This window comes from Lysinibacillus sp. NPDC056185, from assembly GCF_047737915.1.
Taxonomy (GTDB): domain Bacteria; phylum Bacillota; class Bacilli; order Bacillales_A; family Planococcaceae; genus Lysinibacillus.
In genome coordinates this window covers 74,314-131,984 of record NZ_JBLLLQ010000002.1, presented here as the reverse complement: position 1 = coordinate 131,984, position 57,671 = coordinate 74,314, and the positions used below count along the sequence as shown (strand labels likewise).

Genomic DNA, 57,671 nt, shown 5'->3' with positions numbered 1-57,671 from the left:
GTTCACGGAGCGTTTCTAGTTCCTTTGTTCTATTCGCCTGTTTAATAAACTTGTACACTTGCGAAGCTATTTGTCCACGTGAATCTTCAGACGGCTCCTCTCCTGGTGCCTCCCAGTTGTTTTCTAATCCTCTGCGCACGTAGGCATTAATCTCACTTGCATAACGTACCCCCTCTTCTCGCCATTTCTGGGATAATTGTAAAGTATCATTTGTCATTGTAGTAGTCTCCTTGTTAATTAACTAATCTGATCATGTTTTACGGTTTCTTCATTATTCTGAAAGCATCCTAACCGAATCCAACTAACCTGCTAATGACTATCACATTATAATCGGAGTCAGATGCCCCAGTGCTAAGGAGCATAAGCTTTATTCTTCTGGAATATTTTCATATAGAAAGATGCCCCTCGGAAATAGGGATTGCCTTCGAACTTGCTTTCAAAGTTCAATCGTGTCAATGTGTTTAACAGGTTGTATAGTTGGTTCAATAATTGAACGATATTTCTCGAATTCTTGTGGGAACGTAATGTCATAAAACGAGCTCCTCGATTCAAGTTAAGTCTATTATAGAACAAACGTTCCTGTTCAGGCTAGTCTAAAATACAAAAGGAGATGTCTGAAAAACTCTTTTGAGACATCTCCTTTGCGACGAGGATAGTGACAATTTGCTGCTGACGCTTCGCTTTCGCGTAAAAAGCATCTCCTCCTGCAATTATTCGTCGTAGAAAACATCTATTGTAACTACCGCAATAGCGGTGTTTTCCTGTACCGAAAGGACAGTGAAAGGTACAATGGTTCTTGGCGAATATTTTAGATACATGAATAAGGCTCCTTTTCTAAAAGACACAAGATTCCATTTCGCGTCCATTACTCAGGTCAAGAGCCCATAGTCGCAATGCGGCAAACGCTACACCCCAACCATCACTGACATGCACACATTCTTTCTCTAAATCAAGCCACAAACTATGGCTAGATTGCCGGATATCACTGCGCGCCCAGCGGATTGAAACATCTGCAGGCACGGTTTTTCTCATGAAAAAGGACTCTCTTCAACATTGGGTAAATCGCCTCGTTCGTAACTTTCCTTCATTTCAAGAACAAAACTGTTAACTTGGCCCGTCACAAGGAAGCCAACAATCAGCCTTACATCATCGGATGCATAGGCGGCTAGGTCAGAGTGACTAGTCTGTCCAATGATTGTTTCGTAAATTTGCTTACTAGCACGATTCTGAAGCATCTCTATCTTCTTTCGATCCGCCACCAACATACTGTCAATGATAGCTGTCAGGTCGCCATGTGCAGCCATCCATTGTGAATCAAACAGATCGGCATCCCGCTGATCCAGGTACTGATCAATGACATCAGGATCGCCATATTTCGGATTGACTTCATAGGTGGACAACAAATCGATCCAAGCAGTAGTAGGATTAATATCTAACAATGGAATCCTCCTCTTTCTTAATTGTTCAGCAACTCGAAGGTGGTAAACAAATCTGATTTTTTATCAAAAGCAATTGCGATTTTAACTATCTCGGAGCTCTTTTGCTCTCGATTTAAGTAATGCTCTGATTTCATCTATTTTCATCTAAAACATGACAGCTAATAAAAATGACATATTAGCTAGCATCTCCTCAACATTGCACTTCCTACTTTACTGAGAAGTCTTGCTCTTTAAAGAACTAAGGAAAGCTAACCAATTAATAATCTTCCATCCAACCTAGTAATTTTTCTAGCATTTCTTGGATTGGCGCTGATTCTTTTTCAATACGCTGTGCTAGATCCTCCATACTACCAAAAATTTGATATAATACATAGCTACGTTGGTAATCTTCTTTGTTCTCCAGTTGATGTATTAATTCAGCTAGCAATTCCAGTTCATCAACGTGAATTCCTTTTAACTGCTCGAGCTCCCCCTCATTTGCGCTAAGTAAAATGTCAATCAGCACAGGCATCTGTTCCACTGATAGGTCGTGCATGTTAAGAAAAGCTTCTGCATAGTTATTTTGTACAAGCTGGTGCTCTGAATCAACAAGTGACATATAGCTTTGCACAAGGGGAAAATAAGCATCGCTAAAAAGCCCTAGACCAAATACAGCATATGTTCCAGGCATAGCGGATAGCTCGCTAGGCTCCACGTCCTCATACCATGCATATTCCTCCATTGCCACTTTTGCATAGTCGGCAATCAATGGGAACAGGTTTGGATACGCTAGGCAATTTGCAAAAAATTGATGCAGCTCCGTTTTCGCAAGGCCTTGAATCGGTAAATAGTTTTCTTCCTGACTCTCTAACTGTAAGCTATAGCCCTTGACAAAGCCCGCTTGTAACAAATCGATGATGTAATGCAACGCTTCACGATAGGTTTCTTCTTCCTCAACAATGATGTGAATTGAAATGAATTTTCGAATATCATTGGCTGCTCCTTGAAAGCGCGCACTTTTCCTTCTATGTTCAAAATGATCACTGCCATTTTGTAAATAATCCTCCGCCTCTTGTGAACCAAGTTGCTGCGCCAATTCAAGATATTGCTTACGTGTATCAGGTTCTTTAGATCCGATTTGTAATGCAATATAAACAAAGAACTCTAGCTCCTTCTGCTTAGGTCTAGCCGCTGAGTTTAGTATCCATTTCGTTTCATATTCTCCTGTCTCCTCAAAATAAACCGATAAAATATACTCCTCTGCCCAATCTTTAAATGCCGATGTATAATCATATTTCCACTGGTTTAAGCGTTCTTCATTCCCGCTATACTTCTCCAATAACCGTTGCATTATTGGTTCGATATCAGCTACGCGCTGATGGAAAAAATGAGGATTGACTAGGCAACGAGCAAAGAAAAATCCATCTTTCTTAGCAGGACATACAGGTAAATCAGCCATCACTTTTGTTTCAATAAAAGTAGCTAACGTTTGTTTCGCTAATGTGAATTTGTCGTTATTTAGTAGCTCTTTTTGATAGCATATATCACGCCCATCATGCTCAAATTCCAAAATAAGTTGAAGGCGATAATCAAAAAGCTTCGCATGATATTCATCGGATTGGAAAATCGTATCCATTTTGGCACATAAAGCGGAAAATAATTCTTCTATTTGGTTGATGTCTGTAATTTCTTGCATGTAATCGCCCGCTGCTACTTTATAAGCATCATCATGCCAACTAAATGGCTCGTATGTATAAATAGAAATCGTTCCATAATGAGGGGTTCCCCATTGTAATTTATTCAATTTTTCTGATGTCCATTTCACCTTTACATAATGTTTCACCCCTATATGGAGTCGGCTCCAGTCCTTCGTATTACTAATTCGGTCGTTTTCCTGCTGATAAAATCGCTCTAACTGCTGCCATACATCCACCAAAAACTGTTCTATATACTGTGACAAATTCATTTCCCCCCATTTGATTGTTTTGTTCTATCAGTAGTTGATTTCGCGTCACAAAAAGGACAATCGTGATTTCTTAATTATCAAACTAGTACCTAATTTTTTGCACCAAAACCACGACTATCCTTGTTCGTATATTTCAATATCCATCAATTCATCACTAGACGGCAAAGTCAGTGCCCCCTTGGATCGCTATGACTTCTTTTACAAATGCCAACCGTTCCATCTCTTTTCTGTCAATTACTTTTAATGTTGATGAACTAAATCAACGAGTGTTCCTTTCGTTCGGTGTATGATTTTTTCTTCTATTGTCATGACACGAGCTCCTTCAATATTTCCTCAAAACGTTCGCGATATGGCGATAAAATCCGCATAAATTTCGGGTTGGTGAAGTCATTCAAATGGACAATCGCAAAGCATGTATACAGTAATGATCCTACATCTAGATCTTTGTATTCTTCCATACGTTCATTTTGTTCAGGTGAAATCACGGGACAAAGCTCGATAAAGGGCGTTGTCATATATTTTTCAAGCCACTGTAAATTTTCATCCGTATTCATCGCCTGTTCAAAGAAAGGTTCGTATGGAACAGTTGGCACAGTTGCGACAATGTAAGCAAAGATTGGCAATGTTTCAGGTGTTAACCCCCACCTTTCCACATAGGCTTTCGCAAAATATTCAGTCGGTGGTGAATGATCAGCATCGCATATTTCCATATAGTCGATAATGAGCTTGCTATAACTTTTATTGTATAAACCAAGGCCAAAAACGGCAAACGTGCTTGGCATTGCCGCTTCCTCATCCGGAACATCCTCGTAAAAATGATACTCAGCCATCGCTTTGTAGCTATATTCCACTAGCGCAGCATGTAGGTTTGGATAGCTCAACACCTTTGCAAAAAAATGATGGGAAGGTGTGACAGGTAAACGCTCAATTGGCAGCACTAGATCACTTTCCCCTTCATAGGAAATGCTATAGCTTTTCGGGAAATCCTCCTCCAATAAAGCATTTAAATAGAGCATGGCTTCACGGTACGCTTCCTCTGTTTCTTCTTTAATATGAATCAAGATGGTAGCCAGCACATCATTTGCATAACAATAAATAAGGTTGGATTCAGCTCGGCATTTATTTATTGGTAAAGTGCCAGAACCAACTATAAGTAAATGGTTATATGTTTCAATGTCTAATTCCTTAATCGTTCGCAATATTTCCTCAACAGTTAACGATTCAAAGCTTGCACCGTATTTTCTTAAAGTGATTGCGTAGTAGCGAAGTAATGGCATATAGCTCAAAGATTGTTGTTTTTGCGTGAAGCGAGAAAGGCAGTAGCGTTGTGTTTCAAAGCCAAGCTCTTGGCGAAATACGTCTAATAATATAAGTTGTTGATAGTGGCAAAGCACCTCCGTTAATGCGAAGGCATCTAGTGAAAAAGAAGGCGTAATAATACTAGCAGGATAGCTTCCTTCGTCAAGTTTATATTGCTTTGCTAGTAGCTCTTGTTCAAGCTGTAGCCATAACGCTTCGTTTTCTATAAATTGTTTTACTTTCATCCGATTGCCTCCTTTTATCAGCAAAATGGGCATATTTTATATTGATTGTCATATGGATCTGCAATTTCGTCATCTACATGACTAATGCCTAGCCAAACATGCACTTTCGACACCATGAATAACACCCTATCCTCTTCCATTTCTACAATTCTAGTAGTTTCAATAACATTGCAAAATGGCCCATACTTTATCAAAGGCTTTATTTTTACAATCTTGCTCGCGAATCCAGAAATATAGTCTACCACTGTCGCCCCACATATAACCGAGATCATCTTCAGAATCAAGCTGTAATAGCAGTTGCCAATCTTTTACGTTAGGTTCTAACTCCTTGCGCAAAGGATGCTCGTAGCCTGTGGAATCGCCACAATACAAACCGTTCGTCACTAACTCGCATTGTAAGTACATATCACCTTGAATCGTATTAGGATATCCATCAATGCGATGTGCTGTACGTTCTGTTTCATCTCTCCAGAAGAAGTCACCGTAAGCATCTGCCTGTTCTTCCGTTAAAAGAACTGTTAGTTTTTGACCATCAGGCGATTCCCATGACGGCAATGTCCATTCGTTTTTAAAGGATAGCACTGCGCTCTTAATAGACTCCTTTATAGTTGTGGGTTGTTCCGTTCGTTGAAAATTCACTTGCGTAAAGTAGAAAACATGAAAGCCATCTTCATCATTTGGATCATAACCCCAAGGCTGTTCCACTGCATCATAGAAAAAGGATAAAAGCCCCTCTGCAGGCAGTAATTGATTCGAATCAAAAGGCTTTACCTCCGCTAAATTTAACTGGCAAAGAAAATAGAGTGGTTGCCCATTCTTTGTTTGTGGCCACACAAAATCTGTCGGTGTATCAGGTGCTCCCCCTATTTTAGAATGACCTATTCGAATTTCTTCATCCGCAGTTGGCGTCGCTATAGCGCGAATAGAATTTTTAGCGAATTGTAAAATTTGCCCAGTGGCTTCTTCAAGCTCAAAATCAAGTAATGCTGAGCGTAATTTTTCCATATTCGTAGCTCCTTTCTCTATTACCATTCATGTACTTACTTGAAATAATCCTGTGCCAACAAGAAATCATTGTACTTTTACTCCCCATTCTTTTAGCTAGAGTTGTTACACTAGTCCGTCCTGAACAGCCAATTAACAAGGATTATCGCAAGCTGGAAATCGATGCTTTACCGTTTATGCAGATGCTTGAAAATGTCTCCTTCTAATCTATAAAACAAGCATATTTCGCTAATGAAACAAATATTCTCCATGAAATTTTGGTCATTTCTCCGCACTAACTTGTGTAGAAACTCTGGTACATTTTCTCCAGAGCCATGGTCAACTTGCTCCATATTTCACCAATGTAGATTAATCAAAATCGGAATACAGAATGTATTGCTGACATTCTAAGCATTGAAATAGATAACCTTGATGCGAGCCATTATTACGCAAAGTAGCGGCTAGCTCTTCTTTGGTATGAGCATTAAAATGTACAAACTCCTCCGTAATGCCCATCTCCACCAGCTCTTGCCAGCCAACATAACCAATAAATGCGCAATAATCCGTGCAATGTGCTATCCAATCATTTCCTTGCCAACTAATATAGCCAGGTGTGCGATGCAACACTTCATCTGTATAGTCGTCATTCTTCACAAGCTCGGAATTTAATAAATCTTGCTGAAATTGACCATCAAATTTTTGCGCAGCCAGCCCACTATGAATACAGTTTGGACAAAGATATTCAACCTCTTCAATCGCATAAATGCCTTTTGTACAATAAATGCCCACTTCTTGCTCACAGCAGTCGCAAACAACTAAATCACCCGTTTTAAAAATATTCGCTTGTATTGGATTCGGCATATATTTAAATGTTGGTAATGGTATTTTCATCTCTGCTTCCTCCTGAATGACACGTGGCAATAATGGCTTTACATTTTGCGGATTGTCAATCCAATATTTAATCGAGCCGTATTTTCTCTGATCTTTTTTATTGCGTAAATCCATGACGGATGTATAAATTTTGTATGCCTCGTCATACATTTGCAACATGCAGAAAATTTCGATGAGCATGCGAAAATTCACCTCTGTTGGCTCCGCTTTTTGAATTTGCTCCCTTAGCTTATGCATGGCGTTAATTGCTTTGACTTTCTTTGCTCTTGCCATTGCGCAATAAGATTTTCTGTCATTTCTTATCCACCTTTCTACATACGATGTAATGATTTAGAAAATCTCCCCCTCACCACTCACATCAAAAAAACCGACTCCATGTTTTTTTGCAAGCTCCTTCATCGTATGATATGCTTCATCCGCTACAGACCAGGCAAAAGCTGTGTAAATCATGGCATAGCCAATACTATATTCAGTCAAACGACTCTCTAACTCGTCATCTTCATCCGCATCCAATAATTCCTCATCCACCAGATTAATATTGGGGAATTGTTCTACCATATCCTGATACCATTTTTGTAATGCTGGTGTTGTAACTGTTATTGTTACGTAGTCATGTGGTTCAGCCCATTTTGTTTGTTCATCATACCATTGCAAAAATGTTTCTTTATTGTTTGGAGCTTGCTCTTTATCAAAGACCATTAAATCATAACTCATTGTTTTCACCCTCCACAAAAAAAGAATATATGTTCTGTTTTTTATTCTAGCATATTAGCATTTTTTTGAAAACACAGAAAAAAATCAAGATAAAAACACTGCATTTCCAGCTGGAGATGCAGTGGAAAACGAGTCGTAAACAAACAAAAACAGAAGTGAAAGAATATACCTTCTACGTTTGTTCTACTCATATAGTAAACATAGAGGGGCATGCACACGACACAGTATGAGTATAGAGAACATCACAGAAATTGTATTACGAGCATTCAAGCGCAAATAGCACTCCTCGATAATATGACCACCGTCATCAAGGAAATTAATAAACACTACTCTTTTTAATATGCTTGAGCAAACCAAACTGTATGTTTCGCTTCATTTCCACAGCAAATACAAGTCGTTTTCGTAGTTGGTGGGTTAAATGGAATATTACGAGAAGTATATTTTGTCTCTTCTTTCACTTTTTCCTCGCAGGCATCATCTCCACACCATCCAGCAAGAACCCAACCAGGAATAGATCCGTTTTCCTTGGAAATGTTAATATGTTGCTGTAAATCTTTCAGTGTATCAATATTTGTATGGGCGTTTTCATCACGGAATTTACGTGCTTTTTCGAATAAACGACTTTGCATCGTTGTTAGTTCTTCTTCTATTGCCACAACAATGTCGTTCAGGTCAATGGATTGCTTGTCATCTTCATCTCGTGCTTTTAACAATGCCTGGTTTTTCTCTAAGTCACGTGGTCCTAATTCAACACGAACTGGTACACCTTTTAATTCCCATTCATTAAATTTGAAGCCTGGTGATTGGTCGGAGTCATCAAGACGTACTCGAATTCCCTTCTTCTTAAGAATTGCAAAGATGTCATCTAGTTTCTCCATAATTTCAGGGTTCTTTTTCCATGGACCTACAGGGATTAAGACAACTTGGGTCGGTGCAATTCGTGGCGGCAAAATTAGACCCTGCTCATCACCATGAACCATAATTACTGAACCAATTAAACGTGTAGAAGTCCCCCAGGATGTTGTGTGTACATATTCATGCTGATTAGCTTTATTTAAATATTTAATATCAAAGGCTTCAGCGAACTTTGTACCTAAATAGTGAGAGGTACCAGCTTGTACGGCCTTGCCATTTTTCATCATTGCTTCAATAGAAAATGTATCGACCGCCCCTGCAAAACGTTCTGAAGGTGTTTTTTGTCCATCATAGACAGGAATGGCAAGTAAACCTTCTACTACCTCCTTATAGATAGCCAACATTTGCATTGTTTCTTTTCGTGCATCCTCTTCATCAATATGTGCTGTATGACCCTCCTGCCACAAAAATTCAGATGTTCGAATGAATGGGAGTGTTTTCTTCTCCCAACGAAAAACATTTGCCCATTGGTTAATTAAGACCGGCAAATCACGGTAACTTTTGATCCAATTCGAATAGAGATGGCCAATCATCGTTTCAGAAGTTGGACGAAGTGCTAAACGTTCTTCTAATTTCTCGCCTGCTGCCTCCGTTACCCAAGGAAGCTCAGGTGAGAAACCTTCGATATGATCTTTTTCTTTTTGGAAGAAGGATTCAGGAATTAACATAGGGAAATAAGCGTTGCGATGACCTGTTTCTTTAAAACGACGGTCCATCTCTTCTTGAATATGTTCCCAAATTTCATAGCCGTCTGGTTTAAATGCGATACAGCCGCGAACTGGTGTATAATCCATTAAGTCTGCCTTTTGGATTGTCTCGATGTACCATTTTGAAAAATCATTTTGTTGTGTTGTCATTTTCTCTCCTCCATTTTTGTAACTTTACCTACTGAAAAAATAAAAAGCACAAAGCTGTCCTCTAAATAAGGACGTCTTTGTGCCGACTAAACGTGGTACCACCTTGAATTTAGTTTTAAGAAAACCTTAAAACCCTCTAACGTTTTGTAACGAAAACGACTCGGTTATGTTTGCATAACATCTCCGTGGTAGGTTTCAGATAAGAAGCGGTGATATAGCTCTCAGCAATTGCTATATTCTCTGTTTCACTATTCTTACTTACTTGGCCACATCAACAATTTATATTTTATATAACTTTAGCAAAACAGTTGAATGATTTCAAATATTAAAACGATTATTTTTCGGGAAATATCAGAAAATTGACTTTACATACTAGTGACCAAATTGTTTCTAACTAGTAAAAATTCACTGTCTCTGAAAAAAGAAATATAGTAAAAGTCGCTACTCCTTTGCTCTTTCGGTATTCGTTGTAAAGTTGCTTTTCATAATAAAATAACCATAAACACTTAGAGGATCTTGTCCTAAATTTAGGTCAAGATCCTCCATATTGTCTACATGTAACTTTCTACTATCAGTTTCGTAAAGTCCTTTACCGATAATGGCTTACTGAAATAATAGCCCTGTACGTACTCGCAGCCATGTTCACGCAGCACATTTAATTCTGCCTCTTCCTCGACACCTTCAGCCACTACTTGCAGATTTAAGGCATGCGCCAGTGAGATCATAGCTGAAATCATAGCAATACCTGATTTTTCAGGCACAATATCACGGACGAATGCACGATCGATTTTCAAAACATCTACCGGGAAAGTTTTTAAATAATTTAACGATGAATAACCAGTACCGAAATCATCTAATGAAATCGTAATACCAAGTGCCCTTAATTGCTTGATTGTATTAATTAAGTCCTCCGTATAATCCAGCATACTCATTTCTGTTATTTCGATTTCTAAAAACTGCGGATCAATTTTTGTTTCTGCAATAACTTCATGTACCATTTCGACAAAGCCTGTTGTACTAATATGAATCGGAGAAATGTTAACGGCAACACGTAAGTTTATATTATGTACTTCATTCCAAGTGCGTACCTGGGCAGATGCTTTTCTTAACACCCAAACCCCTATATCATTAATGAGCCCACATTGCTCAGCAAATGGAATAAAGCGATCTGGTGGCATATGACCTAGTTCAGGGTCATGCCAGCGAAGTAATGCCTCCATGCCAATCACTGTATTCGTTTTTAAATTGATTTTTGGTTGATAATGTAATTCTAAAATATCTTTTTTTAACGCTTGATGTAACTTTGTTTCGAGTAATAACCATTTATCGTTGATTTCCTCCATATTTGGACGATATAAGCGATATTGATTACCACGTGAAGATTTTGCAGCATACATGGCGATATCTGCATTTTTCAATAATTCCTCAGGAGAGTTCGCATGATCTGGGAAAATACTAATTCCTATACTAATACTTGCGTAAAATTCATACGAATCAACAACAAAACTCTCATTAAAGACGCTGATTATTTCCTCAGCCTTGTCCTCAATATAGTCAACGTCGTTTAGTATAATAACAAATTCATCACTGTTGTGGCGGTAAATAGAATTTGATGTATAATCAACGTTGCGTAGACGATTCGCCATTTCTACTAAGAACATATCCCCGATGATATGACCAAGTCCATCGTTAATGTTTTTAAAACGATTTACATCAATGAAAAATAACGCAAACTTCTCTCCTGTACGTCGAGATTGATGGAATTCATTTTCTAAACGTTGTTCTAACTTACGACGATTGGGTAGTCCTGTTAATTCATCATGATAAGCAATATGAGTTATCTTTTTTATATCCTTTTGTGCGGTAATATCGACCCTTATAGCAATATATTGATACGGTTTACCATTGTCATCAAGAAAAGGAAAAATCGTTGTCTTCACCCAGTAAAGACTGCCATCCTTCGCTCGATTACACACCTCGCCATTCCACATTTCACCCTTGCCTATAGTTTTCCACATCTCTCTAAAAAAGGATCTTGGATGGAAACCTGAATTGAGTAAACGGTGATCCTGCCCTAATAATTCTTCACGGGTGTATTTAGATATTTTGCAAAAATGATCATTAACAAACGTAATTTTCCCAGTTCGATCTGTAATTGCTACAATGATTGAACTATTCATTACTGAAAAAATATCTTGTAATTCTTTCAGACTATAGTTAACTTGATTGATACTATCAGGCGTGATATTCATCATTTTCATTCTCCGTTCATTAGAAGGGTTTAGTACTTTTGTTTTATATTTCTACGAGGTATAAAGTTATGGGATATCGCCCTTTTTTATGTAATTATATTATAGTCTTAGAAAAGCAGTTAATTCAACCTAAATATCCAAACATTCAAATCTACATTTGATGGTTTTCAATAAAATAGCCCCTAATAATAAGGTCTTTTAACTTACTTAATACCATAGTTTTTGATTACTTTAATTACCTTAGTGCTATTCATATGTTATTTTTAACCTAGTTACTTTAGAATATATGAATCTTCTGTAATTTTACTACACTTGAATAATTTCTTCATTTATGATATGAATCAAAAATGCCTTACTGTCACATATAGACAGTAAAGCATTTTACAAGCTAAGAGACTTCATATTGTATTTGACCTCCCAATGTTTTAGCTCTTTCATTGTAGGCATCTAGTTGTTCCTGAGATAAGTTTAAAATATAATAGTGAAAATTTATTGGCTCTAAACCATGTTTCTCACACACTTGTCGATAAAAATCATAGCCTTCTCGATAATCTGTCATACTAATATCTTCCTTTCAATTGTGTAGTTTCGTTATAATATTCTAATTGTACTTGTGATAATTGAGTGACATATCTTGTTATATAACAGTATTATATTTTCATTAATAATATATAACAGATAGTATGCTGTGTCAATAAATTTTCTGATATTTCTTTCAAATATACGAAAGCCCAGTCCATTTAAATTAGTATGGCTGGGCTTTTCATAAAATATTCACGTCGGCTTCCGTAATAACCACATCCTTTAATGACAAACCATTAAATTCCTAATTGTTTGGCTTGCATATTATAAGCTGAAAGTTGTTGCTGTGATAACTGTAGCAAATAATAGCGGAATGAAATTGGTTCAAGACCATAACGCTCACACATCTCACAATAAAATTCATACCCATCACGATACTTTGACATTAGAATTCCTCCTAGACCAAACTGTTTTATAACAGTTGTTTTTATTTTTATTTAATATATAACAGATGGTTTGTTTCGTCAAGCTTTACAATAAAAAAACCTTGAAGATTTAATTCCACGACACAACAAAAGCCATTATTTTGAAAAAAGTTGGATCAAAACAATGGCTCTCGTCATTATAGAATATTAAAGTCTTTCGGGAAGTAACGCTACCTTTACTTTTAGTTTTATGTCTACCGGAGTCTCTTCCTCTTCTACAAAGAAGCTCCTTTGGGAAATCTTTTAAATACCTTTTCAAAACTTTCGTTACTTTTTAAAACACCTTCTACAGATTTTGTATTTGTTGATGGTGCTCTTTACTCATTAATTTTATAATCCATTACTTCACAAATCCTATTTGCTTCATTTGTTCACTTATATTCAATTCTGGGAAGTAATTTTCAGCCAGTATTAGTACTTCTTCAATTAATACTTCCAATTCATGCAGACCTTGTTCTGGGTTTCTTAACAAAATATTGGTCATTCGATCATAGAGATTTTTAGGTTTGATTCTCATTTGTTCAATACTATATTGCATCCACTTAAATGCAGGGTGATGCACATACATTTTATTCATACCGAACAAAACACCAAGCAACTTCTTTTGTACTTCACAAATTACATCATAAAGCATAAGCCAATCTTTTCGTTTTAATAGGGCTTTTCGGTTATTCCATCGATTTCCTAACCAAAGATTTTCGGAAATCATATGTTTAGAAAGCTCTAAAGGATATTCTACTACTCTATTTTTCAACTCTCTAATTTTTTCATTTCCGTATAAACTCACTCCATCATAAATTGAAGCTACAATACATTGTTTGTCATAGTCAGTTTCGTACTTCTCCACCACATTTGAGATAAAACGTTCAACTGTTGAGGATAAAAAGTTGCTTATTTCTAATTTAATTCCTTCTTTCATTAGATAGGATTCAGACCACTCTTCCTCCTCATAAGGATGATACGCCAAAATGGTTCCGCCAATTTTTTTAATAGGGAACTTTCGATCTTCCTCTTCTGGCGGTGTTGACCACAAAATGTGCAATTCAATGTCTGAATTTTCATCCTGTAAGTTTCTTGATACCGATCCTGCCAGTATTATAGCTTCGATTTTCGGGTTTTGCATATAAACCTCTGCCATATCTTTTGATTTCTGTAATAAGAACATTTGCATCCTCCTATATAATTGTAAAAACTAATTCATCAAGCATTAATCATATAAACTAAAGTATTTGTTTCCTAAATAACTTAATGTTCTTTCTTTATTTACCTGAACAACAACTTCAAGAAAAAATACTATCAATTATGCCTCGGCATAATTGTGTCCAGAATCGGCTTGATGCTTATGCCTGCAATTGTTTATTGTGCGAAAGCGCAACGGCAGCAACACGGTTTTATCTGTGCGAAAGCGCAGCGGCAGCAACAACAACAACTACATGAGGGCCATCACGATGTCAGACATTTCGGTCATGCCACAGGACATGGCGTTCTTAGACTGAGTTCCTCTATTTCGACGGGTGTTTGGACATCCGCTGAAAAAAGTTTAAAAAGCCCAATTTCTCAATATTAATATCGAGAAATTAGACCTTTCACCATATATTTTTCAATAATCGGATTATCATTCTAGGGATAAATATAAAAATGTTCCAGATTATTTCTGATGCAATTGAATTGTTAATGTCTCTAATAATTTCTTTAATATAATGTCGCGCTTTTCTTTTTTTCATTCTTTGTACTGTGTCTCCAGGAAGTTCATTAGTGTTCAACTTTTAAAAATGCTTTGATTTCTTTGATTTGTTCAATATGTCGTTGTTCATGAAAATGAATTTGTTCTACCCATTGATCAAGGGGCAATTCACCAATAGCAGGATGCTTCACGGATTTTTCCGCTAATATGGATGGGTCTTCGATTGTATTAAGGAAAGTTGTTAATTTTTTCCTTGAATCGTCTAGCAACTCAATGATTTGCTGAACTGTAAAAAAGTCTTCAGCTGGTTCAACAATTTTTGGTGCTGAAATTTTCTTTGTTCTATCTACGATAAGTTGAACATTTTTACGTTCCGTTTGCTTATTATCTTCTTGTTTCAATCCCCATGCAATCGCTTTTACAGAAGACTCCTCCACTAAAGCTAAGTGATGGCAAACCTGGGCGATACTCCAACTGTTTGCATCAGGCTTTGCATTCAACTGAGTATCACTTAATACTTTAATCTCCTCTAGTAAGTTATTTCTTGTTTCGCATAGACGGTCGTTAATTAATTGATTCATAAGCTACTCCCCTTATCAAACGATTTTTGATTCCTATTCTGTATATGTTCTATACAATATAAAATATTCTATTTGATTAATAAGATTTCCTTTAATATTTTGGAAAGTTGTCATCAATTATGCCTCTGTATAAGCGTTCTTAAACTGAGATTCTCTATTTCAGCGAATGAAAATTATCTTGCTCGAACAATATTAAACGGGTTATTTTCGAGTACATGTTGCAACTCTTCATCTTCAATATGTGTATAGATTTGCGTTGTTGCTACACTTGAATGGCCCAGTATATGCTGGAGACTTCGAATATCTGCCCCTGATTTATACATCATTGTTGCGGAAGTATGACGTAACTTATGTGGCGTCAGTCGTTCTTTTTGAAGCCCGGATTGCTGATTAATTTGTTTAACGATTTTTGCAACGGTTTGACGGGTGAAGCGTGTTCCCTTTTGTGAGACGAAAAGAGGCTCTTCTTCCATCCCTTTAAAGGCCGTCTTTCCGCTATTTTCATAGTCTGCAAGTGCCTGGATGCAGCTATCATTCAAATAAACTGTCCGCTCTTTATTCCCTTTACCAACAACCGTTAAGTAGCGACCTTGTATAGATGACCTATTGAGCTGACAAAGCTCTGTCACACGAATCCCTAAATTTAAGAAAAACATCATCATACAATAATTCCTTGGTGAAGCACGATTTGGCTGGATGCCATCGATAAATTGCGTGGCTTCCTCGATGTTCATATAGATAGGTTTTTTCCGTCCTATTTTTGGCGTTTCTAGTTCATCTGCCGGATTTTCCTCTAGTAAACGTCGTTTTCCTTTTAAATATTTAAAAAATGACTTCAATGTTGCTACTTTACGAGCTCTTGCAGATGCTGAATTCCCTCGCTGGACCTCGCAATATTCCATAAATAAATAAAGATCCTCTAGTGTCATTTCACGAATTTCTTCTATTGAAATAGTAGAAATATCTATTTTCGTTAAATCTGAACTATCATGATCATTTTGAATGGCTATGTAAAAACGAAAGAATAATGTCAAATCATATTCGTATTCTTTTCTTGTGCGGTGAGACTTCCCTTTAATCGTCGTTAAATAAACAAGGAAATCTCTCATTATTTTTGGTAGCTTCGGCTTTTCCATAAAATCACCTCTATTTTTTCTATTTTACCACGAAAAAACGTTCCCAAATATAAATTTGGGAACTTTATGGTGAAAAACAAGCTCTTTTTTTACAATCCAGAACAAACGTTCTACTAATAAGCAAAAAAAGATGATTCCCTTTAGAAAGAAAATCACCTTTTTTAAAAGTTTTTATGAAAGTTTCATTTTTTAGGCATAAAACACGAAAAAAATGAATATTTAAATCTAGTGAGTTAAATGCTCTGAGACGATTCGAAAAATAAAAAGACGGATAACTATACGTGTCGATTCTTCTCACAACGTGCATGGTATTATTTGGATTTTTGTCGATTTCCGTATGAAAAACCGTTACTTTACAAAAATACTATACGTCCCATCTACTTGTTTTGCTAGAGACCAGTTTGTTGATAGCATATGTTGAAGCTTAGCAATAACCTCCTCATTACAAGTTAAATGTTGGATTCCTGTTTCTAACAATTGATAATCGTTTCCTTCTTCTAATTGGAAACGAAGATACATTAAACGTTTAATGCCTGGCAAAGTTACATATTTGATACTGTAGTTACCATGCAGAGCGTCTAAAAATAATTGTTCCCCTTCTTGGTAAAGTGCCATTGTTTCGGAAAATTCATAGTTTGGTACTTTTTTCTGCCAAACTGATACATCCCCTGTTTGCAATGTACGTACAATCTCCTCATCAGTAAAATCTAATTTTGAAAGCTTGTCTAGCTCATAAGCTTGCATTAAATTAATGGTTGTCATTTTATAAACTCCTTTTATATGTATTTATCTTCATTCCTCTAAAAGTGATGAGATGAATGCAAATGTGGTTCCATGTCAATTGGTACCCATTTACTACAATTTTGCCAAGGCGAAATTGATTCTTACTAAGTGTAACACGTTTTCTCTACTACTTAAATTCGGAGGGCGATCCATATGATGAAGTTCTATGAATCTGGTATGTTTTTTGATGAGATGTTCGAAGGTAATCAACCGAAGCCTCATTATCGGTCTTTCCACCATAAGCTCAATGCTTTCACTAAGGAACAATTAGATGAGAAATATCAGCAAGCACAATCAACATTCCTTAAACAAGGCATTACATTTACCGTATATGGTGCACAAGGTGGAACAGAGCGGACAATGCCCTTTGATTTTATACCTATTATTATTCCATATGAACAGTGGGAAGTAATTGAAGCTGGTATGAAGCAGCGTGTGAAAGCCTTAAATCTTTTTTTGCATGATGTCTACCACGAACAGTCTATTGTTGAGGATGGGCTTATTCCAAAACAGCTCGTTGAAAACAATCCGTATTATTATAAAGAAATGCTTGGTGTAAATGTACCTATTGATAATCATATTTTTTTAGCAGGCATAGACTTGATTCGTGATGAAAATGGCGTTTACTACGTGTTAGAAGATAATTTACGCAATCCTTCAGGGATATCCTATGTTTTTCAAAATCGATCTGTGATGAAGGAAGTGTATCCTGAATTTTTTTCTAAACATACGATCCAGTCACTTGACAAACAAATGGCCTTTATGAAGAAGGCACTTCTTGCACATCGGCCACCTTCTATGAACCCAGATAGAGAACCTAAAGCTGTCCTCTTAACAGCAGGTATGTATAATTCGGCCTATTACGATCATGTTTTTTTAGCACAGCAGCTCAAAATTCAGCTTGTCGAAGGGCGTGATTTAGTTGTCCAAGATAATAAAGTGTACATGAAGACAATCTACGGTTTAGAGCAAATTGATATTATTTATCGTCGAATTGATGACGATTTCTTAGACCCTGCTGTTTTTCGTGCGGATTCTTTACTTGGAGTCCCTCATATTATGGCTGCATATAAGGCTGGAAATATTGCTATTTTAAATGCTGTTGGTAATGGTGTTGCTGATGATAAAGCGATGTATGCCTATGTACCGGATATGATTCGCTATTATTTGAAAGAGGAACCTATTCTACGGAATGTGGAAACTTATCATCTAGCTGATGATAGACAGCGAGGTTGGGTCCTTGAGCATATGAGAGAACTTGTCATAAAAAACGTTAGTGCCTCTGGCGGCTATGATATGCTAATTGGTCCACATGCGAGTGATGAAGAAATTGCTATTTTTAAAGAAAAAATATTGGAAAACCCGGTTCAATACATTGCACAACCAACAATTAGTCTATCTAGAGCACCAGCTTTCCAGGATGGGAGATTTTATCCTTGTCATGTCGATTTGCGTGTTTATGTAATGAAGGGCGAGGATATGTATGTGCTTCCTGGAGGTTTATCGCGTGTAGCATTAAAAGAAGGATCTTTAGTCGTGAATTCTTCCCAGGGCGGAGGAGCAAAAGATACATGGATATTAAAGGAGGAATTGCAGTATGCTAAGTCGAGTAGCCGATGCACTATACTGGATGGCACGATATAGTGAACGATCACAAACGAATGCACATATATTACAAGTACAGCTGTTGAATATGTTGGAGCAATCTGGCAAAGAAAATGAATACATCGATCATTGGGAAGCAGTGTTAAATATTTGTGCTTCGAAGGAAGACTACTTGTCCTTTTATGAGTCAATTCGAGTTAATCCACTTATCGAATATCTACTCTTTTCTAATAATAACTGTAACGCCCTCCATGCTACTTTACGTGCAGTTCGAGAAAACGCACGTGTAACGCGAGATAGCATACCCATTGAGCTTTGGGAATTGCAAAATGCCTTTTATTTATCATTACAGCAAGAAATGATGAAACGTGAAAGACCAATCCCACTAATTGTTCTTAACTCTTTTTTACAAAATGTTCGAAAAACTTCTTTGACGGTAACAGGGCTTATCGAAGGCTCGATGGATCGAGATTTACCCTTTTATTTCATGCAAGTTGGGAAATGGTTAGAACGTGTAGAAAAGATGATTCGTATGGCTTTAATTATACTGGAGCAACATAAGGAAATAGCCGTCTCTTTAATAGAAGCAGACGGATCGTTTTTACTCGATTTATCGGAGGCGACGGAATCTTATTTGCGCAAGCATCGCCAAACCAATTTACTTTATGTTATTCAATATTTATTACAAGATAAGCATTTTCCACGTTCAGTAATGTTTTGCTTAGAAAAATTAGAAGAAGCATTTATTTGTTTAGAAAACGATCCTCTTTCAGCAAGATTTTTAGAGCTTCATACCCCATTAAAGAGTTTAATATTTGCTGTGATGAATGTAGATTTATGGAATATTACCTTAGAGGAAACTATTTTGTTAATGGAGGAAAGATTGTGTCAATGTATTGATTTTGGCAATACATTTGCAACAATTTATCATTTATATGAACCCAGCGTACAACCTTGAAAGGAATCATCCACTGCTCCCTTTCAACAAGCAAGTCAGTAATCCAAAGGAAACAGACACAATGAAATTTGAAATTCAACATACTAATATTTTTCAATATGAGTCTGAAGTCGATCAAAGCTTAAATACAATCCGCTTAAAGCCAAGGGGTGATGAGCGTCAGCGCTTATTATCCTATCGAATTGCCATCACTCCTTCATCTTTAACTCGTGAGCATACAGATATATGGGGCAATACGGTTGGCACATTTTATATACCTGAGCAGCATCAAGAGCTAGAAATTCAATCGACCTCTATTGTCAGCATTCAACGTGCACCATTTATTCATCGCATTCAATATTCACCAGAAATGCAGACCATTTTTCACTCGAAACTGTTTTATGAACATTATTTGCCCTATTTAAAGTTTACACATTTTACGTATATGACAGAAAATCAGTTAGAGGAAGTTTATCATGCCATTGGTCATGCTGAAAATCCTGTACTATTTTCATTAAATTTAATGCAATATTTATACTCTACTTTTGAATACGTTCCTGGTGCAACCGATGTTACGACAACTGCAAGCGAAGCCTTTTCCCTTAAGCGAGGCGTTTGTCAGGATTTCACACATGTCATGCTTGCAGTGCTAAGAGCTAAAGGAATTCCAGCACGCTATGTGAGCGGCTATTTATTCGTCGATGAAAACTCTGCCTTGGTCGGTGATATTGCAACCCACGCTTGGGTAGAAGTCATGATACCAGGGATCGGCTGGATTGGTCTTGATCCAACTAATAATGTAGAAGTATTAGAAAATCACATTATTTTATGCATAGGCCGTGATTATTCCGATATAAGCCCTGTTGAAGGTGTTTATTCAGGTGGAAAGCATGATTTAACAGTCAAAGTGAGCGTCAAAGCATTGAATCATTTGTAAAATGGTATAAATTAAACCCCTGATTTTTCTACGCAAATTAGAAGAATCAGGGGTTTATTAAGATCTATTGTTTTCAGATTTAAATCTTCAATTTTGAGTCATTAAACTTTCAATATATCAAAAGAATTACTCTCGGTATCGTTCTTGATCATATAAGGATTATACAATACCCATTTCTTTTCCTATTTTTTCAATTTTATTTATGACTGTATTGAGCTGCTCCATTGAATGTGTAGCCATCACTGTAATCCGTAACCGGCTTGACCCTTTTGGCACAGTTGGTGGTCGAATCGCTGGAATAAAGACACCTTCATCCAGAAGTTTCTCAGAAAATTGCATAGCTTCATGGGCATCACCAATAAGAAGAGATATAATTGGCGTTTCTCCTTCCGTAACTACAAAACCCAATTCCTCCAATTTCAAACGTAAATACTTAGCATTATTCAGCAATTGTTCCCTTCGTTCGGGCTCATTTTGAATAATAGAAATTCCTTCTCGCGCTGCTTCAATCGCACTTGGAGATAAACCCGTTTGGAAAATAAATGATCTAGCGTTATTCAGTAAATAGTTTTTTGCAATTGACGACGTCGCCACAAAACCACCTTCTGCACCAATCGCTTTACTCAACGTGCCTACTGTAAAATCAATGTCATCTTTCAATCCAAAATAATCAGCAGTACCACGACCATCACTTCCTAAGACACCTGTCACATGCGCATCATCAATCATTATGTAAGCATTGTATTTCTTTGCTAACGCAACGATTTCGGGAAGTGGAGCAATATCACCATCCATACTAAAGACGCCATCCGTCACAATTAACTTTTTTCCATCTCCACGTGAATGCCTCAATTTGTGCTCTAAATCCACCATATCCGCATGTTCATAAACAATTGTTTTTGCTTGACTAAGTCGACAACCATCTATAATACTCGCATGATTCCAGGCATCAGAAAATATCATATCCCCTGCCTTCATCACACTCGAAATCACACCAATGTTCGCTAAATAACCACTGCTGAAAACAATAGCGGCTTCCGTTTTTTTAAAATCTGCAATTTCAGATTCAAGCTGTTCATGAATGACGAAATTTCCGGTTGTTAATCTCGAACCACCAGCTCCTGTACCGTATGTACTAATACCTTCAGATGCTTTCTTTCTCAATCGGAAATCTGTTGCAAGACCTAAATAGTTATTAGATGAAAAAAGCAAGAATTTCTTACCATTCATGATGATCTCGCTCTCATTTCCATTTGAAAACGAACGTAACTTCCTTGTCAATCCTTTCTCTTCTATTAATTGTAGTTCCCGCTGAAACCAATGATCCATTTTTTAATCCCCCTTAATGAGAACCGGTACGCTTTCTAAATAGTCTATAAAAGATTCTAGTTCAACTTCATCTGACACAAAATAAATACGCCCTCCGCTCTCACAACCTTCTCTTTTTAACGGTGTAATTCTGACATAACCAATGGCACGATTACTTACATATCCAGTCACGTAATCTGGATCATCAGACCAACATAATTCTGCAATTGTAAACGGAGAATTCGCCACTTTCGTCGCCAAAGCCAATGCTTCACGGACTCGCTCATTAAGCTCCCCATTAGCGTCTTGCCAATCGATTCGTGATACACGCACACCCTTTTGTCCCCGATCGTCAAGCCGTAAGCCGGTTTTACTATTTAGGATGATTGCCCCACGGAGGTTTTGATTACTAGCAAGTTGATGAAAAGCAACATTTAGTGCATGTTCCGAAACACCTAAAGATGTTAGTATCTTTCTTGCTTCACTATGGGACTTTTCGATTGAAACCGCCTCAACTGTCGTAATTTCTAAGGGTGGTAAATACTGTATCTGATCATGCGCTATTTTTTCAACGGTAATTTGAATAAAGTCAGCATCTCCACGTGAATGATTACTTGCTTTATTCAATAGCTGTTTTACAATGGGCTCTATCTGAGATTTACTCCCTATCCGTTCACCACCAGATATATGCTTTTCCCCTAGTTCAGGACTTCTTTCAGCCGCACGCATTCGTATGCTATAACACGTTTTTAACATGATTATTACCTGCTACTTTCCTATTAATTGTTTGTAACAACTTCGTTATGGGATAAACACTAACAGCTGTGATTACCATGCCTGGAATAGCCAAAACTAATAACGGTAAAAATGGAGTCCCTAACGTAAAAGCCAAACCAAATCTAGCAATCGTTGTTCCAATGGGGCCTGCCAAAACAAGTACCGGAATGGAAGTCCCAAATAAAACAATAAGTAAGCCTACAGTCAATCGAAAAATTAAGGAGATCTCCACATTTAAGATTGAGTGTATACCTAATAAAAATAAGATTAAACTTGCAATGATTCCTGCTAGAAAATATCGCTTAAATCCAAATACCGCAGCAATCGCAACTGCAATAGGTGCTGATAATTGAAATTCAGACCCAGGAAAACCTGTTGGAATTTTAAACATGCCTGTAACGATAATAAGACAAGCTAGCAATGAAATCTGAGCAAGATCATATGTAGAAAACTTTCGGATCATTTTATTCCTCCATCTTACTTTTGAAATACTTGATGTCATTTCCTCCTATTCCCCTCAATTTGAGTTAACCTCAATTAATAATAAGTTAACACAAATGCAGATTGGAAAGTAGATAAAATGCTAGGATTTTTTATTTTTTGTGAAAAATACGATTTTGTTACTTATCACTAAGTCGGTTTGGTCGTAATTATTCCGATATAAACCCTATTGAAGGTGTTTATTCAGGAGAAAAGCATGATTTAACTGCTAAAGTGAGTGTCATCATTTGTATCAAAAACGTGCAATGGTTTAAATTAAAACCCCTGATTTTCTTACGCTAAGCGGAAGAATCAGGGGTTTTATTAGGATCTATTGTTTTAAATTTTAATAATCTTAAACTAAAGTTCTTAAATATCTTTTTATAAAAGAAGAATGAATTTTTCTTCTTAAGAGAATGTGTACCAGAAACATCATCGTTTCTACTTCATAAACTTACTTTGCGTTTATAAAGTAAACGAGATGATCAGTCCATTTGTCGTCCTCGTATATGAATCCTTTCCTCGTGCATTCATAAACCATTCCAACACTTTCTGCTAACTTTATAGATGCTATATTATCAAGGTTTATGTGAGCTTCTATTCGATGATAATTTAATTTTTCAAACGCTAGATCAAAGGCAGCCTTTACAGCCTCTTTCCCATATCCTTTTCTCCAAAAGTGGTTATGAATTGTATATCCAAACCTGGCCCATTGAAAATCTTCTCTCATAATTGTCGAAAAGTCTATAAAGCCAATATGAGTATGATCTACTTTTCTAAACACTCCAAATACATATACCTGATCATCCTCAGCCATTTGATGATGTTTAGTAACTAAATCACGAAACCATTCTTTCGTACAGATGCTCATATCTAATTTACCTTCATCGTATTTATGTTGAGAAGGCAAACGATTTTCATATTGGGTAAGCCAAGAAGAATAATCTCCTTCTTGTATTAATCGAATAACTAATCTTTCTGTTTCAGCTCTTAACTTATTCAATCGAACACCTCATCTTGAAATACATTCTATTATTATAAAGTATATTCGGTATAAGGAAAAATTAATATTTCCTTTTGCGAGGAAAATACAATTTGATACAGTACAGTTCACTTCTACATTCGGCATCATAATCCTCTTCTAGAATTTATCTTAAAGACATTTTTGTCATAGGACTATACACCTCTTTTATTCCCCCAAACAAGGGCATGCAACTGTGGCAGTACTTTGACATCTCTGAATTCCTCATCCTTAATCACTCTATCAATCAGCGCATGATATTTATCTAATAAATGTAGTATTAATCGTGAATTGTCAGCCGTCGTGAGATCATCATTACCGACTTGGAGATAAAAAGGAATCATTGGATATCGATGGTGAATTTGTTTAGCATAATCGTAATCCTCTTGATTAAAAACGACTACTTTGAGGGATATATGATGTTTACTGTTTCGTTTTTTTAGCTTTTCAAAGATATCAGTGAGCACCGAATAGTCTGTGGTCATTCCAGAACTAGGTGGCTTTGGCGAGATTGTCAGTTCATCAATCTCATACATCCATTTTTGCCACCTGCTTCCCTGTGTTTCCACTCCGACCTTTATGTCGTTTTCTTTTAAAATGGCAATGAATTCTTCCAAATTTTGATAGAGTGCAGGATTGCCGCCTGAAATCGTGACAAATGAAAAACCATTGCCTCCAAGACGTTTCAACTCAGACCAAATCTCTTCCGCTGTCATTTGGACTATAAGATGCTTTCCGCTGCCATCCCATGTAAACGATGAATCACACCAAGAACAGGAATAATCACAGCCGGCAGTTCTCACAAACATTGTCTTCTGGCCAACGACCATTCCCTCACCTTGAATCGTCGGTCCAAAAATTTCTATAACAGGTACCTTACTCAACTTCCATCCACTCCCGTCTCGCTTCTGCATAGCTTGTCGGAGTTTCGTATAGCCTGATAAACTCTACACGCGCACCGTTATACCTTTGTTCGTCAAGCAAGGCCTCAGCCAACTTTTCGTAAATCCAAACAACAATGTTCTCTGCCGTTGTATTCATGGGCGGAAGCGTTTCATTTAAATAGCGGTGATCCAAATGAATCTCTATTTTTTGTTTCCATATTGCTTTTATATCGCCGAAATCAATCACCAAACCGCGATCATCTGTGTATCCACTCAGTCCTAATATTACACGATACGTATGACCGTGTAGATTTTTGCATTTCCCCTCATAATTATGTAAATGATGAGCAGCATCGAAGGTAAATTCTTTGCTTATGAGAACACGCTTTGCATGATAGATCAATTGATTTCTTTGAATATCTTCATCTATCTTTTGGAGCTTATCGACGATTTTAAAATCTGACATGTTTTAAGACTCCTTCCTGTAATTCAAATACTCATCAAGCCCTTTTTTTCGCAGTTTACATGCTGGGCATTCACCACAGCCATCTGCTATTACACCGTTATAACAAGTCAACGTTCTTTCCCGTACAAAATCAAGTGCCCCAAGCTGATCAGCAAGCTCCCATGTCTGTGCCTTATTCAACCACATCAACGGTGTATCAATCACAAAAGAATCATCCATCGATAAATTTAACGTTACATTCAAGGATTTAATAAAAACATCTCGGCAATCCGGATATCCGCTAAAATCCGTTTCACAAACGCCAGTTACAATATGCTTAGCTCCTACTTGACTCGCTAAAACGCCTGCAAATGAAAGAAAGAGAAGATTTCGGCCAGGTACAAAAGTCGATGGAAGCTCACCGTTTTCTCCGTCTTCTACCTTTATGTCTTGTCGTGTCAATGCATTCGGAGCAAGTTGATTCAGAAGTGACATATCAAGAATGTGATGCTTAACACCGAGATCCTCTGCTATCTTCTTCGCACATTCAATTTCAAGATGATGCCTTTGACCATAATCAAAAGTTACTGCCTCTACCTCTTCAAAACGTTCTTTTGCCCAAAACAAACAGGTTGTACTGTCCTGACCTCCACTAAATACAACAATTGCCTTTTCCTGCTTCATCTATAAAAACTCCCTTATATCGAAAAACAGTACTCTAAGAAAAAGTGCTGTTTTCTTCTTAGTTTTTTAACGAATATTGTGTGCCTTAATAAGTTAAATACTTCAATCTTTCTTAACGGCTTCGGCCAGACATAAAAAAACCCCCTTGTAAAATGTTTCCCAACACTTTTCAAGAGAGGCATCACCAATCATTCTATTAAAACATAAGTAAAAACATAAAAAAAAGCCACGTCCGATATGGACATGGCATATTGTCATGTTTCCATAGTTTTTTATAGAGGGTATTTGCTATGAACCTCTCCCGTTCTAGTCCGGGCATTCTTTTCTTCAATATAATACAAAAAATAGTATAAAACGTCAAATGGATTTTTTTTAAGATCTTCCCATAAATGCTTTTCTAGAACAACCACTGTTATATTGTCCTATATTATACTAAACACTTTGCTGAGATTAAATTCATTAATATTTTGAGGATATATATCAATAAATCACTATTCCATTGTCTAGAACAGATTTATTTTGCACCTGATTTCCTAAAATATATAGCTTTTTCAAATTAGGCAAATTCACTAATGGCTCTACATTTGAAATAGCGTTATTTTCCAAATGAAGCACCTCAATTTGTTGCCAATTCCCCATAAAACTTAACGATTGTAGTGAACTATCTTGTATTGTGAATGAACGCAGAGCTGAAAAGCCAGCAAAGTAAGGCATAACCTTATCAACTTCATGCACCCAGTCACCATTACCTATTCGGAAGGATACATTATTCAAAGTTAAATGTTCCAGTATGTTGTTGTTAAATGAATTTTGACTATTAATTTGAAACTTACAGTCATTACAATTTAACGTTTTTACATGCTGTAAATTGAATAATTCACTCGTCTCTTCATAAAAAGATGTTTCATTTAAATTTATGGTTTGCAGATTTGGCAAACGATTTAAAGAACGAATGCCTGTAAAATCGCCAGACTCCATCGCTGTAAGTTGTTCTAGCTGTGGGTATTTCAGTAATTCTGCTCCATTCAAATACGACTGTCCCCCACTTATCTCAACAGTTAAATCTTTTAAAGCAGGTGCCTCTAATTTGGATAAGAAAGAACTTTTTAATTCGGCTTTTTTTAAATGGGGTGCTACAATCGATGCTATTTGGCCACTATAACCAGTTATCGATAAATCGGTCAGTGAAGTCAGGCTGTTCACAATATCATACAATTCTAATTTATAAAGAGAAGCTAAACGCAACTTTGTCAATGAAGACTTATTTCTAAGGTGTTCTACATTCGTAATATCCATATTTTCAAGATCAAGCGATTGCAAGTTAGGCATGTTTTGTATAAAATCAAGCGTTTTTAAATTTTTCACCGCTGTAAGTTTCAATTCTTGTAATTGATTCAGTGAATAGAACGAGCTAAAATCTGTCGCTTCACTCAAATCTATTGCTAACGACTCTAAATCAGTTAATGAAGACAACCACTTCAAATCATTTGCAGATCTTAAAGACAATGATTTTAATGGCAGTTTATTCAGAAGAGCGAAGTCTGTAACCGTCTCGTTGTGATACGAAATTTCAAGTGATTGAAGATTAGGCAACTCTAATAATAAAGCAAGTTCATCATTACTTCGGATTTGAACAGAGAGTTCTACAACATTAGACTTATCGCTAAAATATTCAGCAATTTTACTAAATGATTCATTAAAGCTACCTGTATAGCTTTTTAAACCTTCCAGATGTCGGAAGCTTACTTTTTCACTTTGTGATATTTCATAATCGCCCATCAAATTCAATACCGTCAGACCAGTAAAGGCTTCAAAATCTTTTTGTTCGATTTTTTGTGTATTTAATAACTTATCCATAATAATATAGTTAGAAATTTTGGCTTGCTTATTTGTAAACGGATCGTCGAGACTGTAATCAAAATGCCATTGATCTTCAGAATAGTATGCCTTTAAATAACGGATACTTGCGATCTCTTCTTTAGTCGGCATTGCTCCACCTTTATCAAAAATATCTTTTAAAAAGAATAAAAGAACTTCGCTTTCAGGCATTTCCCGAACAGGTAGGTCCTTATGGTTACCATATTCTGTTTGATTGCCGCTCAAAAGAAAATAGCCAAGGAATACACAAAGGATGACAATCGGTATTATTAAAAGCGCTTTTAAATTCGGTTTTGGACGTGTAGCTTTATTCGCAGAAGTTGTACCATAATAATTATTAATCGTCTGATCAACATAATAAACTTTATTCTCTTTCAACATTATTTCAGTTTCACAAAAAGGACATTTGAATGATTGTCCCTCTCTATATTCAATTTTTCCATTACAATTCGGACAATTTAATTTAATGAATTCCACTGGCAATCCCCTCTGCAGCTCTATTTTAATTAAGCTTAGTTGTCCGAAAAATAATTGTCAATATTTCTATTAAACACCAATTATTTCACACCTTTAGACCTACAACAAAAAAAGCCACCTATGAGGCGACTTTTTTGTGTGTATTCACTCTTTTATACAATAAGTTTAAACTTCTGATTTACTATTACTTGTGATACGGAGGATAAGTGAGGTTATTATACGGAACTCAAATATAAATTTAACGAAGTCTCAACTTCCTTCGCAACAAGCTCTACAAAGTCCCTATAATCCTCTGTCGTAAGAGTTTTAAAGTTTATTCATCACGATCAAGCGCCTCTTTTACAAATGTAGGAAGGGCGAATGCACCAACATGTAAATCTGTATTGTAATATTTCGTTTTTAGAGCGAATTTGTCCCAAGCATCTACTTGAACATCTTTAATTGGATGTAACGCTTTTGAAGCAAATCCGAATAGCCAGTGTCCCGATGGATATGTTGGCATATGGAATTGATATACGCTTGCGATTGGGAAAATATCTTTAATTTTTTTATGTGCTTTACGCATGTTTTCTGCATACTCCGTGAAGTATGGTGATTCATGTTGGTTAATTAGAATTCCTTTTTCGTTTAATACACGGTAACATTCTTTATAGAAAGCTGTTGTAAATAAACCTTCACCGACTGAAATTGGATCAGTAGAATCTACTAATATTAAATCGAATGATTGATCAGCTGCGTTTTGAACGTAAGCTAAGCCATCATCGAAAATCATTTCCATACGTGGATCTTCTTCAACACCAGCAGCTGTAATTGGCAGGTATTTTTGGCTTAAACGGAATACTAACTCATCGATTTCAACCATTACTACTTTTTCTACTGATGCGTAACGTAGTACTTCACGAGCAGTACCACCATCACCACCACCGATAATTAATACTTTTTTTATATCTGGATTGGTAGCGAATGCTGGGTGCGTAATCATATCGTGATAAACGAACTCATCTTTTTCGTTGACCATCATCAATCCGTCTAAAGTGAAGAAAGTACCAAACTCCTCACCTTTATAAAAATCTATTTTTTGGAACGGAGATTGTTCACTATGAATCTCTTCATTGTATCCGATTGAAAATTTACAGTGATTGCTCCATTGTTCTGTATACCATTTCATTAAATCACGTCCTCTAATACTTCTTGTTTTACTAGAATTGTATCAATTTCTTGTTCTGCAAATTGGCGAATTTTATCAGCCATTCCACGAGGTACTTCAAACGATTCTGTCTTTTTCGCTTGCAGTTTTTGTTCTAAATATTCAGCTGCTTTCCAAGGACTTACTGAGTCGCCACAAGTGTAGACATCTACAGAAGCAAATCCGTATTCTGGCCAAGTATGAATCGTTAAATGTGATTCAGCAATAATGACTGCACCCGAAACACCATATGGGTTGAAATGATGGAAGCAAGATTCTACAATTGTTGCCCCAGAATAGTCTGCAGCTTCATTCATAAACTGCTCGATTAAAGCGTTTTGCTCAATAATTTCACTTGGGCAACCATAAAATTCAATTAATACGTGTCTACCTAATGTTGATAATTCAATGCTCATTTATCTATCTCCCTTACGACTGTTATATAATTTTCTTCTTCAGTTTCGTTTAGAACATTCCCAAAATTGAGAAAATAGAAGTTATATAGTTCTACTAATTCCTCTGAAATAACTTCTCCGGGGATTACTAATGGTATTCCCGGTGGATAAATCATTAATGAATCTGCACTAATTCGACCTATCGCATCATAAATTAAAACTGTTTCTGTCTCTGCATTACAAGCCTGTTGCGGTGTCATTGCTAATCTATTTATTTGATTCGCTGTCACATAAGTTGACTGAATCGCATCTTTTTTTACGTGATTAAGTTCAATATCTTTTAAGGCATGTACTAATTTACCAATTGTTTCATTCGTATCAGCATGACTAATGACTGCCATTATGACATATCCTTCAGCAAGTTCTAATTGAATTCCATACTGTTGTTTCAATATTGTGTAAACTTGAAAACCAGTTAAACCGATATCGTTCACACGAATAACAAGTTTCGTCCAATCATATGATTGATTGAAATTTTGATGTACGTATTCAGCTTTAAGTACTTCATAGCGTGAATTATTTTCAATTTCTTCAACTGCCGCATCAACAATTGACTTTAAATTGCTATAACGTTGTTGTCCATACAACGCTAAATCCCTTCGTGCTACATCTAAAGAACTCATTAATAAATAATTTGCACTCGTCGTTTGCAGCATATTTAATACCTTTTGCAAATGCTTCGAATCGATTCGTTTTTCTTGTAGTAAAAGAAGCGAACTTTGCGTTAATGAACCCCCAGTTTTATGCATACTCATCGTTACTGCATCTGCACCAGCACTAATCGCATCGTTTGCATCAGGTAAAAATGTTAAATGCGCTCCGTGTGCACTATCAACAATAACTATTACATTTTGTTCATGTGCGAGTTGACAAATTTCTTGTAGTTTATTCATCGAACCAAAATAGGTTGGATACGTCACAAGTAGAGCTTTCGCTTGTGGATTTTCTGCAAGCGCCGATTTTACATGTTCAACTGAAATTCCGTGTGCAATACCAAAATGTTGATCAACTTCAGGTTGAATAAATACTGGTTTTGCTCCACTTAATATAATGCCGTTCATAACTGATTTATGGCAGTTACGAGGAACGATCAATGTATCTCCTTGTTTACATGTCGCTAAAATCATCGCCAGAATACCTACAGTAGTTCCATTTACTAAAAAGTAAGCGTAGTCTACATTAAATGCTTGTGCAGCTAATTGCTGAGCTTCTTTAATAACCGATTCCGGATGACTTAATAAATCAAGCTCCTTCATCGAGTTTACGTCCATTCTTAATGTCATTTCGCCAAGCGCCCATTTTAATGGGTTTTCTTGTAGCCCCATTTTATGTCCAGGTACATCAAACGGCGTAACTTCTTGTTTAGCATAATTGACCAAAGCTTCAAATAATGGCATGCGGTCTTGAGTGACTAAAAACTCCTCTGTAGCCACTCGATCTTGCACGCACTGCATTATTGTCCCATAGCAACTGCTAAGAGTTGCTGTAATTCCGAAACTTTGTCTGTTATTTCCCAAGTTACGTTTACATCACTACGTCCAAAGTGACCATAAGCTGCAACTTGTTGATATTGTGGTTTACGTAGATTTAGCATGTTAATAATGCCAGTTGGCGTTAAGTCGAACAATTGTCGAATCGCTAATAAAATTTCTTCTTTCGCTACTTTTTCTGTACCAAATGTTTCTAAAGCGATACTAATTGGTTCACTTACACCAATTGCATATGATAATTGGATTTCACATTTATCTGCCAAGCCTGCTGCAACAATATTTTTCGCAACGTATCGTGCTGCGTAAGCCGCTGAACGGTCAACTTTTGTACAGTCTTTACCAGAGAATGCGCCACCACCATGACGAGCTGCGCCGCCATAAGTATCAACAATAATCTTACGTCCTGTTAAACCTGCATCTCCGTGTGGTCCGCCTACTACGAAACGACCAGTCGGATTAATTAAAATGCGGAAGTCTTCATTCATACCAAATTGCTTCGCAACAGCTTTAATTACATTTTCTGTAACGTAATCAATGAATGCTACTCGGTCAAAATCATCATCATGTTGTATTGACATTAAAACAGTATCAATTTTAGGTCGCATACTATCTGTATAATCAATGGTTACTTGTGATTTCATATCTGGGCGAGCCCATTTGAATTGACCATTTTTACGTTGCTCCGTTGCACGTTTTACAAGCATATGCGCCATTTCAATTGCTAAAGGCATATAGTTCTCAGTTTCATTAGTCGCAAAACCGAACATAATCCCTTGGTCACCTGCACCAACTTCTTTTGTATCGCTTGAAGAATCAACACCCATTGCGATATCAGGAGATTGCGTGTGTACTAAAACTTGTACATTGCAGTTATGACCATCAATGCCGAACTTATCATCTGTGTAACCAATGCCGATTAGGGTATCACGGGCAATTTTTTCGATATCAAGTTCTGCTTTTGTTGTGATTTCTCCACCAACAATTACTGTGTTTGTAGTTGTGAATACTTCACATGCCACACGTGATAACGGATCTTGTGATAATGCTGCATCTAATACTGCATCTGAGATTTGATCTGCAATTTTATCTGGATGTCCTTCCGATACAGACTCCGATGTGAATAATACTTTTTCTGACAATTTTCACTGCTCCTAACAAAATAATAGATTTTAGGGCATAAAAAAAAGCTCACCCAATTTAAGGAAAGCTTCGAATACTATCAGCTGCTGTTCCTCTTATTGTTCACAAAAGTAAATTTTGTGCTCAGGTTCGGCCCACTGGATTTAATTCATGATGAACTAAATTGTTTGGCCACCGTATCTTCGACCCCTCGTCTCAACGGTTATTAATAAGAGCTATATTATTATGCTGAGACTCATATTAAGTCATAAACAATTGAGTGTCAATTTATTTTTTCATGATTTATCGCTATGAAAATTAATTCATATACCCTTTTGCACACAAAAATACTAAGTGTAACATTTTGTAAACGTTCAATATTTATTATGAAAAATGCATAATAATACATCATAGGTTTTATATTAATAATAATAGAACGAACTCCTATTAAATTAGCTAATAGATGAGTCAAAATAACATATTGTAAGCATAAAAAATTTTAGATCAGCAAAGGTAGATATAGGAATTTTTAGAGTCTTTTATTTATAGAAAATATTTAAATTTCTATAATTCAGAATATTATTTTCGGTCAATTATAGAGTTCTTCTGAAGGGATATTGATAAGTGTTATTGGATAAAGGTAATCAAATTTATAAATTCATTAACATATAAATGTTTCCTCTTAGTAAGTAAACGATCTAAAAGGTGATACATTAATTTGTATCACCTCTATCTATGTTTTAAAACCGACTCTATTTATGATACGGTTTACTGCACCAAGTTCTAGCTGCATTTTTTATAAAAATTTATAAACTATTTTATGCAAAATTTCGAACATCGTTATTTCGGCCAAAATTATATACCGTGACTAGAAAAAAAACGGCAGCAATCGCTAACAGAATCATAAATTGAGGTAAATACTGCCAAAGTGATAAGTTTCTTTTCATAAATTCAATTTTATTAAAAAAGTAGTAAGTATAAACAAAAAACAGACTAACTCTTAATCGATTTAACCTGTTATAGTTTATCTTTTTATACTTTAAGGTCTTCACATAAAAATTCCATAATAAAAAGCAGGGAATTCTTTTGAGATTCCCCACTTTTTTAATATATTTCCAAAATTTGAATTTCTAAAGAAAACCTCTAAGCATTTTATATAGTACGTCCCTACGTTAAGTCGCCGCTGCTGAGGAAGCAGTAGCGTGGTCAGCCTTTACACAATCAATTGCGACAACGAGCGCAATAATGATAGCTTCCATCTCTTCATTCAATATTTGTACCTTGTAGCTATCACCCCAAGTGAACCACTCCTTATTCACTTTACCGACGACTTCACCATGCTGTAAGATTTGAAAATCCATATCCCACCAGTTACCTTCTACCTCAATGCCTGCCGCATCAATTGTATAGCGTGCTTTAAAGAAAGAAAACTCCTTCTTAATCGTTAACACCTCTTGACCGTTTACTTCAACAAAAAACTTCGGTAAAAAGCTGAACACCTTTTTCGTAATAAGCGCGACCTCATCTCTTGCTGCATTCATAATGGAGAACGTTTTTGGAATTTGCATAAAACTGCCCTCCACGTAATAAACATCCTTCTCCTGCTGATCCTTTACCGTAAATTTTCCACTTAAACTGAATACCTTCTGCTTTATAAAAAGTTGCTTCATACTACGCCTCCTTTTTAATAGCATATTACTAAAATCATTTTTATCATAGACAATAATTACAGAAGTGTGTTTTATATGTATAATATTTAATGAAATTTGCCTAGGAGAAAAATATTTTCTTTATATATATTCACCATATAAATAACTCTCTTACTTGTATCATAGAAATAAAGCCTATTCAAGACTGCTATATCTTAAATAGGCTTATTGTTTTTTTACAGAGAAAACGTACTTACTTATGATACGGTTCCCCGTAATGTATCTAAATGAGGTCCCGTACATTTTCTTTTAAAACCAATTCGCTGATTACTCGCTAGGATGTAAAAACTATAAGCTCTGTTAAACACAATGGTTGATTTTATTAGAATCCATTGAAAAGCTAGTTTCGTCTCTTCTTTTAAAATCAACACAAGCTCCAAGATAATGATAAACAATCAAATACACAGAGTATTATAATATTAAAAAAGTATAAGTTAAATAGTAAGTAAAGAGTTTATTGAATTTAATCCATCAAGTACTTGTTTAACTTCAATATTTTTCGACCAATCTTCATCTTCGATTTCTACACGATTATTAACTACAAGCCATAAGTTAAGCTATGGCTGTGCAGCCGCTCTACTAAAACCTATTAACTCTTACTCCTCAAGGTGAATCATATTTACCATTCCTACAAATTGAACCTTCTTTGGCTTTCTAATATGGGCTTCCTTTACTGCTGGTTAAACAAAGTACTATTCCGGCTGGCGGTGTTTAGGGAGATGCTGAACAGCTTGTTTCTTTCACTCCACTTATCTGGTTTTCAAATACTACAACAGTAGGTACGAATCCTTACAAAACTGGACAGGACAAGTTCGAAGTGGTTTCTTCATTCAGACACAACCTGAATACAAATATACTTGTGGTAAATAAGCAACAACAAAAAGAGACTTTGAGAAATGAAGTTCAAAGTCTCCTTAGGATATCAGCATGCTATCTAGTTCTTATTGAAAAGTAGCCAAAGGTTTGTCCTCTATGCTTATTTCAATTTAACTCCTGTAGAAATCTCTTACTTTACTAGACCGTGTGGGTCGATGACGAATTTTCTGGCAGCCCCTTTATCAAAATCTTGATATGCGTTTGGAGCTTCGTCTAATGATATTACTGTAGCATTAACAGCTTTCGCAATTTGAGCTCTTCCACTCAAAATTGCCGCCATTAAATCGCGATGATATTTCATAACAGGTGTTTGACCAGTTACAAAAGTATGTGCTTTAGCCCATCCTAAGCCAAGACGAATTTTTAACGTACCAATTTTTGCATCCTCATCAATTCCACCAGGGTCCCCGGTTACGTAAAGACCCGGTATACCTAAACGTCCTCCAGCACGTGTTATTTGCATAATAGAATTTAAAACAGTAGCAGGTGCTTCAACTGCATTAGCCCCATGTGCAGATGCTTCAAATCCTACACAATCTACAGCACAATCTACTTCAGGTGCTCCAAGTATTTGGTCGATTTGCTCTCCTAGGTTTGAATGATTTCGTAAATTAACTGTTTCGCAACCAAAGCTTCTAGCTTGAGCTAACCTTTCTTCATTTAAATCTCCTACAATTACTACAGCGGCTCCTAGTAACTGAGCTGAATGAGCAGCAGCGAGACCAACTGGACCTGCACCTGCGATATACACAGTTGATCCCGGTTTCACACCTGCACTTACGGCACCATGATATCCAGTTGGAAATATATCTGAAAGCATTGTTAAATCTCTAATTTTCTCCATTGCTTGGTCTTTATCAGGAAATTTTAATAATTGGAAGTCGGCATATGGCACCATTACATACTCAGATTGACCTCCAACCCATCCTCCCATATCGACATAACCATATGCTGAACCAGGACGATCTGGATTTACATTTTCACAAATATGAGTATTCCGCTCCTTACAGCTACGGCACCGACCACAAGCTATATTAAATGGAACAGAAACTAAATCACCTTTTTTAATAAATTCAACATCTCGGCCTACTTCAATCACTTCTCCTGTAATCTCGTGGCCTAGAACTAATCCTGTCGGAGCTGTAGTTCTCCCCCTCACCATATGCTGATCGCTTCCACAAATATTAGTTGTTACTACCTTTAAAATAACACCATGATCACATTTGCGTCCTACATTAAGTGGATTTACCCCTGGTCCATCTCGTAAAACCAAATCTGGAAAACCAATATCTTGCACTTCTACTTTTCCGGAGCCCATATAGGCCACAGCTCTATTTCCAACCACTTGCAATTCCTCCCCTATATCATAAATTCATACAATCTATATATATTGCCACTTTGTCCTAATCATTCTTATGAAAAATATTATTCGTTCGTTCAAATTATTCATTTCTTGTTTAACGAAATGGCTCTATCTCTCACGTCTATTTCTCAACTTTACAATTGAATTCACCCATTCCAATTAAGTAGAGATTTTTTTCCTTGCAAACTGCATATGAACTAAAAGAAGAGAGTTAGTCCATAAAGAACTGACTCTCTTCTTTTAGTTCATACTATTAGGTCTATTTTTTCTATTTAATCAACGCTCCATTAAATGAATAGAATCTCACTTACTTGTGGTACGGTTCACCGAAACTAATATGAAAACGTAATACCTATTTTCGATCGTACGCCTATCTTTATTGTTAAATGATAAAACAGACATTTTATTTAAGGAGTGATGAAAAGTGCATATATTAACTTCTTTCAGAAAATGTTCTATGTAGCGAAAGCGAAGCGACAGATAAAGAAGTCTCCCATCTCTATAGAGGGTGAGATGAATGTGGGTTTAAGTTACTTTTTAGCGGGTGTTTGGACACTCGTTGAAAAAAGTTGAACATTTTTATAAAAAATCCATCTTTATTCAAAACGCCCCTGTCTTTCAGTAAGCACCCACTTTCGAACATAACCCATCTTTTCTTGAATATTTTCGACTGTTTTTTCACTTTGAAATGCCTTTTGCATGACAGTGTAGCGCAAATCCGTAGCTCTCACATTCGTATCGATATCCTTTGACATCGTTTGGAAAATTCGCTCAATTGTTTTTGTTGAGATGGCTTTTGATTGACTAACCTCACTTACCCAAAGCCATTCTCCTAACTTTTCTTCATGTAATTCCTCTGTTGCCTCCTTATAGTGCGAGAGCATGTCCATTAATATCGGTGAAAGCTTCATTTCTCTACGTCCATTATTGTTAGCAATGTAAACTACAGATGAATCAAAGTTAAGATGAGCCCATTTCATACGTACAAGCTCTGCTGGCTTACATCCTGTTTCCATAAGTATTTGAACGATGCAACCATTCCGTCTTGCCAACCAGGCATGCTCCACAGTTTTAGCGTATTGAAAATAAGTTGGCCAGATATTCGCAATTTGCATCAATTGCTTATTAGTCAGTAATGTTAAAGCTTCTTTTTGCCTCTTTTTTGGCTGTAAAATGCCTTCATAGTCAAATGGCTCCACCCACTCTCTTAAAAAGACAAAGTCTACAAAGCCTCGTATTGTAGCAATTTTATGATTAAACGTGTTGACATTTGTATAAGTCTCTTTCAAATAATTACTATATACAAATAACAATTCTTTTAAATGATGATCCACATACAAGTAGTTATTGTCATGAGCAAACACTAAAAATTGCTGTCCATCGATATTGTACTGCTTTTTAGTAGCTGCGCTCTTCTTTAAAGAATTTAAAAGTAATAAATAACTGTTCCATGCGTCTACTAGTGTGTTCATCTAGCTACCTCCTTAAAAACTGTGCGTGTTTTTACTATAGTTTACTATATTTTGGGTGCGTACGTTTATTATTAATTTATATAAATTATAATGTCGGATAATCTGTAGTATGCATACACGATCCTGCTTCCACTGTTCAAATGGTCCGCTAGCAGTGTCTCATATCTTTTGTTTTCTTACAATAGTAATTCCCCCTCACTCTGTTGTAGTACAATTTCTTTGAAATGACCCTATTCTTGTATAACAGGGCTTATTTACATGAAAATTCGTATAATTTAGTGTTTATTATCATTTGTGTTATATAATAAACGTATCAACTATAAAATGTAGGGGGCTTTTCAAGATGCAAGTAAAAACAACTCGACTTGAAGCAGAAGACGCAAAGATTATTTATCAAGAAACAGCTGGCCTAGCGATTATTACGATCCATCGCCCACAGGCTAAAAACGCGCTAACAGCAAATATGTGGGATCAATTAGCTAAAATTGCCCTACAAGTATTAGATAATTCGAAAAATAAAGTATTGATTTTACGTGGCTCTGGCGAAAACTTTACGGCAGGTTCTGATATTAAAGAATTCAACGCTATTTCCCTTGAAAAAGCCGAAGAAGCATTTGTACATATGGAAAAAACGATATCCACAATTGAGCGTTTACCGATTCCAACGATTGGCGTCATTAATGGACCTGCAATGGGTGCTGGCTTAGAGCTTGCATTAGCTTGCGATATACGCATTGGCTCAGAAAAAGCAAAGCTTGGGATTCCGGTCGGTAAATTAGGGATCACCATAAATAACAAATTTGCTCAGCGTTTAGTTCAACTAGTTGGTCCTTCTACAACGAAGGATTTAGTATTTACCGGTCGTATGTTTAAAGCTGAAGAAGCCTTCAAGCTAGGCATGCTTAACTATTTAGTCACTGAAAAAGATTTAAATAAATACATGATTCGCATGGGTAAGCTTGTTGCCGGAATGTCTCCTGAATCTTTACTAGCTGTAAAGAAATCTGTGCAAGAATGCGTAGACAGTGCTCCAACTTTATGGCAAGGTTCAACACCGTTTGTTGGTAAAGATTTTGAAGAAGGCTGCCGTGCCTTTGTAGAAAAACGTCAACCTCACTTTACACGTCAATCAAAATAACAAACAGGTACTCTACTCGCCCTCATGCGAATGGAGTACCTGTTTGTTAAGATTTCCGCTTTAGCACTACCGATTTAATGTTGAGATGAATCGCATCTAATTCATAACCAAAATGTTGATGAAATTCCTCTTGTATCATTTTTTGTAATGCATACAATCGATCTGGTAAGGAATAATTAATGGGTAGCTTTAGCTGTAATGTAATTGTTGCTTGCGCTAGATCACCTAATACGAATTGTACGTGCTCGACTTTGTGTAAAATATCTTGCTTGGCACAGCAATATGTTAGTAACTGCACGTAAACATGCTTTCCAATATCGATATACTCCTGTTGAAAATCCGGGCGAACAATCGTCGTCTCCCCTATTTTTTCACGCTTTGAAGAGAAAATCTCCATCCCTCTTTGAACGAGTCGTATAAAAAAGTTTTGTTCGACTTGTCGGTACGGTATTGGCATAACGTGCTTCCCTTGTGTCTGTCGAATAAAGCGAGCTTTTGCAATTTCTTTTTGGGAACGTACGTCTTCAACATAGTAATATTGATCAATAGGACCAAGCTCTAGCTGTCGAGCTATCGTTTTTGTCATTTTATCGGATGTTCCGATCAGTAAAATCGATTGTACTTTATATGTATCAAGTGCTTTTTTTACTTCCTCGCGATGTGTATCATCTGTAAAAATAGCTCGACGAACGGCTGTTATCGTATTTTTCTCAAATTTTGCGGAGATTCCCGCTACTTTCACACCATCGACAATGAGAAGACCATCATCAATAAGAGCCTCTACTCCGATTTTATGAGCGAAAACAAGTGCGCTTGTACTTTTCCCTGTTCCACTTGGACCACTTAAAGAATAAACGTTCATGACTAACAGCTCCTTTCCCTTTCATGATAGCAAAAACGTGACACTTTTTCCGTTAATATTATTATTTCCAACATAAGTTAAATTATTTCCGCTAGCCTACGCACACATCTTCTTCAATATAGAAATATATTCTTTTTTCAGAATAACTTTCCCTTTATGTGCTTTAGTATGATAAAATGTGAACTACTATTCTGTTATAGAACTATAAGGAGTGTACTAGTTTGAAAATCGTACCATCTAAAAAAATGTCTTTATTTACAGCAGCAATCTTCGGAGATTTAAAAAATCATGCCAAGCTACAGGAAGCAAAAGGCATGAAATTGATTGACTTAAGCTTAGGTAGTCCAGACCTCCCCCCTGACGCTAAAATTCGCGAGCATTTATCGTATAGAGCAGGCTTAGCAGAATCCTACGGGTATACATTAACAGGCACGCAACGTTTTTATGAAGCTGTTAGTCGTTATTATAAACGTCGTAGCAATGTAGATTTAGATCCCGCTTCTGAAATCATTCAAACAATTGGCTCTCAAGAAGGTTTAGTACATTTACCAATCGCCTTTTGTGATCCAGGAGATATTGTATTATCCACAAACCCAGCTTACGTTGCCTATGATGCAGGAATTCATCTAGCAGGTGCAACTCCCTACTATATGCCTCAAACAGCTGATAACGATTATTTACCAGACTTAGACGCTGTTCCTGAAGATATTGCGCAAAAAGCAAAACTACTAATTTTAAACTTACCAGGTAATCCAGTGCCTGCAATGCCTTCAATGGCCTATTTTGAAAAAGTCATTGCCTTTGCGAAAAGATATAACATCATCGTTCTACATGATGCAGCATATTCTGAGTTCTACTTTACAGGAGATGGTCCAATTAGCTTCCTAGCCGCTCCTGGCGCAAAAGAAGTTGGCATGGAGATTAACTCATTATCGAAAAGCTTTAGCCTAGCTGGTACACGAATCGCTTATATCGCAGGTAATGCTGAGATGATTTCGATTTTAAAACAATTAAAATCAAATTTAGATTTCGGTATTTTCGAGCCAATTCAAGATGCGGCAGTCGTAGCACTTGATAACGCAGAGGAAATTACTGCAGGCCTACGTGCAACATTCTCAGAACGCCATAAAACATTAATGAACGGCTTACGTGACTTAGGATGGGATGCAGCCCCTTCTGACGGTGGCATGTTCGTCTGGGCAAAATATCCGTACGATATTGATTGCACAGAGCTAGCCTTTAAAATAATTGAACAAGTTGGTATCGTGACAGTCCCTGGTACAGTATTTGGTTCAGCTGGACAAGGTTATTTACGTTTAGCCTTAGTACAACCAAAAGAATTGTTACAGGAAGCTGTTGATCGTTTAGCACAAGTGCAAGTTACACCACAAAAATAATCATTTAAACAACATGAAAGCCCTTCTAACTTTAATAGTTGGAAGGGTTTTTGCCATTGCTTATTATGTAATCTTCAAGTATCGGTCTATCAGGTGGACTAATATTTTTGGGTAAATCATCTAAAGAGAAAAATTGTAGCATTGTTGCCTCATTTTGATCATGAACAAGTAGGCCACTATATTCTTTACATTCAAATGCTGTAACAACTATATAAACTTCATCACCATGCGGATATTGATAATAAAAATCTTGTCCAGAATACGTATTGATTAATTGTAGACTTTTTGCCTTCAGTCCTGTTTCCTCAAATAATTCTCGATGGGCAACTTGCTCTAATGTTTCACCCAGCTCCATCGATCCCCCAATTAACCCCCAACATCCATTATCTATCCGAAGTTGTAATAAAACCAGATTACGACTATTTATGACTAATACACAAGCACCACACATAATTAATGGTCTGGTTCCAACTACTTTACGCAAATCCTTTATATATCCCATAAAATCCTCCTTTAATACGTAGGCTCCTATTCAACTCCCTTATTCGTTAAAATTGACTGGTATTTTCACTAACAAATAGTCTCCAGTCCACTTTTGTGTCACTACAATCAAATTTTCACCATGTCTTTCAAAGAAGAGTCCATTACCATCCTTGTGTTTGAAAATCCAACCATTTTGGCTAACCATTTTCTTGATCATATCATCTGCTACTGATATATTTCGTTCATTTATTACATACCACTCATAACCGTTTTCATTCGACAATTTAACAAGTTGTTTCTCGGTATCATTTATTTTTTCTATAACAGCTTTTTTGCTTAGATTTTCTATAGGGAGTGGTGGAAGATAGAGTTTGTTGTAAAATACGAATGCTCCAACGAGGATAATTATTATTCCGATTGTTAATAACATCTTCTTCATAAAAACACCTCCTTCTACAAATATCCATCAACACTTCTCTCTCCTATTTTACAGCAGATTTAAATTGTATGGATACTACACTTCTACTCTATTAAAAAATGACACTGTTGCTTTGGATCCTTCACGTTGAATAAGGTTGTGAACTTTGATTTCAATATTAATTATTAATATTTTTATAAAAAAACAGCTACTGCACTTTCGCAGTAGCTGTTTCTTCTTACACATCATATTTTTGATGCATCTCATCCTCGTAACGATTATAACGCAGCTTGAATGAAATGTGTCACAAGCACTTTAATAATGGCATAGCCCGGAATCCTCTTCTTATAATTTACACGTCTATTTATTATATCCCAAGCATTGGTAGATGTTTTCGAGTATGATAAGTGAGTGCCAATGCAATACACTGTTTTAATTCATTTACTGGTATTTCATCATTTTCAGCAAATACAATCGCTCGATTACCTTCATAGTTAAATAAATCTCTATAAACCTCTTTAAACGTATCAATTAGCTTCGTATTACAGTTAAAATACATGGCATATTGATCTGGGCTTGACTGTTTCCAGCCTAATCTAATTGTACTCCCTTTTTTTGTGATATAACTAGGTTCTCCCCATTTTAGCGTTTCTTCCACATGATCAACGCTTTCTGTCTCTATTGCCGTATCCAAAATTAACTGACGAAGAATAAATAGTTTCGACTGAATGTGTTTAGGATACTGTTTGAATACTTCTTCCACCTTGGTATTTTCGATTGTACTCATATTCATCATTCCTTTTTTAAAATAACAAACTAATCAATACTCAATCGTACGATTAATAAATTTCTACAAGCAATTCAAATTGTCTAATACAACCCGAAAGCTATTTTATCGAAATATAAATCTCTGCTTGCCCGTCCTCTGGATTAATACCCTTGCTATAATATTCAAAATCACCTGTGAATGCTCGGTTATTGCCTGGCTGCTGTGACCATTGCCAAATATCAGCCCAAGTACGCTGAACCATTTCTATAATTGGTCCACGTTCTGTGACGAATACAGCATATTTTGAAGCAGGAACAGTAAATGCTTTTATCATATCTAGGTTTTGAAGTTGTAATTCTTCCTTTATATGTACGCTGACCATTACTTCATAAAGTCCCGCATCTCCCTGATCATAGTTGAAGTAACAGCTATAATGACCATCCTCTTGGATATGAGCTCCTAGCTTCTTACCAATATTTTGAGAATGGAAATTTTCAAACAACTTACCAATTTTGCCATTTTGGCTTTGTTCAGCTTCATTTGTTGTAACGGTACTAATTCCAGCTAACGTGAAGGAGGATAGTACCTCAATTCGGCTAGGTTCAATTCGTTTCGTAGTAATGTTATCTTCAGACGATACGTGATTCCAGTCAGTCATACTTTTTTGTTCGTTTTGCTTCATCCTAAATCATTCTCCTTATTATAGAATGAAACCAGTATAAAACAATAAACCTGACAACTGATTGTCATGTTGCTTTGTCATTTTTATAAATTATCGCTATTTTTTCCGCACGACTAGCAATGATTTCCCGTAAATGTTGAGGCTCAAGCACCTCTACATGATGTCCCAAGCTAAGAATGAAACTATAGAGCCATTCATTTTCTGGATACGCCTTTTTTACTAGCCAACTGCCATCCTCAACTGGCAAAAGTTCTTCAATACCAAACCACTCTTCTGCTAAATGCCGAGCTTCATCCTGGAATTGAAAGACAACTTCGGGTACATCGGATGGCTTGAATTTACGCTTGCCTTCGACATGCTTCTGAGTAGCTGGATCTCGACGAATGAAGTTTCTTTCACGATCTACCTCGAGCCCTTTCATTCTTTTTAGTTTAAAAAGGCGAAACTCTTTTTTTTCTAGACAATAAGCTTGTAGATACCATTGCCTTCCTTTCAGCATAAGCATATGTGGCTCTACTATTCGCTGGGATACTTCACCTTCTGCATTCGAATAGGTGAAGTACACTAATATACTGCTATCTATTGCTTCGTCTAATAGTTGTAGTTTCGGACGGAGACGTTCAATACCTTCCCAAGGAGAGTAATCGATTAGTACGCGATTTGTCTTATGTTGAAATTCTTCTTCATGTGCTGGTAGTACGACACTATTTATTTTTTCTACAAGTCGTTGGTTTTGCTCTTTGCCGTATGAAGTGGAGATACTGCGAAGAGCAGTAACGATAGTAGCAAGCTCGTCATTTGTTAGCAGATTTCGATCCAAACGGTAACCTTCTGACAAACCAATGCCACCGTTTGTTCCTTGATAGGTGACGATCGGGATGCCAGCTGCATTAATTGAGTCAATATCTCGGTATATCGTCCGAATGGATACCTCAAACTGCTCCGCCAGGTCCTTAGCCTGCACCTTTCGACGGTTCAGTAGAAGAATAATAATAGATAAGAGCCTTTCCAGTTTCAATATACGTAACCCCCATTTCTATGTTAAGTAATTCTTAGAGTATATTTGATTAGATGATGTTGATCGTATAGCACAAGTGCAAGCTACACCACAAAAAATTATATAAACAACATAAACTCTTCTAACTTTAATGGTTGGAAGAGTTCTGTTGCGTATATTAATTTTTCATAATGAAAAGTTAAATCCAAACATCATTTTCTGCTGTTTGCTCCGTTTGTTCTTGTCCAGTATTCACAACACCTTTAGGCTCTACAAGCATAATTTTACATTCGGATACAGCGTAAGGTTTATGCTCGACATTTCGTGGAACAACAAACATTTCCCCTTCCTTCAAAGTAACTTTTCCATCACGAAATTCAATGATCTAATTCCCTTCAATGACGATAAAGACTTCATCTGTATCTTCATGTTTATGCCAAACAAAATCCCCTTGTACTTTGACTAACTTAAATTGATAATCATTCATTTCAATAACCTTTGGAGACCAGTGATCTTGGAATTTAGCTAATTTCTCTTGTAAATTAATCGGTATAGAATTCATTCTCTATTCCCTCATCCTCTTTGCGACCCTAATATAAGGTTAACATATTGACAACTCTTAAGTGGAAGATTCTTATCGTTAATGCAAGGATCAATTTAATAAAAAAACAGCTACTGCACTTTCGCAGTAGCTATTTCTTCTTACACATCATATTTTTGATGGCTCTCATCCTCGTAACGATTATAACGCTGTTTAAATAGCTTGAATAAATGTGTTACAAGCACTTTAATAATGGCATAGCCCGGAATCCCTAAAATGACACCTGGAACGCCAAATAAAGAACCAGCCGTTAATAACACGAAAATAATTGTAATTGGATGGATACTAAGTGATTTACCCATAATTTGTGGAGAAATGAATTTCCCTTCAATGAGCTGCACGACCGTCCAAACAATGGCTAGCTTAATAAGCATGAATGGCGATGTTACAAGAGCGATAATGACCGCTGGTGTAATGGCGATAACTGGTCCTAAGTATGGAACCACACTCGTGATCATAGCAAGGAATCCAAGCAATAAGGCATATTTCATACCGATAATCAAAAAGCCAATAGTCACCATGGAACCTATGCACATTGACACTAAAATTTGTCCTTGGATATAGGAACTAATTTGCTTGTCCATGTCATGGAAAATTTCGTGTACTTCTTTACGCATACGTGGCGGGCACATTTTTAAAATAAAGCTTGGTAGTTTTTCGCCATCCTTAAGTAAGTAAAATAAAATAAATGGCACCGTTACTAATGATAGAACAATTCCTGTTAAGGCTGAAACGAAGCCAGTAATACCAGAAGCCACGCCTTGTGCTAAATTCGCAGCCGTATCTTTTACCGTCTCCACCATATCCGTAGTAAAATTTTTCACCATTGCGTCATAGTTTAAATTAATTTTATCTAGGTACTCGTTGATACGTGCATTATTCAGATAATCAGCAATATTTTGTGTAAACGCCATAAAATATCCTGGGAATTCCTGCGCTAAATTAGTAAACTGGTCTCGTAAAAACGGATAGACAAGTACTACTAATAACGTAATTATACCAATTAGAATGATATATAGAAGAAAGATACCCCAAACTCTTGGGATACGCCATCTTTCGAATAGCCCTACTATTGGGCGTAATAAATAATACCCAATAATGGCAAGTACCCCTGGTAGAATAACTACCTCAAATAAAACTTTTAGCGGGGTAAATATAAAGGAAACCTTTTGGAACATAAAAATAACACATGCTACTAATAATAAAATAATCAGTGTAAAAAATAAGTTTTTACCACCTAAAAAGCGAATAAACTTCGTTGAAAAGAAGTTCGAACGCTCTTTTGGTCTTTCTTTTTCCATCTACTCACCCCAATACAAATCCTATATTCATATAGTACAGGAATATGTTGGATTTTGCGAAAAATCACTCTAGGGAAATGCCTAAAAAATCACGTAAAAATTCTTTGTTTTTTTCTACGTCAATTACAATTGAATCACCGACACCACTAAAGCTTTTGAAACTATAACTACCTTCAACTGGAATAGTTGCTTTTTCTAATTTGACTTTACCTTTCGACACCATTTTCAGTACTTGTTGAATCTCCCCTGCTGATGAATAGTCCGATGTAATATAACCTTGCGCTGCACCAACGAATTTTGGTAAGTTCAACATATTTTGAGGCGATAAAATTTCATTCTTTAAGGCTTCGATAACTTTTTGCTGACGTTCCACTCGACCAAAATCCCCTTTTTCATCGTGACGGAAACGGGCAAAGCCAAGTAATTCTTTACCGTTTAAGTTATGCACACCTTGTTTTAATGAAACGCCAATTTTTTCAGACATATCTTTGTCTACATCGATTTCAACGCCATTTGGCGCAATAATATCTACAAGTGATTCAAAATTTTTAAAATCGATAATTGCATAATGATTAATCGGCAGTCCAAACATATTACCAATCGTATCCTTTAATAATTGAACACCGCCTAAATAGTAAGCAGTATTAAGCTTATAGGATTTATAACCTGGAATATCTGCATAAATATCTCGCATTAATGACACGAGCTTAACATCATTTGTTTTCTTATTCCAAGATAATACCATCATTGTATCTGTACGTGATTTTTCTTCACCACGAGTATCGATCCCTAATAATAAATAGTTTTCAACATCGCCTTTTACTGGATCCCCGGTGAAATCCTCTTGGGCTACCTTTGTTTCACTTGCCAATTTTAGGCCACTCCGATATTGCATAACGGCATAACCTGCAATCACAATGACACAAAGTAATAACAATGTGAACAATGCTCTCCCTTTACGCAAGTGACGTTTTTTTGGACGTTGTGAGCGTCTTGAATAATCTTGCTCTTCCATAACTGTTAACTCCTCTATTTTTTATAGTTAATGTAACGATTCCATATAAAGAAAGGTTCATTTTATATGATGTTTCGAATCCTATCAACAACTATTTATAGGTTATTTTACACCCTTTTTGCCAGTAATGAACAAAATAATGCTATAATATTTTCACAAAAGAAAGGATGATGAATATGATCGAGAAAGCTACGTTTGCTGGCGGTTGTTTTTGGTGTATGGTAAAGCCATTTGTTGAATGGGATGGTATACATAAGGTCACTTCGGGCTACATGGGTGGCCATTTAGACAACCCTACTTATGAGGATGTCAAAAAAGGAACTTCTGGCCATTTAGAAGTAGTCGAAATTGAATTCGACCCTAGCGTTTTTAGTTATGAACAGCTCCTTGATATTTACTGGATGCAAATTGATCCAACAGATGCTTATGGTCAATTCCATGACCGTGGTGAATCATATACGACAGCAATCTTTACCTATTCAGAGGAACAAAAGCGCATTGCAGAAGCTTCCAAGGAAAAGCTAGCAAAAAGTGGTCGCTTTGATAAACCTATTGTAACCACAATTCGCGATGCCAAGTACTTCTACCCTGCAGAAGATTATCATCAGGACTTTTATAAAAAAGAGTCGGGGCACTATCAGAAGGACCGAGCGCTTTCTGGTCGAGATCAGTTTATCGCTGAGAATTGGGAGAAATAGCTAAATATAATCATTTATTTCGATAGCCTACTCAGAATATATCTGTTCTCGAAATGTTCTTTTCATAATAAGATATAGGTTTCAACCTAAAAAAGTCGAATTCCCGTACGTGTTATCTAGGGTGAAATATTTATAATCAAACTATTAAAAGGTATTACATTTTAATGATGTAGTACCTTTTTTATTGCAGTTATATTTAGATATATATGGTATTATATGTAATGTTATAATCAAACTATTGATATAGGAGGATATATATGAGATATGTTCAGGTATCTTCTAAAACATATAGGGATAATACAGGAAGGAGCATAGACTTTCCTACTCTTCTAGTTGAGTATAATGGAGAGACAATGCTTTTTGAACAATTACACAGATATCAAATAAAGAATCGTAGTAAAAGCAGAACTTGGCATAAGAAGTTAGTACAAGCTGTTGGACTATTGCTTGATTATATGGAAGCTAATCAGAAATATTATTCTTCTCCAAAAGAATTCTTTGATACATTTACGGAGTCTGTTTATTCAGGAACAATAAATGAAGAAGGCATAGACCCTTCGGGACTTTATTGGTTACCTAAAAGGGTAGAAACAGCGAATTTGCTTTTATCTGCTTTAAATGGGTTATCAGATTGGTTATATGAAGAATATGGAGCTGCTCAATTAAACCCTTGGAGAAAAGCCACAAGATATGAAGAACGACTTAACTGGATGGCACAGATAAACAAAAGTCAGAACTCATTTCTAGGGCATTTAAATGATGTTCATAAAATCGCTGAAACTGCAAAATTAGCTCGTAATGCTGTTAGAAGAAGAAAACCATACTCATCAAAAGGAGATACAAAAGCCTTCCCCGAGAATAAAATACATAAACTCCTATGGGAAGGGTTTAAGAATACAAGAAAGAACTATGAATTAGACCTTGTTGACCGTTATAACTGGCGTGATATTGCCATTACTATCCTGATGCACGGCGGTGGACTTAGACATAGTGAAGTATTTCATCTATGGGTACAGGACGTCTTCCCTGATCCTGAAGACTCTAATCTTGCTGTGGTACGAATCTATCATCCAAGCGAAGGAAGACCTCCACAGGATTTCAAGAATCCTACTACTGGTAAATATATTACAGACAGAGAAAGCTATCTGCTATTAAAATATGGTTTACTCCCACGCAACATGTATTCTGGTCAGGACAAACGATTTGCAGGGTGGAAAGAGCCAAGGCTTGATAATGATAAAGATAAATATATGCAGATTTACTGGTTTTCAAAGGAATGGGGATACATTTTTATGTATGTATGGAAAATGTATATGGCAAAAAGGTTAAGAGATGGCATTAAGGATACTCACCCATTTGCCTTTGTCTCGCATTCTCCTAAAACACTAGGAGAAATGATGCCACTTAGGACTCAGAGGGAGTCTCACGAAAAAGCAGTTGAAAAGATTGATTTGACAGTCGGAAAAAAAGATGGAACTACTCCACACGGACATAGACACGCATATGGTCAAAGACTTAAAAATGCCAAAATACCTGAACGCATCATACAAATTGCTATGCACCATAAATCTATAGATTCTCAGAAAGTATACACAGAGCCAACAGTTGCAGATGTTACAACTTCACTAAATAATGCCACTGCTTCTTTGGATAATGGTTGTGTACTTCCAATGCAGACTGAAATTGATGAATGGATGAATGAAGAAACTAAACAGCAGAACAGATACAGATATAGGAGAAAATAAATGGGAAGAATAAGCTATGAGAATGATTTTAAGTATAAAATGATTGAAGAACTTTGCAACGGTAAATCAGCAAAGGATATTCAGCGAGAATATGGTGTTAAAAATTCTACTGTTATTATATGGCTCCGAGATTTCATTAAAAACGGAGCTTTTGGTGATAATACATTATCGCCAAAAGAAAATCTGATGCTTGAACAGTTAAAGGAAAAAGCTATAAAAAGAGAAATTGAATTAAGGCAACAAGGAACGTCTACTAGTGAAGATTTCGAATGGCTTTTAGAATATGATTCTAATTTACAGCAATGGAATGAATATGCCACGGAATGGATAAAAACAGTTGTAAGAAGCAAATCCGTAACACTTTCAGCTCTATCAAGCAGCTTCTTTAAAAAATATGTTATTCCCTATAACATCACTAGGTCTGTACAGGAGTTCATTTCAAAAGAATATGACACCCCAGATTTTTACGAGATTATTTTTGCAGAAAGAAAATCACGATCCTACGCTTTAGCAGAAGCAAAAAAGATTGTTGAATTTGTTGACTGGATTATTGAGGAAAAGTTTTCAGTTGAAGATGATTTAGGAAACAAACTTATTCCAGCAGAATTTAAAAATCCTCTAACAAAATACTTACCAGACTATGTAAAATCATCGCAACGTAATGAATCTGATAAGAATGTTCTGCCTTATAGGTACATAAAAGACCTTCGTAATATACTCTGCCCTCCAAATGCAACCTGTTTTAAAGACTTGAAATTTGCACAAAGTGTAGGTGATTCAAATACAGGCGGTGATTGGTTCATTGTTGATGAGTCTGTTATTGATAAAAATGACCCAGACTGTGTTTACAAATTCAGAAAAACTTCCAAGTATGAACAGAGAAAAAAGGGACTTTCTGAAGAAGTATATGAGATGTGGTTTCCGGGGACTACTGTGTCGCTTTTGACAAAGCTCCTTCTACCTTTAAGAACTTATCAGGTGCGTATGCTTGACAGTGGAGAAATGGATACTTATAAGTATGTGCAGTCTATTCGAAATGTGGCTGGAGAGTGGATCAAGAATGATTCACATTTAAGTCAGGGTACAGAAAAAAATCCTTTCGAAAGAGGTGTTCTTCGTAAATTCAAAGACAAAACAACGCAGCTTGAAATGTCAGGATTTTTTATCAACACGAATAAAACAGCAGACATCAACAAAGAGGAATCCGATAAAGGTTATGACATTCCTTGGCAGTACGAAGAAGCACAATACTGGCTTGCAAAGCTTAGGGATTGGCAGATGAAGTACAATTCTATTTCTCAACCTGCAAAATGGGCAGAAATGACAAGAAATCACATAGGACATATAAAAGATGTGAGGATTTTAAAACAAATGGGGGAAAACACATTTCTTTTCAGAGATCCTACTTCAATTGGACAGGAACACTTACCAATAGCAGCACACGGATTGGAATATTTTTGGTATAAGACACTTAAACAGCTTGAGTTTCAACTTAAAGAAAATAGATTATTAGAAGAAGAAAGAACATTAAAATTTGTGCGTCCAGACCGTGAACCAACCACTTATTATCCCCTGCATTCGCTCAGAGTATCACTTATAACTGCCTATGCTCTTGAAGGTGGCGTTCCAATGCCTATTCTTTCAAAGGCTATTGCAGGTCATGCAAGACTCATTATGACGCTTTACTATACAAAAGCAGGTATTTCATACGTTACAGATACAATGAATCAGGCTGAAAAGAGCATTCTTGAAAATGATAAACAAGCAGTTGATAGATTTATTAGAGATGCAAAGTATAAACAGTTAGAAACAAGTGTAGCTGCTAATGATCCAATAGCATATCAGGCAGTAATCAACGCTCAAAAATCAGGTGCAAGTTTTATTATAAGTGATAAAGGAATTTGTCCTAAAGGCTGTTTTGGATGTGATTCAGGTGGTACATATGTTAACGATGATACGGATAAAGTCACTTATGGTGTTGTTCCGGGTTTTCCAGAGCAAAACTGTGTCAGATGTAGATGGTTCGTAACTAGTCCTGCTTTTCTTCCTGGCTTAGTGCATCATTTTAATACCATAGGCTACAATATGAGCGAAACAGGAAAACGAGTGAATAAACATCAGCGTGATATAGAACTTTTAGAAAATGAAAAATATGAATGTGAACTTAATGGAACCCTATTTACAAAACATCAAGAATTGCTTAAATATGAGCAATTCTATGCACAGGAGATACAGAAGAACGATAAGCTAGCAAACGATTATAATGCCACTCTTCGTCTTATTGATAAGTGTATGAAGTTAATCAAAGAAAAATCATCTGAGAATGGATTTCAGCTTGTTACCGTCGGTTCTATATCGGATGTTGGGATTTCTATTAATAACGTTGAAAATGAACTTGAACAGCTTCAAATCATCTGTAATGGGGCGGAACTGTTTCCTGAAACAGATGCAAGCAAGGTAGTTTTGCAAAGATCTCAAATCATAGATTTAACATTAAAAAATAACAATAAAATGCCCGTTATGTTCTCATTAACAGAAGAAGAACAGCTCATTGCAGGAAATCAATTTATGAGGCTTTTGATTAATCGTGCAGGTAGTTTAAAAGATGCTATTCCTTATGCAATCGGGCGGAAGAAACTTGAAGAAATCGGGTTTGAGAATGAGTTTGTTGATGAACTTAAATCTGTGACTTTAAACAGGAATTTATTACCAATATAATAGTTCTACTAATGATTAAGAATAATTTATGTATAGGAGGAAATATGATGGAAATAAATCCAGATGAACTGTTCTCAAAGTTTTATGAGAACGCTTCTACAAGGAAAAAGAAAACATTAGAACTCATACATAACGCATGTAAAAAACAGGCAGAGTCTGACATAAAAGATTTTTCCATTGGTACTATAGCCAGACTGATAGCAGATGATGGCGGACCAAGTGAACAGGCTCTTAGAAACAAAAATGCCGAGGATTACAGAGTTTTGATAAGCCAGTGGGCTGAATACTATAAAACTACCACTAAAAAGCCTAAAAAAGAAAAGAGAACAAGCGTAAACGATGATATCTTAGCAAGTATCTCCGAACCAACAACAAAGGCATTGGTTGGTATGCTTATGGCAGAGAATAAAAAGCTCAAAAGAGAAAACTCTCTGCTTAAAGAACAAACAACCTTTACGATTGATATGCGTCCTATAAACGATCTAAGCAAAAATAAGGATGTCGTTATAGTCGAGCCATCTTATAATCTGACAGATACCGAAATAGATGCACTGAGAGATGCTATATCAAACGAATTTATGAACCACCAAGGATGGACTACCGATAATTATGGCAGAGTAAAAGAAAACGGCATTCAAGTATATAAGGCAGGATATATAACGGCCATACAAAAAATTCTTAATGAAAAATAAATGTAACTTTAAAATAAAGTTTGAACAAAAACACCTCGTAATTCCTTACACTAAGATTAATAAGAAGCATCCATTTTGAAAAAAGATTAGTCAAAACGGATGCTTCTTTAGCATTTTTTAGTTTGCTTATTATAAAAAAGTTTGATCATTTTCTACAGCGTTACTTCATAATCGCGCCCGATTGCAGTATTTAAAAAAAATGAATTGTTTTGTATCGTATGCCAATAATTATTCAGCAATTTTAAGACTATCTATTTTATATCCCTGTGCTAAGGCTTGGAAAGTAAATTGAGATTTTTGAGGTGAAGCTTTAGCCAATAGTAATGTCCCTTCCTCACCATTGACTTCTATTTTATCAACTAAGTATCCCTTTTTCGCATGGATATACCATGTATCATTTTGATGTAAAATAGTTGTTTCGTTTGGCTTCTTCTTAGCTTCCTCCCATTGTTCCTTTAATTCTTTAGGAATGTATTCATCGATATTTCCTGTAATCATTTTTGGGCCATTCTTCAGTTCTTCTTTTTTATAGTCATCCAAATTCGGCGTAAATCTCTTTGTATCAATTGGAACATTCACTTCAAGGCTTGTAGGATGCAGATAATCAACGAGCTCTCCTTTAGCATCATAAGTTTCATATTTCACTAATATTCCTGTATCTTTATCCACCCAAAATCGGAATGACCTGGAGTCACTATGGTTTATATTCCCTTTTATTACAAGCGTGTTATGACCGAGTAATTCTTCATTTTGATTCTCTATTTCCCATTTACTTAAATCTCTTGTATAGTTAGAGGCAATCTCATAAGGAAATAAGGTTGCATTTGCCAAGTTAAATGGGGATCTTTCTCTATAAATGCTTGAGGGATTTCCATCAGGGGCAGTTGAAAATGCTTGTTCTAATGTTAGTGTAGTTCCTTTTTTTAAGTTCTTTTCCATTCCCATTACTTGTGATTCTATATAGGTTTTTGCTGAATCATTAAGGAACCACACTGTTCCATCTTTATAAAATTCTTGAGAAGAAGAAATTTCACCTGTATTAAATGTTATTTTACCATATCCTCCTGGTTCCTCTTTTAAACTAATAGCATATTTAACTACCTCATAACCAGGACTAAAATCGTAATGAATTTTATATTCACCTCTTGCGGTTTCAAAATAATCTACCGTGTTAATCATTTTAGTTAGAATCTCTTCTTCAGTCATTTCATCATAATTTTCTTTTTGTTTTGGCGGTGTATATACAGTTGTCTCCGTTTTTGTTTCTATTTTTGCTTTCTCATCTGTGTTCGCTTTTATTTGCTTTTCACTTGACCCATCTGCATTTGCATTCAGTAAAGAAACTGATGCAACAGCAACCACCGCCAAGATACCAAGTGCTGACCAGCGATACGATTTCTTTTTGAATTTTTTAATCATAAGGATTCTCCTCTTTAATATTCTTTTATTTTTACTTAAATTGGCTAAACTAGGCACCGAATAATAATTCCTATAGTGTTCTAAAAGACTGATAATGGTATATCCATATGGTACCTTTTCCTCTTCCTCCATAAAGCTGAGAGCGTACGCATCACATGCAAGTTCCTGATCCTCTCGCATACAAACATAAGCAACCCAAATAATCGGGTTAAACCAATTTAAGATTAGTAATAAATACATAAGCCAATTAATACCGACGTCTCTTCGTTTTATGTGAGCTAATTCATGATGAAAAATATGTCGTAGTTGCTGTTCATTGAGAAGATTGATTTGATCACTTGAGAGTAATATTCTTGGTTGAAGGAATCCAAGCACTGTTGGACTTGGGATTTTTCCAGCTAAAAGCAAAGGGACATTCTGCTGAATAGACATTGATTTCTTACAGTTTTCAACAATGTTGATAATCTTTTCATCTGTTATAACAGGTTGTTGTTTTATATAGTGCTGTAATCGTCTATTCGCAAGATAAGTTGTGAAACCTAATAGAATTACACCTGTTAACCAAATGTATAAGGCAATGCTTTGAATGGAAAGTGGCTCTTCCTCTTGTTTGCCATTACTATTCATTGTCTCTTTCTTGCTATCCACTATCGTTGGTGAGGTAGGAGTAACAAAGCGTTCGTCATCTGTAACGACCTTTAGATTAGACAAATTGTTTGCTTCATGCAGCTGCTCTTTTTCTGAGGAGCTAATGGATTGGCTTTGTTCAGAAGTAATTGATTCATAACCATTTAATAGAATCGAATAAACACTAAAGGAACTTCCTGGTGACCAGGGAAGTATAAGTCTCACTATTAAAATCATCCATAGTAGATAGTGCCATCCTGGAGTTAACCGGTTTCTCAGTAATACCTTGACACATAAGATGACTCCCACTAATATGCTTGCCATAATAGACGTTTCTATCACCCAGTCAAAAAGGTGAGGCAGGTAGGTGTCGAAAACAATATCAATCATTTTTCCTTATCACTTCCTCCGATTCTCTTCAACCTTCTCATCGAGAATACGTTTGAGTTCATTAATGTCTTCTGAAGATAACTTTTCTTCCTTCAAAAAGTTTACAAGTAAAGGTTTAAAGGCTGCGCCATAGAATCGTTTCAGCAAAGACTTTGTTTCTACTTGCAAATAACTTTCCTGCGACACCAAAGGATAATATGTATACAAACGTCCTTTTTCCTGATGATAAGAAACTGCTTCCTTTTGGACTAATCTGTTAATAAGTGTTCGAATGGTTTTTGGTTTCCAGTCCGTTGTTGACTCCAGCCTTACAATGATTTCATTCGCTGTTTGAGGTGATTCCACCCACAAGACTTTCATAACTTCCAATTCAGCCTCAGATATTTTAGGTAATTCCCTCATCTTATAGAATTACACCTCCTTCAATATTACGAATTTAATCTATGATTAAATATTACATTTGTAATCCTATAGTGTCAACCATATATCTTTTCTAAACTTTAATAAAAATATCTAGGTGGTGTTCAAAAACTTGAACTGGTCAATTCAACAAGGGCACCTTCTCGAATACAAGAATGGCGCCCGTTTGTGGAAAGGTTAATGAAATCTAAACCAAGCAAACCATTGCCCTTGTTTGTTTTTGGTCACAAAAATTTGTCTGTGTGATGCATCATATGCCGGTAAATACTGTGGAAACAGTACTTCCACAAACCAAGAATTGTTAGCTATTTCCTCCCCACAATAATATTTCGCCATTGCATAATAAGCTTCCGGATGCGGTGCTTTTGAAAGATGTGCTATGGTTTCTATTTTCCAACCTTTATAATTATCTTCTTTATAAACCTCAGGAATAATTGTATTCAATGCATTTATAAGACCTTTATCTGAACTGACATGTCCCAAACTTTGCGAGTTCGGACATTTACCATTGTTAATTAAAAAGGGTACTTCCTCATCTGTTTCAGCAAATGATATTTGAGCGTGTATCAATATTCCTAAAAAACACATGTAAATAATAACTCTTAAATAATTCATGATTCATCACCCCTCGAATAGTTATTATTCATAAAGAAGGGGTTTTTATGCTAACCTTTATAACAATCTGGCCCGATTGCGGAATAAGAAAATTATCAAACTTTATTAAAAGACCACAATAAAAAATACATCCATTATCTCAATAAAGATTTAATGGATGTATTTTTATATACAAATAAAAGTTTGATTATAAAGTTTGATTATAAAGTTTGATTATATATAATCAAACTCAAATACTCTAAATATAAGGTCTGGTTTTATTTTATTATACTTTTTACCATATATTATGTTAAAAAGGATTCGACCTTTTTATTTACTTGTTATATTAATGCCCCGTAAATTGGCTACTTTGAAACATCTGATTAAAAGCATCAGATGATCCTTTTATAATTTATCTTATTGAAATTGAAACTTTTTTATTAACGTGTATATAAAATAATGAACGGTCTATACTATTAAAGATTTCACTTCAAATCCAATGACAAGGAGGGTTAACCCGATGAGTGGGGCTGACCGGTAACTCAGAAGGACCATCAAAGCTGAAAAGCTAAAGCACAGTTGTCTTAAAAAATTAAGATCTATGCGGAAGCGAGGCAGTGTGTCATGGAGCACTATAAGTAAGTGAGGATCAAGCCCGGGAATAATATCCCGGGTTCTTTTTTTGTTTTGGTACTATAGCTTTGTTAAAAAATCACTTCGCTAGTTATTCTTCAAGGTAATCTTTAAATAATGTGTATAAAAAATAATGAACGATCTATACTATTAAAGATTTCACTTCAAATCCAATGACAAGGAGGGTTAACCCGATGAGTGGGGCTGACCGGTAACTCAGAAGGACCATCAAAGCTG

51 protein-coding genes, 1 pseudogene, 1 riboswitch and 1 other annotated feature (1 of these 54 running past the window's edge) are annotated in these 57,671 nt (G+C 36.1%); of the genes and pseudogenes, 9 read left to right on the top strand and 43 right to left on the bottom strand.

Features of this window, described 5'->3' with window-relative positions; genetic code table 11:
- The 16 genes from ACMZ42_RS03075 to ACMZ42_RS03000 all read right to left on the bottom strand — a co-directional run.
- A protein-coding gene (locus ACMZ42_RS03075; RefSeq protein WP_415730520.1) for a PQQ-binding-like beta-propeller repeat protein crosses the window boundary here: on the bottom strand, window positions 1-217 show its 5' portion. 1,088 nt of this gene lie to the left of the window's left edge; 217 of the gene's 1,305 nt are visible here — the first part of the coding sequence; its start codon is at window positions 215-217; the stop codon falls past the left edge of the window.
- 617 nt (window positions 218-834) lie between these two features.
- Window positions 835-1,032 (bottom strand): hypothetical protein, encoded by a 198-nt coding sequence (locus ACMZ42_RS03070; RefSeq protein ID WP_415730519.1) that lies wholly within the window; start codon window positions 1,030-1,032, stop codon window positions 835-837.
- Window positions 1,029-1,439 (bottom strand): hypothetical protein, encoded by a 411-nt coding sequence (locus ACMZ42_RS03065; RefSeq protein WP_370083448.1) that lies wholly within the window; start codon window positions 1,437-1,439, stop codon window positions 1,029-1,031. Before ACMZ42_RS03065 ends, ACMZ42_RS03070 begins: the two co-directional genes overlap by 4 nt.
- A gap of 256 nt (window positions 1,440-1,695) precedes the next feature.
- Window positions 1,696-3,378 carry a DUF6138 family protein gene (locus ACMZ42_RS03060; protein WP_415730518.1) on the bottom strand — a complete coding sequence of 561 codons (1,683 nt, stop codon included), beginning with the start codon at window positions 3,376-3,378 and terminating at the stop codon, window positions 1,696-1,698.
- 311 nt (window positions 3,379-3,689) lie between these two features.
- Window positions 3,690-4,928: a DUF6138 family protein gene (locus tag ACMZ42_RS03055; protein ID WP_415730516.1), complete on the bottom strand. Its 1,239-nt coding sequence runs from the start codon at window positions 4,926-4,928 to the stop codon at window positions 3,690-3,692.
- A 159-nt stretch (window positions 4,929-5,087) separates the two neighbouring features.
- Entirely contained in the window at window positions 5,088-5,933 is an 846-nt protein-coding gene (locus tag ACMZ42_RS03050) for a YwqG family protein (RefSeq protein WP_415730514.1), read from the bottom strand.
- A gap of 348 nt (window positions 5,934-6,281) precedes the next feature.
- Window positions 6,282-6,983: a CbrC family protein gene (locus tag ACMZ42_RS03045; protein WP_415730513.1), complete on the bottom strand. Its 702-nt coding sequence runs from the start codon at window positions 6,981-6,983 to the stop codon at window positions 6,282-6,284.
- A gap of 150 nt (window positions 6,984-7,133) precedes the next feature.
- On the bottom strand, window positions 7,134-7,517 hold the full coding sequence (locus ACMZ42_RS03040) for a hypothetical protein (RefSeq protein ID WP_370083442.1): 384 nt from the start codon (window positions 7,515-7,517) through the stop codon (window positions 7,134-7,136).
- Between the two features lie 335 nt (window positions 7,518-7,852).
- A complete protein-coding gene (gene proS, locus ACMZ42_RS03035) occupies window positions 7,853-9,289 on the bottom strand; it encodes a proline--tRNA ligase (RefSeq protein WP_415730512.1) in 1,437 nt (478 codons plus the stop codon).
- Between the two features lie 64 nt (window positions 9,290-9,353).
- Window positions 9,354-9,573, bottom strand: a binding site (T-box leader).
- Window positions 9,574-9,840: 267 nt separating this feature from the next.
- The gene (locus ACMZ42_RS03030; RefSeq protein ID WP_370083440.1) at window positions 9,841-11,544 is read right to left on the bottom strand and encodes a putative bifunctional diguanylate cyclase/phosphodiesterase; all 1,704 of its coding nucleotides are present in this window, start codon (window positions 11,542-11,544) and stop codon (window positions 9,841-9,843) included.
- Window positions 11,545-11,929: 385 nt separating this feature from the next.
- Window positions 11,930-12,100 carry a transcriptional regulator gene (locus ACMZ42_RS03025; RefSeq protein WP_370083439.1) on the bottom strand — a complete coding sequence of 57 codons (171 nt, stop codon included), beginning with the start codon at window positions 12,098-12,100 and terminating at the stop codon, window positions 11,930-11,932.
- Window positions 12,101-12,359: 259 nt separating this feature from the next.
- Window positions 12,360-12,509, bottom strand: coding sequence for a hypothetical protein (locus ACMZ42_RS03020; protein ID WP_049665318.1), 150 nt, complete (start codon window positions 12,507-12,509; stop codon window positions 12,360-12,362).
- Window positions 12,510-12,888: 379 nt separating this feature from the next.
- Window positions 12,889-13,713 carry a DUF4037 domain-containing protein gene (locus ACMZ42_RS03015; RefSeq protein WP_402871632.1) on the bottom strand — a complete coding sequence of 275 codons (825 nt, stop codon included), beginning with the start codon at window positions 13,711-13,713 and terminating at the stop codon, window positions 12,889-12,891.
- 587 nt (window positions 13,714-14,300) lie between these two features.
- On the bottom strand, window positions 14,301-14,813 hold the full coding sequence (locus ACMZ42_RS03010; RefSeq protein WP_415730510.1) for a DinB family protein: 513 nt from the start codon (window positions 14,811-14,813) through the stop codon (window positions 14,301-14,303).
- 173 nt (window positions 14,814-14,986) lie between these two features.
- Window positions 14,987-15,949 (bottom strand): tyrosine recombinase XerC, encoded by a 963-nt coding sequence (locus tag ACMZ42_RS03005; RefSeq protein ID WP_415730509.1) that lies wholly within the window; start codon window positions 15,947-15,949, stop codon window positions 14,987-14,989.
- A 348-nt stretch (window positions 15,950-16,297) separates the two neighbouring features.
- The gene (locus ACMZ42_RS03000; RefSeq protein WP_415730508.1) at window positions 16,298-16,711 is read right to left on the bottom strand and encodes a hypothetical protein; all 414 of its coding nucleotides are present in this window, start codon (window positions 16,709-16,711) and stop codon (window positions 16,298-16,300) included.
- Window positions 16,712-16,885: 174 nt separating this feature from the next.
- Between ACMZ42_RS03000 and ACMZ42_RS02995 the strand changes: the two genes are divergently transcribed.
- The 3 genes from ACMZ42_RS02995 to ACMZ42_RS02985 all read left to right on the top strand — a co-directional run bounded on the left by ACMZ42_RS02995 (window position 16,886) and on the right by ACMZ42_RS02985 (window position 20,211).
- A complete protein-coding gene (locus ACMZ42_RS02995) occupies window positions 16,886-18,376 on the top strand; it encodes a circularly permuted type 2 ATP-grasp protein (protein WP_415730507.1) in 1,491 nt (496 codons plus the stop codon).
- A complete protein-coding gene (locus ACMZ42_RS02990; protein ID WP_415730505.1) occupies window positions 18,330-19,295 on the top strand; it encodes an alpha-E domain-containing protein in 966 nt (321 codons plus the stop codon). The genes ACMZ42_RS02995 and ACMZ42_RS02990 overlap by 47 nt, the downstream gene beginning before the upstream one ends.
- 61 nt (window positions 19,296-19,356) lie before the next feature.
- Complete coding sequence (locus tag ACMZ42_RS02985; RefSeq protein WP_415730504.1) at window positions 19,357-20,211, top strand: transglutaminase family protein; 855 nt, start codon at window positions 19,357-19,359, stop codon at window positions 20,209-20,211.
- 159 nt (window positions 20,212-20,370) lie between these two features.
- Here ACMZ42_RS02985 and bioF read toward each other — a convergent pair whose 3' ends face one another.
- From bioF to ACMZ42_RS02910, 15 genes are all read right to left on the bottom strand, one after another.
- Window positions 20,371-21,540 carry an 8-amino-7-oxononanoate synthase gene (gene bioF / locus ACMZ42_RS02980; RefSeq protein WP_415730503.1) on the bottom strand — a complete coding sequence of 390 codons (1,170 nt, stop codon included), beginning with the start codon at window positions 21,538-21,540 and terminating at the stop codon, window positions 20,371-20,373.
- Window positions 21,541-21,543: 3 nt separating this feature from the next.
- Window positions 21,544-22,275 (bottom strand): 6-carboxyhexanoate--CoA ligase, encoded by a 732-nt coding sequence (gene bioW, locus ACMZ42_RS02975; protein WP_415730502.1) that lies wholly within the window; start codon window positions 22,273-22,275, stop codon window positions 21,544-21,546.
- Window positions 22,256-22,759: a hypothetical protein gene (locus tag ACMZ42_RS02970; protein WP_402871610.1), complete on the bottom strand. Its 504-nt coding sequence runs from the start codon at window positions 22,757-22,759 to the stop codon at window positions 22,256-22,258. Before ACMZ42_RS02970 ends, bioW begins: the two co-directional genes overlap by 20 nt.
- 471 nt (window positions 22,760-23,230) lie before the next feature.
- Window positions 23,231-23,779 carry a GNAT family N-acetyltransferase gene (locus tag ACMZ42_RS02965; RefSeq protein ID WP_415730501.1) on the bottom strand — a complete coding sequence of 183 codons (549 nt, stop codon included), beginning with the start codon at window positions 23,777-23,779 and terminating at the stop codon, window positions 23,231-23,233.
- 173 nt (window positions 23,780-23,952) lie between these two features.
- The gene (gene queE, locus ACMZ42_RS02960) at window positions 23,953-24,681 is read right to left on the bottom strand and encodes a 7-carboxy-7-deazaguanine synthase QueE (RefSeq protein WP_415730500.1); all 729 of its coding nucleotides are present in this window, start codon (window positions 24,679-24,681) and stop codon (window positions 23,953-23,955) included.
- On the bottom strand, window positions 24,674-25,147 hold the full coding sequence (gene queD / locus ACMZ42_RS02955; RefSeq protein ID WP_415730499.1) for a 6-carboxytetrahydropterin synthase QueD: 474 nt from the start codon (window positions 25,145-25,147) through the stop codon (window positions 24,674-24,676). Before queD ends, queE begins: the two co-directional genes overlap by 8 nt.
- A gap of 3 nt (window positions 25,148-25,150) precedes the next feature.
- Window positions 25,151-25,810 carry a 7-cyano-7-deazaguanine synthase QueC gene (queC, locus tag ACMZ42_RS02950; protein WP_415730498.1) on the bottom strand — a complete coding sequence of 220 codons (660 nt, stop codon included), beginning with the start codon at window positions 25,808-25,810 and terminating at the stop codon, window positions 25,151-25,153.
- A gap of 258 nt (window positions 25,811-26,068) precedes the next feature.
- Window positions 26,069-26,115: riboswitch (PreQ1 riboswitch) on the bottom strand.
- Window positions 26,116-26,290: 175 nt separating this feature from the next.
- Window positions 26,291-28,165, bottom strand: coding sequence for a leucine-rich repeat domain-containing protein (locus ACMZ42_RS02945; protein ID WP_415730497.1), 1,875 nt, complete (start codon window positions 28,163-28,165; stop codon window positions 26,291-26,293).
- Window positions 28,166-28,478: 313 nt separating this feature from the next.
- Window positions 28,479-29,333 (bottom strand): polyamine aminopropyltransferase, encoded by an 855-nt coding sequence (speE, locus tag ACMZ42_RS02940; RefSeq protein WP_415730496.1) that lies wholly within the window; start codon window positions 29,331-29,333, stop codon window positions 28,479-28,481.
- A complete protein-coding gene (gene speD / locus ACMZ42_RS02935; RefSeq protein ID WP_082172725.1) occupies window positions 29,333-29,767 on the bottom strand; it encodes an adenosylmethionine decarboxylase in 435 nt (144 codons plus the stop codon). Before speD ends, speE begins: the two co-directional genes overlap by 1 nt.
- Window positions 29,764-31,260 (bottom strand): aminotransferase class I/II-fold pyridoxal phosphate-dependent enzyme, encoded by a 1,497-nt coding sequence (locus tag ACMZ42_RS02930; RefSeq protein WP_415730495.1) that lies wholly within the window; start codon window positions 31,258-31,260, stop codon window positions 29,764-29,766. Before ACMZ42_RS02930 ends, speD begins: the two co-directional genes overlap by 4 nt.
- A complete protein-coding gene (gene metK / locus ACMZ42_RS02925) occupies window positions 31,260-32,435 on the bottom strand; it encodes a methionine adenosyltransferase (RefSeq protein ID WP_415730494.1) in 1,176 nt (391 codons plus the stop codon). Before metK ends, ACMZ42_RS02930 begins: the two co-directional genes overlap by 1 nt.
- A gap of 1,152 nt (window positions 32,436-33,587) precedes the next feature.
- Window positions 33,588-34,085 carry an LURP-one-related/scramblase family protein gene (locus tag ACMZ42_RS02920; RefSeq protein WP_402871590.1) on the bottom strand — a complete coding sequence of 166 codons (498 nt, stop codon included), beginning with the start codon at window positions 34,083-34,085 and terminating at the stop codon, window positions 33,588-33,590.
- A 1,045-nt stretch (window positions 34,086-35,130) separates the two neighbouring features.
- Window positions 35,131-36,345, bottom strand: coding sequence for a formaldehyde dehydrogenase, glutathione-independent (gene fdhA / locus ACMZ42_RS02915; protein ID WP_415730493.1), 1,215 nt, complete (start codon window positions 36,343-36,345; stop codon window positions 35,131-35,133).
- A 614-nt stretch (window positions 36,346-36,959) separates the two neighbouring features.
- Window positions 36,960-37,835 carry a tyrosine-type recombinase/integrase gene (locus tag ACMZ42_RS02910; protein ID WP_415730492.1) on the bottom strand — a complete coding sequence of 292 codons (876 nt, stop codon included), beginning with the start codon at window positions 37,833-37,835 and terminating at the stop codon, window positions 36,960-36,962.
- Between the two features lie 343 nt (window positions 37,836-38,178).
- Between ACMZ42_RS02910 and ACMZ42_RS02905 the strand changes: the two genes are divergently transcribed.
- Complete coding sequence (locus ACMZ42_RS02905; RefSeq protein ID WP_415730491.1) at window positions 38,179-38,973, top strand: enoyl-CoA hydratase/isomerase family protein; 795 nt, start codon at window positions 38,179-38,181, stop codon at window positions 38,971-38,973.
- 46 nt (window positions 38,974-39,019) lie between these two features.
- Here the strand turns inward: ACMZ42_RS02905 and ACMZ42_RS02900 are convergent, their stop codons facing one another.
- Window positions 39,020-39,835, bottom strand: a complete 816-nt coding sequence (locus ACMZ42_RS02900; RefSeq protein WP_415730490.1) for a hypothetical protein — start codon at window positions 39,833-39,835, stop codon at window positions 39,020-39,022.
- Between the two features lie 221 nt (window positions 39,836-40,056).
- On the opposite strand from ACMZ42_RS02900, the gene ACMZ42_RS02895 reads away from it, so the two are divergent.
- On the top strand, window positions 40,057-41,232 hold the full coding sequence (locus ACMZ42_RS02895) for an aminotransferase class I/II-fold pyridoxal phosphate-dependent enzyme (RefSeq protein WP_415730489.1): 1,176 nt from the start codon (window positions 40,057-40,059) through the stop codon (window positions 41,230-41,232).
- Window positions 41,233-41,263: 31 nt separating this feature from the next.
- Here the strand turns inward: ACMZ42_RS02895 and ACMZ42_RS02890 are convergent, their stop codons facing one another.
- The 8 genes and pseudogenes from ACMZ42_RS02890 to ACMZ42_RS02855 form a co-directional block, all read right to left on the bottom strand.
- Entirely contained in the window at window positions 41,264-41,734 is a 471-nt protein-coding gene (locus ACMZ42_RS02890; RefSeq protein ID WP_415730488.1) for an NUDIX hydrolase, read from the bottom strand.
- A 39-nt stretch (window positions 41,735-41,773) separates the two neighbouring features.
- Window positions 41,774-42,154, bottom strand: coding sequence for a hypothetical protein (locus tag ACMZ42_RS02885; protein ID WP_415730487.1), 381 nt, complete (start codon window positions 42,152-42,154; stop codon window positions 41,774-41,776).
- A 346-nt stretch (window positions 42,155-42,500) separates the two neighbouring features.
- A complete protein-coding gene (locus ACMZ42_RS02880; protein WP_370081423.1) occupies window positions 42,501-42,920 on the bottom strand; it encodes a DUF1801 domain-containing protein in 420 nt (139 codons plus the stop codon).
- A 100-nt stretch (window positions 42,921-43,020) separates the two neighbouring features.
- Window positions 43,021-43,584 (bottom strand): GyrI-like domain-containing protein, encoded by a 564-nt coding sequence (locus tag ACMZ42_RS02875; RefSeq protein WP_370081425.1) that lies wholly within the window; start codon window positions 43,582-43,584, stop codon window positions 43,021-43,023.
- Window positions 43,585-43,648: 64 nt separating this feature from the next.
- Window positions 43,649-44,602 carry a helix-turn-helix transcriptional regulator gene (locus ACMZ42_RS02870; RefSeq protein ID WP_415730486.1) on the bottom strand — a complete coding sequence of 318 codons (954 nt, stop codon included), beginning with the start codon at window positions 44,600-44,602 and terminating at the stop codon, window positions 43,649-43,651.
- A gap of 178 nt (window positions 44,603-44,780) precedes the next feature.
- A pseudogene (locus ACMZ42_RS02865) lies at window positions 44,781-45,143 on the bottom strand (cupin domain-containing protein).
- 140 nt (window positions 45,144-45,283) lie between these two features.
- Complete coding sequence (locus tag ACMZ42_RS02860) at window positions 45,284-46,483, bottom strand: AI-2E family transporter (protein WP_415730485.1); 1,200 nt, start codon at window positions 46,481-46,483, stop codon at window positions 45,284-45,286.
- A 64-nt stretch (window positions 46,484-46,547) separates the two neighbouring features.
- Window positions 46,548-47,498, bottom strand: a complete 951-nt coding sequence (locus ACMZ42_RS02855; protein WP_415730484.1) for an LCP family protein — start codon at window positions 47,496-47,498, stop codon at window positions 46,548-46,550.
- 176 nt (window positions 47,499-47,674) lie between these two features.
- Here ACMZ42_RS02855 and msrA point away from each other — a divergent pair, with 176 nt between their 5' ends.
- The 4 genes from msrA (at window position 47,675) to gmtX (ending at window position 53,351) form a co-directional block, all read left to right on the top strand.
- Window positions 47,675-48,196 (top strand): peptide-methionine (S)-S-oxide reductase MsrA, encoded by a 522-nt coding sequence (gene msrA, locus ACMZ42_RS02850; RefSeq protein ID WP_370081435.1) that lies wholly within the window; start codon window positions 47,675-47,677, stop codon window positions 48,194-48,196.
- Between the two features lie 257 nt (window positions 48,197-48,453).
- Entirely contained in the window at window positions 48,454-49,941 is a 1,488-nt protein-coding gene (gene gmtY, locus ACMZ42_RS02845; RefSeq protein WP_415730483.1) for a gamma-mobile-trio recombinase GmtY, read from the top strand.
- Window positions 49,942-52,659: a VPA1269 family protein gene (locus ACMZ42_RS02840; protein ID WP_415730482.1), complete on the top strand. Its 2,718-nt coding sequence runs from the start codon at window positions 49,942-49,944 to the stop codon at window positions 52,657-52,659.
- A 47-nt stretch (window positions 52,660-52,706) separates the two neighbouring features.
- A complete protein-coding gene (gene gmtX, locus ACMZ42_RS02835; protein ID WP_415730481.1) occupies window positions 52,707-53,351 on the top strand; it encodes a gamma-mobile-trio protein GmtX in 645 nt (214 codons plus the stop codon).
- 228 nt (window positions 53,352-53,579) lie between these two features.
- Here gmtX and ACMZ42_RS02830 read toward each other — a convergent pair whose 3' ends face one another.
- The 3 genes from ACMZ42_RS02830 to ACMZ42_RS02820 all read right to left on the bottom strand — a co-directional run bounded on the left by ACMZ42_RS02830 (window position 53,580) and on the right by ACMZ42_RS02820 (window position 56,822).
- Window positions 53,580-55,787 (bottom strand): M56 family metallopeptidase, encoded by a 2,208-nt coding sequence (locus ACMZ42_RS02830; protein WP_415730480.1) that lies wholly within the window; start codon window positions 55,785-55,787, stop codon window positions 53,580-53,582.
- Between the two features lie 9 nt (window positions 55,788-55,796).
- On the bottom strand, window positions 55,797-56,189 hold the full coding sequence (locus ACMZ42_RS02825; protein ID WP_415730479.1) for a BlaI/MecI/CopY family transcriptional regulator: 393 nt from the start codon (window positions 56,187-56,189) through the stop codon (window positions 55,797-55,799).
- A gap of 195 nt (window positions 56,190-56,384) precedes the next feature.
- Window positions 56,385-56,822: a hypothetical protein gene (locus ACMZ42_RS02820; RefSeq protein WP_415730478.1), complete on the bottom strand. Its 438-nt coding sequence runs from the start codon at window positions 56,820-56,822 to the stop codon at window positions 56,385-56,387.
- Window positions 56,823-57,671 lie beyond the last annotated feature (849 nt).

Bases quoted from the DNA above. Each gene is read 5' to 3' on its own strand.
- ACMZ42_RS02820 (WP_415730478.1), bottom strand. From the start codon at position 56,822: ATGAATTATTTAAGAGTTATTATTTACATGTGTTTTTTAGGAATATTG.
- queC (WP_415730498.1), bottom strand. From the start codon at position 25,810: ATGAAGCAGGAAAAGGCAATTGTTGTATTTAGTGGAGGTCAGGACAGT.
- ACMZ42_RS03000 (WP_415730508.1), bottom strand. From the start codon at position 16,711: ATGACAACCATTAATTTAATGCAAGCTTATGAGCTAGACAAGCTTTCA.
- ACMZ42_RS03070 (WP_415730519.1), bottom strand. From the start codon at position 1,032: ATGAGAAAAACCGTGCCTGCAGATGTTTCAATCCGCTGGGCGCGCAGT.
- ACMZ42_RS02910 (WP_415730492.1), bottom strand. From the start codon at position 37,835: ATGAACACACTAGTAGACGCATGGAACAGTTATTTATTACTTTTAAAT.
- ACMZ42_RS03015 (WP_402871632.1), bottom strand. From the start codon at position 13,713: ATGTTCTTATTACAGAAATCAAAAGATATGGCAGAGGTTTATATGCAA.
- ACMZ42_RS02880 (WP_370081423.1), bottom strand. From the start codon at position 42,920: ATGAGTACAATCGAAAATACCAAGGTGGAAGAAGTATTCAAACAGTAT.
- speE (WP_415730496.1), bottom strand. From the start codon at position 29,333: ATGAAATGGTATACAGAACAATGGAGCAATCACTGTAAATTTTCAATC.
- proS (WP_415730512.1), bottom strand. From the start codon at position 9,289: ATGACAACACAACAAAATGATTTTTCAAAATGGTACATCGAGACAATC.
- ACMZ42_RS02875 (WP_370081425.1), bottom strand. From the start codon at position 43,584: ATGAAGCAAAACGAACAAAAAAGTATGACTGACTGGAATCACGTATCG.
- ACMZ42_RS03020 (WP_049665318.1), bottom strand. From the start codon at position 12,509: ATGTCAAAGTATCGTGATGGGTATGAATTTTATTGTGAGATGTGTGAG.
- ACMZ42_RS02860 (WP_415730485.1), bottom strand. From the start codon at position 46,483: ATGGAAAAAGAAAGACCAAAAGAGCGTTCGAACTTCTTTTCAACGAAG.
- ACMZ42_RS02905 (WP_415730491.1), top strand. From the start codon at position 38,179: ATGCAAGTAAAAACAACTCGACTTGAAGCAGAAGACGCAAAGATTATT.
- ACMZ42_RS03055 (WP_415730516.1), bottom strand. From the start codon at position 4,928: ATGAAAGTAAAACAATTTATAGAAAACGAAGCGTTATGGCTACAGCTT.
- ACMZ42_RS03050 (WP_415730514.1), bottom strand. From the start codon at position 5,933: ATGGAAAAATTACGCTCAGCATTACTTGATTTTGAGCTTGAAGAAGCC.
- ACMZ42_RS03045 (WP_415730513.1), bottom strand. From the start codon at position 6,983: ATGCTCATCGAAATTTTCTGCATGTTGCAAATGTATGACGAGGCATAC.
- ACMZ42_RS02990 (WP_415730505.1), top strand. From the start codon at position 18,330: ATGCTAAGTCGAGTAGCCGATGCACTATACTGGATGGCACGATATAGT.
- ACMZ42_RS03040 (WP_370083442.1), bottom strand. From the start codon at position 7,517: ATGAGTTATGATTTAATGGTCTTTGATAAAGAGCAAGCTCCAAACAAT.
- ACMZ42_RS02985 (WP_415730504.1), top strand. From the start codon at position 19,357: ATGAAATTTGAAATTCAACATACTAATATTTTTCAATATGAGTCTGAA.
- ACMZ42_RS02920 (WP_402871590.1), bottom strand. From the start codon at position 34,085: ATGAAGCAACTTTTTATAAAGCAGAAGGTATTCAGTTTAAGTGGAAAA.
- ACMZ42_RS03025 (WP_370083439.1), bottom strand. From the start codon at position 12,100: ATGACAGATTATCGAGAAGGCTATGATTTTTATCGACAAGTGTGTGAG.
- ACMZ42_RS03030 (WP_370083440.1), bottom strand. From the start codon at position 11,544: ATGATGAATATCACGCCTGATAGTATCAATCAAGTTAACTATAGTCTG.
- ACMZ42_RS02995 (WP_415730507.1), top strand. From the start codon at position 16,886: ATGATGAAGTTCTATGAATCTGGTATGTTTTTTGATGAGATGTTCGAA.
- ACMZ42_RS02970 (WP_402871610.1), bottom strand. From the start codon at position 22,759: ATGATCCGAAAGTTTTCTACATATGATCTTGCTCAGATTTCATTGCTA.
- ACMZ42_RS02825 (WP_415730479.1), bottom strand. From the start codon at position 56,189: ATGAGGGAATTACCTAAAATATCTGAGGCTGAATTGGAAGTTATGAAA.
- queD (WP_415730499.1), bottom strand. From the start codon at position 25,147: ATGTCAGATTTTAAAATCGTCGATAAGCTCCAAAAGATAGATGAAGAT.
- gmtY (WP_415730483.1), top strand. From the start codon at position 48,454: ATGAGATATGTTCAGGTATCTTCTAAAACATATAGGGATAATACAGGA.
- ACMZ42_RS02890 (WP_415730488.1), bottom strand. From the start codon at position 41,734: ATGGGATATATAAAGGATTTGCGTAAAGTAGTTGGAACCAGACCATTA.
- ACMZ42_RS02930 (WP_415730495.1), bottom strand. From the start codon at position 31,260: ATGCAGTGCGTGCAAGATCGAGTGGCTACAGAGGAGTTTTTAGTCACT.
- ACMZ42_RS02840 (WP_415730482.1), top strand. From the start codon at position 49,942: ATGGGAAGAATAAGCTATGAGAATGATTTTAAGTATAAAATGATTGAA.
- ACMZ42_RS03010 (WP_415730510.1), bottom strand. From the start codon at position 14,813: ATGAATCAATTAATTAACGACCGTCTATGCGAAACAAGAAATAACTTA.
- ACMZ42_RS02830 (WP_415730480.1), bottom strand. From the start codon at position 55,787: ATGATTGATATTGTTTTCGACACCTACCTGCCTCACCTTTTTGACTGG.
- ACMZ42_RS02900 (WP_415730490.1), bottom strand. From the start codon at position 39,835: ATGAACGTTTATTCTTTAAGTGGTCCAAGTGGAACAGGGAAAAGTACA.
- gmtX (WP_415730481.1), top strand. From the start codon at position 52,707: ATGGAAATAAATCCAGATGAACTGTTCTCAAAGTTTTATGAGAACGCT.
- bioF (WP_415730503.1), bottom strand. From the start codon at position 21,540: ATGGATCATTGGTTTCAGCGGGAACTACAATTAATAGAAGAGAAAGGA.
- ACMZ42_RS03005 (WP_415730509.1), bottom strand. From the start codon at position 15,949: ATGGAAAAGCCGAAGCTACCAAAAATAATGAGAGATTTCCTTGTTTAT.
- bioW (WP_415730502.1), bottom strand. From the start codon at position 22,275: ATGTTAAAAACGTGTTATAGCATACGAATGCGTGCGGCTGAAAGAAGT.
- ACMZ42_RS02855 (WP_415730484.1), bottom strand. From the start codon at position 47,498: ATGGAAGAGCAAGATTATTCAAGACGCTCACAACGTCCAAAAAAACGT.
- msrA (WP_370081435.1), top strand. From the start codon at position 47,675: ATGATCGAGAAAGCTACGTTTGCTGGCGGTTGTTTTTGGTGTATGGTA.
- speD (WP_082172725.1), bottom strand. From the start codon at position 29,767: ATGAGCATTGAATTATCAACATTAGGTAGACACGTATTAATTGAATTT.
- ACMZ42_RS02885 (WP_415730487.1), bottom strand. From the start codon at position 42,154: ATGAAGAAGATGTTATTAACAATCGGAATAATAATTATCCTCGTTGGA.